The following is a 57,671-nucleotide window of genomic DNA, read 5'->3' as shown; positions in this document are numbered from 1 at the left end:
GCCGGCCTGCGGCCGAAGGTCGCGCTGCTGACCGAACTGGAACTGAGCACGGACGCCCGGGAGACCGCCCTGGCGACCCTGACCGACTTCTGCACCGGCCCGGTGCGCCGACACCTGAACGCCACCGACCAGGCCCTGTACGCCCCAGCGGCAGAATCCCCGGAGACCCGCCTGCTCATCCGGGCCCTGCGAACTGCCGCGACCGCCCTCGAGCAGGACATCGACGCTCTCACCCGCACCGACGACCCGCACCGCGCGAAGGCCACCGCTCAGCGCATCGAGGCGCGCCTGACCACCCACCTCGCGGTGGAGCAGACCGTCCTCCTGCCCGCCCTCGACAGCTTCACCGAGGCCGGCGTCCAACTGGACCACGGGGAACGCAGTACAGCATCCCCAGTGACGTGACCAACCCGCCGGAGTCCTGGTCAGTCCGGCGTGTCGATGCTGCTGGGGCGATCACGACACCACGCGAGCGCCGTTCGCCTCGGCCCAAATTTTTACGAAACCACATGTAATAATTTCGATGCCGGCGCACACGGCCCCATGAGAGGAAAGAGGATCACGCATGTCACCCGCTGCAGAGGTGTTCATCCAGGCAACCGACACCGACCCGGACGTCCGGGCGCGGGCCGTCGTCGAGGAGACCCACCGGCAACTGCTGGAACAGCTGGTCGCGCTGACCGAGCCCCACACGGAACTCACCACCACGTTCACCGATCAGCTGCACCGCGTGCTGACGGCCACCGAGCAGACGCTGTACGCCGCCGCGTCCGGTGCGGCCGAAACCAGGCTGCTGGTCCGCGCCCTACGTGTTACCGCCGAGATCATCGGCCGGCACACGGACTCGCTGACTGCCGTAACGGACAGCACTGAACGCGCGGGAGCGGCACGTACCCTCGCGGGCATGCTCACCGTCCATCTCGGCGTGGAGCGGACTGTGCTGCTGCCCGCCTTGGCGGCGCTGCCGGGAGCCGACGTGTCCGCCCTCGTCGGCGACTTCACCACCGTCCTGGCCGGTGGCCGGCTTGAAGATCCGGAGATCGTCGACGTCCGCGAGATCCCGCACGGCCGGCGTCACCCGCGCATCTTCACCCGCTTCGCCCGCCTCGCGGGCGGGGAGTCCTTCGTCCTGGTCAACAACCACGATCCCAAGCCGCTGCGCCGCGAGTTCGAGGCCACCCACCCCGGCTGCTTCACCTGGGAGTACCTCGAGTCCGGGCCCGAGCAGTGGCAGATCCGTATCACACGGGCGGACGACGATGTCTGAGAGGCGGAGCAGCGGGCAGCCGGAGGAGCCTGCCGTGGCACGCATGCTGTGCGATGTCCAGGCCCTCACCGGCAAATCCCCGGATTCGTCCGCCGTCCTGTGGAAACTGGCCGAGTCCGGCCGCCAGCTCGACGCCAACCTGATCCGGCTGCCCGCCGGGGAACACATCGCCACCCACGCCGAGCCCGACCTGGACGTCCTGGTACTCGTCGTCACCGGCGACGGCGTGATGAACACCCCCGCAGAGCCGCTGCCCCTGACGGCAGGAGTACTCCTGTGGCTGCCGCACGGCTCGACACGCAGCATCACCGCAGGGCCTGGCGGCTTGGCCTACGTGACGGTGCACCGCCGCCGCCCCGGCATGCAGATCCGCCGCCGCTCCGATCCGACCCCGTAACGGCCCCGCAGCCCATGCCACCAGCACGGCGCACGAGAGGGTGAGCGATGCACGTCACCGACCAGGCGATCGACGAACTCCTGGACCGCCGCGGCCAGGAATCCGTGAGCATGGCTTGGCTCGCCGACCGGCTGCGGTACTTCGTCGACCTCAACCCGGAGTTCGAGATCCCCACCGACCGCCTCGCGACCTGGCTGGCCCGACTCGACGACCCCGACGACGAATGACGAATGACGAATGACGAATGACGAAGCCAGCCAGCGGACGCGGGCGTCATTTTTCACTCGTTTCTACGACGCACACTGGGTAAAATTGTGAAATGAGTGAGCAGACGTTGCCTGATCCGGCCGGCCCTCCCACTGCGGGCGAGAGCCGTGCCCATGTACTCGACGTCCTGCGCGCCACGCCCGAAGCCGTGGGTGTACGTGAGATCGCCGAGCAGACGGGCCTGCACTCCAACACGGCCCGCTTCCACCTCGACACGCTGGTCAAGGAGGGGCTCGCCGAACGCAGGACCGAGGGAGGCGGCCGGCCAGGCAGGCCCCGCGCCGTCTACCGCGCCGCCGCTTCCCGGGTACCGGCAGGACGCCGCAGCTACCAGCTGCTCGCCCAGATGCTCACCGGCCTCATCACCGAGGCACTGCCTCAGCCGGCACAGGCCGCGGTCACCGCCGGCGAGGCATGGGGCCGCTACCTTGCCGACACCCCCTCTCCGGCCCAGCGCATCAACCCCGACGAAGCCATCCGGCGACTGACCCAGGTGCTCACGGACGTCGGCTTCGCCCCCGGTTCCGTCCAGGACGGACCGGACACAGTCATCCCGCTGCGCCACTGCCCGTTCAGGGAAGTCGCCGAGGAGCACCGCGACGTGGTGTGCTCCCTGCACTTGGGACTCATGCGAGGCGCCTTGAAGGAAGTACGCGCTCCCCTGAGCGTGGACCGGCTGGAGCCGTTCGTCGGGCCCTCGCTGTGCCTGGCCCATCTCACATCCGCAGAACAGCAGGCAGACCGCACTGCCTGAGCCACCGGCCTCACATCAGACGTGGCTCCCACCGCTCTCGCCCCGTTCCCCGCAGACCTCTCCCAACCGCCCCGGAGCCGGAACGAACGGACGTACCACCTCGCGTGCTACACCCGCATGCCCCGCGACGGGCACTTCGCCGCCTACGAGCAACCCGCCCCGCTCACCGACGACATCACCGCGTTCTTCCGCGAGCTCCGGCCCCGCCACCCGCGGGCCTGAGAGCCGGGAGCGTGAGCCCGGCGTCGGACGGCGTGGTAGCGGTCCAGCCGGCGAAAGAGGGACAGGCGGTCCTCGCGTTCGGAGTCCCGGGAACGGCGGCGCGGGCAGCGCCCCGCCGATCCGGCTGCGGCCGATCCATGACCGCCCGCTGATCTGCGGGGCATTCGTGGCGGCGGGCCACCGCGACTTCACTTACGCGTCCAGCCCAGCCTTACGGATGGTATGGGTTAAATCGGGACATAATGGGGCGAGCCATGCGTCGCGCCGGGGCGCTGGCCAACGACCCCCGTCGGCCGGTGGTGGAGGCCATGTGACCTGGTCAGTGCTCTCCCCGTCCGTACTCTCCCGGTTCATGCCGTTCGGCCGCTCGGTGTTCGGATCGGTCCGCTCCGCCACGCAGTGGCTGGGCGGGGTGCCGACGGCGCTTCCCGTGGTCGGGGGCTTGCTGCGGCCACCCGCGCCCCGGCTCTGGCGGACGCCAGGGGGCGTGCAAGTCGAGGTCCTGCGCCTGGGACGGCCCGGGACGGCCGGCGCGGCCCGCGAGGTGGAGACCACGCTGCGGGCGGTGCCGGGGGTGAACCGTGCCGAGGTGAACGGCACGCTGGGCTGCGTGTATGTCGGTTGCGGGCCCGAGGCCGACCTGGAGCGCGTCGTCGCCCTGGTCGCCGCCGCGGACGCCGCGGCGCCCGAGGCGGGCGCGGGCAATGAGGACGAGCCGGGTACCGGCGCGCGGCGGGTGCGGCGCTCGGTCGGTTTCCCCGGCGCGGCCGGAGAGGAAATCGAGGCGGCTGTTCACCTCGGGGCGGGTCTGGCGGCGGTCGGCCTGGCGTCGGTCGGCAGCGCGCTGCGGCTGCGTGGCCTTCCGCCGGTGGTGATCTCGGCGGTCCAGCTCATCGAGGCCACGCCGCGGCTGCGCGAGGGGTTCGCCGGCCGGCTCGGCGAGAAGGCCGCGGAGCAGGCCTGGAGCGCGACGAACCTGCTGTTGACGACGCTGACGTTCCGGCCGGTCGGCGCCGCGGCGCACGCTGTGCTGACCGGCGCCCGGTACGCGGAGGCACGGGCCCGTCGCAGGGGCTGGGAGGCCTGGTCGCGCAGGCTCGCCGCGCACGAGGGGTCGTACCGTCATGACGCGGTGCCGGCTGCGCGGCGGCCCGCCCCGCTGCCGTCCGGGCCGGGCGAGCGGTACGCCAACGTGGCGGTGCCGGTGTCCCTCGCCGCCTACGCGCTCACCGGGGCCGGCACGCTCAGCCATGACCGGGGGCTGGCACTGCTGACCGCGGGGACACCGAGAAGCCACCGGTTCGGCCGGGAGTCGTTCGCCTGCTCGATGGCGCGGACGGTCTCCGAGCGGGGGGCCCTGGTGCTGCGGCCGGAGGCGCTGCGCCGCCTGGACCGGATCGACACCGTCATTCTTGACGCCCGGGTACTGGCGACCGGCGGGTGGACCGTCGAGAGTCTGGTACGCCTGGCGCCGCCGGGTGGGCGGCCGGGCGAGGGGGAAGCCGAGCCGAACGGCGGACGTCGCCCCCGCGACGCCGGGGACGGCCCGGATGACGACGACATCCACGCCCATGTCCTGGAGCTGATCGAGCCCGGCGGCCCGCCGGGCCGGCGGCCCCGGCACCCTGAAGGTCCTGCGAGGGTGCCGCGTCGGGCCGGCTGGGAGCTGCGGCCGTACACCGGTGCGGACACCGTTCCGGGGGGCGTCGCGGTGTCGGCGGAGACCGCCGCGCAGGCGGCGCGCTGGGCCGAGGAGGGGGCGCAGGTCCTGCTTGTCCTGCGGGACGGCAGGCCGGTCGCCGTGGCCCGTCTGGTTCCACAACTGCGTGCGCTCGCCCACCACTTGGTGCGCGCGGCGCGTGAGTGCGGCCGGGTGCGGCTGGTGGGCGGCCCGCCTGGGCTGCACCGCCAGTTCGACCTTCCGGAGGCGGCGCCCACCGGCCATCGCCGGACGGCCGCGCTGGTCCGCTCCCTCCAGGCGCGGGGCCGCGGAGTGGCCGTGGTCTCGGCACATGCCCGGCTGGCCCTCGTGCGTGCGGATCTGGGGATCGGAGTGCTCACCAGCCCGCGACACGTGCCCTGGGAGGCCGATGTCGCCGCCTCGCCCGATGTCGTTCACCTGCTGCTGACCGCTCCGCCCGAGGCCCGGCGGGTCAGCGTGCTGTGCCTCCGCATGCAGGGCGCCGGCGCGCTCGTGGGTTCGGCCCTCGCCCTCTTCCTTCCCCGCTCGGCGGCCTGGGCGCGGACCCGCCTGCTGGCCGACGCGGTGACCATCGCCGGGCTCACGGCGGGCTTCTGGGCGGGCCGGCGGCTGAGTTGCCGCCCGGCGCCCGCAGCCGTCGAGCGAACGCCGTGGCACGCCATGACGGTGCGTCAGGTCATGGCGCGCCTCGGCACCTCCTCCCGGGGGCTGGACGAGGCCGAGGCCGCCCGGCGCAGGCAGTTCGAGGGCCGGGACCGGCACCGGGGCACCGGCACGCTGATCGGCAGGTTCGCGGAGGAGATGGCCAATCCGCTCACCCCCGTCCTGGCGATCGGCGGCGGCATCTCAGCCGCCCTCGGCTCTGTTCTGGACGCAGTGCTCATCGGCGGGGTCCTGGGGGTGGACGCGCTGGTCGGCGGGGTACAGCGGCAGAAGGCCGACCAGGCCGCCGAGCACCTGGTCGAGGCGACCTCGGTACGGGTCCGGGTGCGCCGCGGGGACCGGGCCGAGGCGGTCGACGCGGCCGCCGAGCTCCTCGTGCCCGGCGATGTGATCGAGCTGCGGGCCGGTGACGTGGTCCCGGCCGACTGCCGGGTCGTGCAGGCACAGGGCGTGGAGACCGACGAGTCCAGCCTCACCGGCGAGTCCCTGCCGGTCGCGAAGAGCGCCGCGCCGTCCGCGGCGCGGGCAGTCGCGGACCGGACCTCCATGCTCTACCAGGGGACGACAGTCGCGGCCGGTCACGCGTCCGCCGTGGTGGTCGCCACCGGGGCCACCACCGAGGCGGGCGGCGCGGCGGAGGCGGCCCCTCTGGAAGAGGCGCCGGAGAGCGGTGTGGAGCGGCGGCTCAAGGCGCTGGGCCGGTGGTTCCTGCCGTTGTCCGTCGGGGCGGGGGCCGCGCTCTTCGCCGTCGACCTGCTGCGCCGGCGGCCGCTGGGCGGCGCCCTGGGGGCCGCGGTCAGCCTCTGCGTCGCCGCCGTCCCCGAGGGGCTGCCCTTCGTCGCCACGGTCGCGGAGCTGGCCGCGGCCCGTCGGCTGTCCACCCGCAACACCCTGGTGCGCAGCGCCCCGACCATCGAGGCACTGGGGCGCACCGATGTGCTGTGCTTCGACAAGACCGGAACGCTGACCGAGGGAAGGATCACCCTCCAGCAGGTGTCCGACGGCCTGGAGCACCACCCGCCCGGCCGGCTCACCCCGGCGCTGCGCCGGGTCCTCGCCACGGCGGCGTTGGCGGGACCACCCGGGCCGGCCGCGACGCTCGCCCACCCCACCGACCGTGCCATCGCGGCCGGGGCCGAGTCGCTCGGCGCCACCCCCGCCCGGGTCGCCGGGCTTCGCACCGACACCTGGGACCGGCTGGCGGAGCTGCCGTTCGAGCCGGGGCGGGGCTACCACGCCGTGCTGGGACGTTCCGACGCCCAGGCACGGATCGTCGTCAAGGGCGCACCCGAGGTCGTCCTGGCCCGCTGCGACCGGATCCGCCGCGGCGACGGCAGCGAGCCCTTCGACGACCGGCGGAGGGAGGAGATCGAGACGGAGGTCGACCGGCTGGCCCGGCAGGGGCTCCGGGTCCTCGCGGTCGCCGAGCGCGTCCTGCCCGCGGGCGCACCGCAGGACGGCACGGCGTTCGCCGATCTCCTGGATGTCAGCGGCGAGGACTTCCACGGACTGTGCCTGCTGGGCCTGCTGGGCCTGGCGGATCCGGTACGGACCACCGCGGCCCAGAGCGTGAACCGGCTCGCCGCGGCCGGGGTGCGGGTGGTCATGGTCACCGGGGACCATCCCAGCACCGCCGCCGCGATCGCCAGGGAACTGCGGCCGGAGGAGGAACCACGGCTGATGACCGGGGCGGAGCTGGACTCCCTCGACGATGCCGCGCTCGTGCGGATCCTCCCGCGGATCACGGTCTTCGCCCGGGTGACGCCGGCGCACAAGGTCCGCATCGTCAGCGCGCTGCGCTCGGTCGGCAGGATCGTCGCCGTCACCGGCGACGGTGCCAACGACGCGCCCGCCATCCGGATCGCCGACGTCGGGATCGCCCTCGGCTCACGGGCGACTCCGGCGGCCCGCTCCGCCGCCGACGTGGTGGTCACCGACGACCGCATCGAAACCATCGTGGACGCCATCGTCGAGGGCCGGGCCATGTGGGCCTCGGTGCGCAAGGCTCTGGGCATCCTGCTCGGCGGAAACCTCGGTGAGATCACCTTCACCCTGGCGACCAGTGTGCTCACCGGTCGCAGTGCCCTGAACGCACGCCAGCTCCTCCTGGTCAACGTGCTCACGGACATGTTGCCCGCCATGGCCATCGCCGCCCGGCCGCCGGTCGACGCCGCGAGAAAACTCCTCGCGGAGGGGCCCGAGGCCTCGCTCGGCGCGGCCCTCACCCGCCACATCCGGCTGCGGGCCGCCGTCACCACGGCGGCGGCCGCCACGGCCTGGCTGGTCGCGCGGGCGACCGGCACCCGTGGGCGCGCCGACACGGTCGCCCTGGTCGCCCTCGTGACCTCCCAGTTGCTCCAGACGTTCCAGGACGCGGGCCGCGACCCGGTGGTGGCAGCGGCCGTGGTGGGGTCCCTGGTGGCGCTGGGCGTGGTGGTGACGGTACCGGGACTCAGCCACTTCTTCGGCAGTCGGCCTTTGAGCCCCGTGGGCTGGACGATCGCGCTGACGTCGGCGGCAGGGTCCGTGGTGCTGCCCGCTGTGGCGACCGGAGTCGCCGCCCGGGCGGGGCGCGCCACTCCGGCAAGGAAGAGTTCACCTGCGCGTCATGCGAATGCTTCCTCCCGGATGTCGTCGGACCGGACAAAGGAGTGGTCCCCAGCACAATCCTCTTGAAAGGCGGCCGTCCATGCCGCACATCCTCACCACGATCCTGACCCAGGCGGCGGTCGCCCTGATCGAGGCCGCGCTGATCCGCCTGTCCATGCAGCTCTGGAAGGCGTTCACCACCGGCGGGCGTCCGGCTGCCGCCCACGCCTGATCCGGCGGCGAGAACCGGCTGCCTTTTTTGTCGCCTTGTCCCGTTTATTGACCTTGGGGGATGGAAGGCGGACCGGGAAACCATGCTTCACACCGTGGAGGACCGGATGACTTCCCCACAGATGCAGCCAGAATCGCCACGGACTCCGGGTGGGACACCCAGCACAGGAGCGGCCGGCATGCCGACGGCACAGACGCCTGTGACGGCGGAACCGGCGCAGTCCCCCGAGATTCCCCCCGAGCGCCGCACGGAGGAGACGCCGGGCCGGGAGGGCCCGATGGGCAAGGTGGTGCACCTGCACACCGCTCACCCTCGGGTCCCGATCCCGTACCTGACCCCGGGCGACATGTTCACGGGCGCCCGGGAGGCCGCCCCGCGACTTCCCTCGATGCGCAAACTGACCTATTACGGGATCCTGGGCGGCATGGCCGTGGCCGGGGTCCTGGAGTGGCCGGTCGCCGTCGCCATCGCCGCCGCCACGGAGGTGATCACCCGCGAGCAGGGTGCACAGAGCCGAGCCGGGCAGGCGGCGGAGTCGCGCCCGCAGCCCGGCGCCGGACCTTCCGTCCGGACGGAAGGCGCCCGACCGCAAGCGGCGACGGGATGAGTGACGCGCACGCGCCCACCGGGGCCACGGCGCGGTCCGGTGTCGTGACCCGTCGGCTTTCCCGCGCATAACGCGACACGACTGCGCCGGGACCGGGCGGACGGCCACGTAAGGGCACAGCAGGCGGACGACGAGGTCGGACCGGCCGCGCCCACTGATCCGCTCCGGGGCCGGGGTTCGGCGAAACCGCGCGGGGCAGGGTCACGTCCTGCCTGCGGTCTGGCCGCGGCGGAGTTCCCGGAGTAACAGGTGACGGCCCAGGCCGTCGCCGGCCAGCGCACAGGCGTCGCTCACGGACCTCACGATCGCCCGGCGGGCCGTTGGACTCCTGGGCAGGCCGTCGAACCGACCGTCTGCCCCGCACGGCCTGCACGAGGCCGGGTCCGAGTCCCGATCGTCCGTGGTCACATCCGGAAACCTGCGGGCCCGCGCACCGCGGCCGCGGCAAGCTCCTCGATCCGGCCGGCGGATACCGGGACGCCCGCGGCCTGCTGCGCCCACGCCACGAATTCCAGGGGGGCGAGGCCTGACGGCGGCTGCCCGACGTACGGCAGGGCGTAAAGCGGCGTGTTGGGTTCGCTGCGCCAGCTCTCGGCCAGCGTGCCGAGGTCCACCGCGTCGAAGCCGAGGAGGTCCAGCAGATCGGTCACCTCCTTCTTGGCGGTCGGATCGTCGCCGGACAGCGGTATCGCGGTGCGGTCGGCGGCTCCGGCGGGACGGAAGAGTTCCAGCAGCTGCTTGGGGCCGATGCTGTGCAATGCCTTCACCACCCGGCTGCCTGCCAGACAGCGCTGCACCAGTTCGCTCGAGGTCAGCTCGTCGGTGTCGAGCTGCGGAATCGAGAAGCCCGGATACAGGGCGTAGTTCATCGGATCGATCACGGTCTTGCCGGCAAGCTCCGCCCGTGGCAGTCGCACGTGGGCTGCCAGCGGCACGGCGGCAAGGATCAGATCACCGGCGCGCGCGGCGTCGGCCGGGGTGGCCGCGCGGACACGGTCGCCGAGTTCCGCGACCAGATCGGCCAGCGTCTCGGGACCGCGGGAGTTGCTCAGGACGACGTGCAGCCCCGCATCGACGGCGCGGCGGGCCACCGCGACGCCGACCATGCCGGTACCGATGATGCCCAGAGTTGTCTGACTCACGTGTGTTCTCCGTTCAGGTCTTTCGCCTCTTGGCGGCGGCCCATGGGCCGCCGAAAGGCCGTCACACCATCACAACGGTGTTGAACAGGGCGAACAAGAACCAGACCCCCACAGCAGCGATCACAGAATGTGATAGATACGAGGAATGGAGCTCAGGGCGCTGCAGTACTTCGTGACCGTCGCCGAGGAACTGCACTTCGGGCGGGCGGCACGACGGCTGAGCATCGTGCAGTCGGCGGTGAGCCAGCAGATCACTCGGCTCGAACGAGAGCTCGGGGTGCGCCTGCTGGAGCGCACCTCACGGCGCGTGCGGCTCACCCCGGCCGGTGAACGGGTGCTCGCCGCCGCCCGTGAGACTCTCGCCGCGGCGGCCAGAGTCCGGGTGGTCGCCGGAGAGCCGGCCGCGGTCCTTCGGATCGGAACGGCTGCTTGTGCCACGTGGAGACTCGACCGTGCCCTGGACCGCCTGCGCGTGAGCGAACGCCCCGCCGAGCCGAGGCTGATCGACCTCCCGGTGACCGCGCGCCTGGCCGCTGTCCACGACGGCGAGCTGGACCTGGCACTGGTACGGGGCGCGGTCGCCTCGTCGGCGATGACGGTGGTACGTGCCTGGTCCGAGCCGCTCCACGCGGTACTGGCACGCGAGCACCCCGCTGCCGGCACCTCAGCGGTCAGCCTGCACCACCTCGACCCCCGTGGCCTGCGGCTTCCTGCCCGTGAGAACGACCCGCCACTGCACGACGCACTCCTCGCGGCCCTGCCCGTGGCTCCGCCGCGTCCGCCCGCCGGGGACCTGTCCCACGTACTGTTCGAGGTCGGCCGGGATCCGCAGGGCTGGACCCTGATGCCGGCCGAGCAGCTCACCGGATCCCGTTCCGAGCGGTTGCTCCACATACCGCTCGACCCGCCGGCGAGCATCGACGGCCACATCGTCACGTCATTGACCACACCGCAACCGTGCGTGGCGTCCTACATGGCCGCATTCGCAGACTGAAAGCCCGCTGGGGTGGGGCAGAGGCGTTCACGTTCGCGTGCGGTGTGGAAGCGCCAGTAGGGATCGAGGTCGCCGTGGGAAACGACGGCGCGCTGTCGCAGAACGGCTCCGGCTCCGGGCAGGCCCCAGTGGGCGCCGGTGATGCCGAGGCGGTCGGCGATCAGGTGGCGGCAGACGCCCTCCACCGCGCCGGGGGGACCGAGCGCGGCGGCACCGGCCCGGGAGACGTCCACCCGGTGGCGACCGGCCCCCGTTGTTGAGCGCCATGTCGTAGTGCCGTTCACGCCGCCGCCGTTCGGCACCTGCCACCGCTTCGGGGCGCTCCGATTCGGACAACATGATCACCGCAGAAGGCCCTGGATGCGCCATGGCAAAAGGGCGGCCAGGCGGCTGCCGCCCCGGTTGGCTTCCCCCGGCCCGGGTTCGCCCCGGCGAACCCCACAGCTTGGTCCGCGCCTCGCCCACGGCTGAGGCCGGGGCCTTTCAGAGGACACCCGTCTGGCCGCTGAGGCCCCACCCGTGACCGTTCCGGCCGGTTCCCTGCGACCGGCAGGTGCATAGGTTCTCTTCGGGCCCTGCGACACGGGCCTCATCGGCCGGAAGGGGTGCGGCTTCGTCTGCCGGTCCGACTGATCGAGTTGAGCTCTTGTGCGGTGGAGCCCCCGGCACGCGCTGCCGGGCGCTGCCTGCCGTCGCGGCGCTGTCACGCCGTACGGCCGAACTCAGCAGGGGCGCTGGACCCATCTTGGAGCGACCATGACCGTTTTGCAGGAAAGTACGCCCACGAGCGGCCCCCGGAGGAACGAAGCCGACGTCGTTGTGATCGGGGCGGGCCTGGCAGGACTCACCGCGGCACGCGAGCTCGTCGCGGCGGGGCTGTCCGTGACGGTCCTGGAAGCGCGGGAGCGGGTCGGCGGTCGGCTCCTCAACCACGATCTGGGCGACGGCCAGGTGACCGAGATCGGCGGACAGTTCGTCGGCCCCACCCAGGACCACGTCCTGGCGCTGGCCGAACAGGTCGGCGTGGCCACCTACCAGGCGACGGTCCCCGGCGAGAGCGTCTACGTGCACGACGGCAGGGCCAGGCGGTTCACCGGGCAGACGCTCCCCGACCCACTGGCGCTGCCGGACATGGGCATCGCCCTGGCACGCATCGGCCAGGCGGTGCGCAAGCTGTCCCCGACGGCTCCATGGCGGGCGCCGAAGGCTCGCGAGCTGGACGGCATGACCTACGAGACCTGGCTGCGCAAGGCGGAGGTCACCGGTGCCGCCGTCGATCTGGTCAACATCTTCCTCAACTCCGCGTACGGCGGTGAGGCGCGTGACGCGTCCGCGCTGTTCAGCCTCTGGTACGTCTCGGCCTTCGGAGACGAGACGCATCCGGGCACGATGGAACGCGGCACGGGCACCGAGGGCGGCGCCCAGGACAGCCGGTTCGTCGGCGGCTCCCAGCTGGTCGCGCAGCGGGTGGCCCTCGAGCTCGACGGACGGGTCCGGCTCGCGGCGCCGGTGCGCCGTATCAGCCAGGACTCCACCGGCGTCACCGTCGTCTCGGACGCCGGGGACTGGCGGGCCGGCCGGGTGATCGTGGCCGTTCCGCCGCTGCTGGCCTCCCGGATCGTCTGGGACCCGCTGCTGCCGCCGCAGCAGGACCAGCTCTACCAGCGGCTCCCCTTCGGCACCCTCATGAAGTGCGTGGCCGTCTACGACAAGCCGTTCTGGCGCGCGGACGGCCTCTCCGGCATGGGCCTGCTGCGCGACGGCTCCCCCATCCGCGAGATGTTCGACAACAGCCCGCCCGACGGCGGGCCGGGCGTCCTCATGGGCTTCCTCGGCGGCAAGGAATGGCGCAAGTGGGCGCACCGTCCGGCCGGCGAGCGGCGCGGCGCCGTGCTGCGCTGTTTCGCCCGGGTCGTCGGGGAGCGGGCGTTCGACACCGTCGACTACGTCGAGCAGGACTGGACCGCCGAGCAGTGGACCCAGGGCGGTCCCACCTCCGTCGCCGCGCCCGGGGTGCTCACCGGCTACGGCCAGTGGATGGGGCGGCGTTTCGGCCGCGTGCACTGGGCGGGCGCCGAGTTCTCCCCGTACTGGCCCGGCTTCATGGACGGCGCCGTCCGCTCCGGCAAGCAGGCCGCCGCCGAACTGCTCGACCACAGCTGAGCACCACAGACGCAAGCAGAGAGAGAACCCTGTCGTGAACAAGTACGTCGTCACCGAGAAGGCCGTCGTCGATGCTCCCGTCGAGCGAGTCTGGGAGGTCGTCTCCCGCACCGACCGGTACGCCGAGTGGGTCGCCGGTGCCATCGAGGTCACCGACCACCACGGAATCGCCACGGTGGGCAGGACGTATGCCGAGCACAACCGTACCCTCGGCCCGCTGCGAACCCACTCGGTGTGGACCGTGCGCGAGATCGAACCCATGCGGCGCCGTGTCGACACCGGCACCGGTTTCGCCCCGCTGAGGGACGTGACCAACGTCTTCGAGTTCCAGTCCGTGAAGGGCCCACGGGGCGAGGACGCCACGGAGATGACCTACCAGGTCGAATACACCATGGGGCTCGGCCCCATCGGGCTCCTCCTGGACAGCATCCAGCAGCCCGCGATGCGGGCCGGTATGCGCACCTCCATGGCCAACCTCAACACACTGCTGCGTTCCGAGAACTCGACGGCGGCACGCTGACATGCCGGAGTCCTCTCAGTTCTTCGCGGAACAGCGGCGTTCCGTGGCGGCTGCCTGCCATCGCCTCGCCGAAGCCGGGCTGCTGATCGGCACGGCGGGCAACGTGAGCGTGCGGGCCGGCGACCGGATCGCGGTCACCGCGACCGGCGTCGTCCTCGGCCAGGTCACCTCCGAACAGGTCACCGTGGTCGGCCCGGACGGCGACGTGGTCGCCGGGCACCTTCGGCCCACGTCCGAAGTGGAGTTGCATCTCGGGATCTACCGGCGGTACGACGCCGGCGCCGTGGTGCACACCCACTCGCCGCAGGCGACCGCGCTGTCCCTGGTGCTCGACGAACTTCCGTGCGTCCACTACCAGCAGCTCGTGCTCGGCGGCACCACACGGGTCGCACCGTTCGCCCCGTTCGGCAGCCCGGAACTCGCCGCACAGGTCCTGTCAGCGCTCGACGGCCGATCGGCGGCGCTGATGGCCAACCACGGCGCGGTCGTGTACGGGCCGACGCTCGAAAATGCCGTCGACAACGCGCTGTTGCTGGAGTGGGCGTGCGGCCTCTACCTGCGCGCCGCGTGCCTGGGCGTACCGCGGGTCCTGGACGAGGACCAGCAGGCCGCCGTCATCCGCGCCGCGATGCGGCGTGGCTACGGCACCCCCCGTCCCATCGATGACACCACCCGCTCCACCGAGGAGAAGAGCCGCTGATGCGACAGACAGTCATAGCTCTCGGGGCCCACGTGTTCGACGTGCAGGTCCGGCCGGTCGAGGCCATTCCGGAGGGGCAGGGCGCGGCTCTGGTGGACCAGATCCGGTTCAGCCCGGCGGGTGCGGCCGCCGGTACCGCGCTCACGCTGGCCAAGCTGGGCGCGGGGGTGCGGACCGCCGGGGCGGTGGGCGCCGACCCGATCGGTGACCTGCTGCTGAGCATGCTGGCCGCGCATGGCGTGGACACCTCGCTCGTGGTGCGCCGTGACGACACCCAGACCTCGGCCTCGGTGCTGCCCATCCGCCCCGACGGCAGCCGTCCCGCCTTCCACGTCCTGGGCGCGAACATCGCCTACGGCCCGGACGACGCCCCGCACACCGAGATCGCCAGGGCCGGCCATCTGCACGTGGGGGCACCGGAGTTGATGGGCGGGGAGGCTGCCGCGAAGATCCTCGCTCCCGCACGGGCCGCGGGTGTGGTCACCTCCGCCGACCTGCTCGCCTCCGGCGACAGCAACCTGTTCGAGTGGATCGCGCCCGCGCTCCCCCACCTGGACCACCTGCTGCCCAACGAGGAACAGGTGCTCGGCCTCACCGGCGCGGCCACGCTGGAGGACGGCGCGCGCAGGTTCCTCGCGGCAGGCGTCGGTTGTGTCGCCGCGACCCGGGGTGCCCGGGGGGCGCTGGTGGTCACCGCGGACGAGGTGATCGAGGTGCCGGCCTTCGCGGTCGACGCGGTGGACACCACCGGCTGCGGCGACGCCTTCTCGGCCGGCTTCCTGCGTGGTCTGGGGCTGGGCCGCACGCTGCGGGAGTGCGCGGTGCTCGGCTGTGCGGCGGCGGCGCTGGTGGCCCAGGGGCTCGGCAGCGACCACGGGGAGTTCGACCTCGCCGCCGCCGACGCCTTCGCCGCCACGGCCCCGGTGCTGGAGCCGCGTTGACGGCTCGGTGGCGGCCGGCCCCCGGGCGGCCTTCGCCGGCCTGATCGGATGCCCTCCTCAGGCCGGCCCGAGGCCGCCGTTTCCCGCCATGGCGCACCGCGGTCGCCCGCCGGGGCTCGTGGGGAAGGCCGGCCCGTCTCGCAGCGCCCGTCGGACCAGAGCGGACAGCCGCTGAACGAAAGGTATGCCCGATGCCCCCTCGCACCGAGATCTCCACGACCGCTGTCGCGGCCACCGTCCACCGCCTGCGTGCCACCTTCACCACCGGACGGACGAAACCCGTGGCCTGGCGCCGCGCCCAGCTACGGGCCCTGCGGAGTCTGCTGACCGATCACGCGGACGAACTCCAGGACGCGCTGCGGGCCGATCTCGGTAAGAGCGCCATGGAGGCGTTCACCACGGAGATCGGTTTCACCGTCCATGAGATCGACCACGCGCTCGCCCACCTGACCTCGTGGCTGCGTCCGCGCCGCACCCGCGTCCCTGTGGCGCTCGCGCCCGCCCGTGCCCGGATCGTCCGGGAACCTCTGGGAACGGTGCTGATCATCAGTCCGTGGAACTATCCGGTGCAGTTGGCCCTGGCACCACTGGTCGGCGCGCTGGCCGCCGGCAACTGCGCCGTCGTCAAACCCAGTGAACTCGCCCCCGCCACCTCCGCCGCCCTCGCCCGGCTGCTGCCGCTCCATCTCGACCGGCAGGCCGTGGCCGTGGTCGAGGGCGGCGTCCCCGAGACGACGGCCCTGCTGGAGCAGCGCTTCGACCACATCTTCTACACCGGCAACGGCTCTGTCGGGCGGATCGTCATGACCGCCGCCGCGCGCCGCCTCACTCCGCTGACCCTGGAACTGGGCGGCAAGAGCCCCGTCGTGGTGGAACCGGGCACCGACCTGGCCGCGGCCGCCCGCCGCATCGCCTGGGGCAAGTTCATGAACGCCGGTCAGACCTGCGTGGCACCGGACTACGTCCTGGCCGTCGGCGAGACCGCGACCGCCCTCGAAACCCACCTCGCCGCGGCCGTCCGCGCCCTGTACGGCGCTGATCCGGCCACCAGTCCCGACTACGGCCGCATCGTCAGCACCCGCCACTTCGACCGGCTCGTCGGCTACCTGAAGGACGGACGCACGGTCGTCGGCGGCGGCCACGATCGCGACAGCCGCTACCTCGCCCCCACCGTCCTCGCCGACGTGGACTGCGGCGCCCCGGTGATGAACGAGGAGATCTTCGGACCCGTCCTGCCCGTCGTCGCCGTCCCCGACCTGGACGCCGCCGTCTCCTTCATCACCGAGCGGGACAAGCCCCTGGCCCTGTACGCCTTCACCGCCTCCGCCTCCAGCAAGCGCCGACTGGTGACCGAGACGTCCTCCGGCGCCCTGTCCTTCGGCGTCCCCAACGCCCATCTGACCGTCCCCGGCCTGCCGTTCGGCGGCGTGGGCGCAAGCGGTTTCGGCCGGTATCACGGCGAGTACTCCATCGACACCTTCAGCCACACCAAGGCGGTCCTGGACAAGCCGCTGTTCCCGGACACCCTCCGGCTCGCCTACCCGCCCCTCACCGCAGTCACGGAGCGGCTGCTGCGGCGGCTGCTGTGAACGCACGGGATCCCGGTCCCATGCGCCCGGCGGAGGGGAACGAGCGCGGAGACTCCGAGTCCGGTGCCCGCGGCCGCCAGGATCTCGTACGGCCAGGCCGGAGCGGCGGTCAGGCCGGCCGGCGCGGCGGCGGTGAGCAGCGTGGCGGCACGGATCACGGATGAAAGGCCCTGGCGGCCAGGCCGGCGACAGGTTCGGCGCTTGTGCCTACAGTGAGGCGAGAAACGCACTGGTGAGAGGGAAGGCGATGTCCGATGCTTCCGCCCCGGCCACGTCTCCGGGAACCAGCCGCAGCACCTCGGCCACCATCGCGCCGAACATCCTGCGTTACCTCGCTCGGGTCGCCCACGGCTACGGCGTCGATCTGCAGCCGCTGCTGGCCAGGGTCGGGCTGGACTCGACTGTCATGACATCCACAGCGCTGCGCGTCTCGTACCGGCAGGGCAGCGACGTCATCCGCCAGGCAGTGGAGCGGACCGGGGACGAACATCTGGGGCTGCGGGTGGGCGCGGCGCAGCACCTGACCGCGTGGGGGCTGCTCGGCTTCGCCATGATGGCCGCCGACACCCAGCAGGAGGCCATCGAGACGGGAGTGCGCTATCAGAACCTGTCCGGGGCGATGACCGTCTGGTCGGCCCGCTGGGAGGAGGCAGGTTACGTGCTGCGCACGGATCTGCCGGACCCCGCGCTGGATCCGACCGTTGCCGTCTTCCTGATCGAGGAGGCGTACTCCAGCGTCGTCACACTCATCCGTCTGAACGTCGGCGCCTCGTTCGCCCCGCAGGCAATGGAGTTCGCTTTCCCCGCGCCGCGCGACAGAAGCCCGTTCGAGGAGCTGTTCCGCTGCCCGGTGCGCTTCGACGCCGCCGGCAACCGCATGGTGATCCCCACCCGGTGGGCCCGGGCCCCCATGCCGGGACGGGACCCCATCACCTACGCCTCGATGCTCGACGTCCTGGACACGGAGATGGCGTCGCGGCGCAGCCAGCAGGACCTCCTGGAAGTGCTGGAGATCTCCATCGCGCAGAGCCTTCCGGCCGTCCCCTCGTTCCTCGAGCAGGCGCGTCGGCACGCGTCCAGCGAACGCACTCTGCGTCGCCGCCTGGCCGCCTGCGGCACCACCTACGAGGCCATCGTCGACGGGGTACGTCGCGAGAGAGCGGAGCAGCTGCTACGCCGACCGGAGCTCACCCTCCGTGACATCGCCCGGCGGGCCGGCTTCGCCGACGTGAGCGCACTCCGGCGAGCGGTGCGCCGGTGGCACGGAGCGACCCCGCTCGAGTTGCGCACCGAGCTACTGGAGCGGGAGGCGCCCTCGGACCGGCAGCGTGTGTGACCCCAGGGCCGGTGCCGAGAGTGCGGGCGGGGCGGTGAGGCGGCGCCCCGCAGGCATCGGATCCGTCGCGGGGCGGAGCGCCGACGCGTACCGTCGGTGACCGGCGGGCACGACGATCTCGCCGGTGTGCCGACCGGGCCTCGCACGGGCGATGGGTGTCCACGACGCTCTCCAGGCCGTGGGACGCCTCCCCCGATCACGGGACGGAGGGCGCCGTCGGTGAGGCCGGCGTCGAGGTAGTCGTTCACCCGGCGGCAGGGTGGGCGGGTACGTGGACAACGGCCCCGTGCCGTGGCGGCCGGGCTCGGCGCAGGCGCGGGGGTCGTCGTCATGCCGGCCTCCGCGATCAGGCATGTACCCGAGGCCCCCGGCGGGCTTCGGCACACTATGCATCGCATGTAAACGTGAGGTGCATAGCTGTTCGGCCGCAGGGTTCTCCAAGAGCACCGGCCCTGAAGTGGCCCACGGCCAGGACCCGTTCGCCCCGCACGGCCCCGTCGGCCACCGGGCCGATCCGGGCCCGGGCACCACCGGGCGGAACATGCGGTCACTGAAGTCTGGACATCTGCCCAGACTGTGCCCTACCGTCTCGGCAACGTCCACGGCAGCGGACAGGAGCGAGACGGCGTCCACGAAGCGTCCTCCGCGAGACCGCTCGCCGAACGGTGGTCCGCGGACCCGGCGAGCCACCCGTGAAAACGCCGAGGTCCTGCGGCGAAAGGGTCCGGAGTCATCGGCGTGCAGGTACTGGGCCCCGGGACACGGACCGGAGCGGGCCGGCCCTCCCGACCGGGCTCCCGCCCACACGCTGGGTGCGCCACCGGCGCACCGACAGGGAAGGAATCACCGTGACAACGACCCCCGTCCCCGTGCTCCCCGACGGAAGCCCCGCAGCGCGACGCGGCCTGTGGAACCGGCAGCTGGCGCACTACCCCGACACCGGATCCCGGTACCTGTACCTGGCGATCACGGTGCTCTCGACCGTGGTCCTGTACTACGAGCTGTACGTCTCGGGCTCGGTGGCGACCCAGATCATCACCGAACTCGGCATGTCGTTCAGTTACTTCGTCTGGATATCGGTCGCCGGCAACGCGGTCGGCGCCTTCGCCTCGCTGTTCGCCTGACTCACCGACCGGTGGGGCCGGGCCAACCTGGTGGTCGGGGGGCTGCTCGCGACCGGGCTGATCATCCTCGTCGGTCTGCCCCACGCACCGGACCGGGTCGCCTATCTGGTCCTGTACGTCCTGCTCAGCTTCGTCGAGGGCGTCGTCCTGGTGGCGACGCCGGCGCTCATCCGCGACTTCTCCCCGCAGGTGGGTCGTGGCGCGGCCATGGGGTTCTGGACGCTCGGTCCCGTCCTCGGCAGCCTCGTGGTCACCACGGTGTCCAGCAACACGCTCGGCCGGCACCCCGACTGGAGGTTCCAGTTCCATGTCTGCGGCATCGCCGGGCTCCTCGTGTTCGTCATCGCCCTTCTCGGGCTGCGCGAGCTGTCCCCGGCGCTGCGTGACCAGCTCATGGTGAGCACGCGCGACCGTGCGCTGGTGGAGGCACGTGCGAAGGACGTCGATCCCGCGCCTCAACCCGGCGGTGTGTGGCGGCAGATGCTGCGCCCCGGCATCGTCGGCCCGGCGGTCGCGATCAGTGTCTTCCTGCTTCTGTACTACGCGCTGGTCGGCTTCGCCGTCGTCTGCTTCGCGACGACGTTCGGATACAGCGACCAGCGCGCCAACGCACTCGCCAACTGGTACTGGGCGTTCAACGCGATCAGTCTGGTGGTGTTCGGCCTGCTGTCGGACAAACTCCGGGTGCGCAAGCCGTTCATGGTGCTCGGCGGCCTCGTCAGCGTCGTGGGAACCGCCCTGTTCGCCGTCGCGGCGACCGAACCGGACACCGGCTCCTACGCCCTCGCGCTCTGCTTCGTCCTCGCCTCCGTGGGCGGCGGCATGGCCTACGTCGCCTGGATGGCCGCGTTCACCGAGACCGTGGAGAAGCGCAACCCGGCGGCTACCGCGGTCGGGCTCGCGGTCTGGGGCTGGACGCTGCGACTGGTGGTCACCCTCTCCCTGGCGGTGCTGACGCTCATCGTCCCGGCGACCTCCACTCTGGTGGAGCCCGCTGGCCCCCCAGGGGACGGCCGCGACGGTCGTTCCGGACCTGCTCGGACTCCAGGTACGGCTGGCCGAGGAGTCCGGGGCGGCGCCCGTGTGGGCCGGGGACTCCGCGGGCGGCGGGCTGGCGCTGGCCACGGCCATGCGGCTGCGGGACGAGGGGCTGCCGCCGCCGCGGCACCTCGTGCTCTTCGCTCCCTGGCTCGACGCCGGGCTCACGAACCCCGGCGTGGCCGACGTCGTCGCCCGGGATCCCATGCTCGACGTCGTCGGACTGCGCTACGCCGGCCGGCTGTGGGCCGGGGCGCTCCCCCTCGACTCGCCCCAGGTCAGCCCCGGCGGCGGTGACCCGCGAGGCCTGCCCCCGACGACGGTGATCGTCGGCACCCGCGACATCTTCCTGGCCGACTGCCGTGACTTCGCCGCCCGGGCCCGGGCGGCCGGTGTCGACGTCACTTTGCTGGAGGGCACCGACGGCTTCCACGTGTACCCGGCGGCGACCTTCCTGCCGGAGTCCGCCGAGGCGCGGCGGCTCGTGACCGCGCGCCTGACCGCCCCGGAGCCGGCTTGAACGCCCCGGACCCGACGGAGTGACGCACGTCCCCTCCGGCCCCCGTACCCGACGGACCCACACCCGGTCACCGCGAGAGGTCCGGCCATCCGCCGATCCCGCGGGCCCGGCGGATGGCCGGACTCGCGGCGCTCGCGGCCGTTCCCGGTGACCGTGACCGGATCGCCGTGGACCACCCCGCCGACGGGCGGCATCGCAGCGGCATTCCCCGCGCCACTCCTGACGGCACCGCCTCCGCCGTGCGGCGGGCCGGAGCGGCGCGAGGCCTCAGGACGGCGCGGACGCCTGGCCGAGGTGAGCCGTGGTCAGCCGGCGCAGGGCGTCCCGCAGCACCGCCCGGTCGTCGGGGCGTGGATGCGCGAGCCGTTGCAGGGCGAACCCGTCGAGCATGGCGACGAGTTCACGGCCGGCGAGACGCGGGTCCGGGGCGCCCAGGAAGGCGAACATGGATTCGGCCGCGTCTTCGAGGGCCTGCACGATGCGCTGCACCGGTTCGACCAGTTCCGGCCGCCGCGAGGTCGCGAGATACGCCTCGAACTGCGCCCTGATCAGGGTTTCCTTGGCCGCGATCACAATGTCGATCAGCCGGTCGACGTACTCCAGGGCGGAGGTGCCGCCGTCGGCCTCGGGCACGTCGGCCACCAGGTCCCGTGTCGCTTCCAGCACGCCGTCGGCGATCCGGGTGACGGCCGCGCCGATCAGCTCGTCCATGGAGGCGAAGAAGTACGAGGTCGTCGAGGCCGGCAGTCCGGCCGCCGCGGCCACCGACCGGTGAGTGACCCCTTCCAGCCCGCGCACGGCGATCACCTCCGCCGTGGCGTCGAGGAGCCGTTCCCGGCGTGCCTGTCCTCGTGCGTAGTGCGACTGCGGCCTGATCCCCATGCCTTGAAGCTACCCGACGGGATTCCGGTCCCCCAACCGCCCGAACATCGGCGGACACCACAGCGAACCCTGGACAAACGTCCAGAGTTGATCCTAGTCTGACGCCATTCCCACCCCCACCCCGAGGAGCGTGACGCGATGACCGACGTACACCCGCTGCCCGAGAGACTGGCGCGCCACGCGGCGCGCGGCCTCGGCCGCCTCCCGACCGCCGTGAAGCGGGCCATCGCCGGCCGGCCCGTCACCGTCGACGGCCAGGTGATGGATCTGGACGCGCAGGTCGGCATGCGGCTTCTCGGCCTGGCGGTCTCGAAGACGTTCGAGTCGCTGCCGCTCGCCGAGGGGCGGGCGCAGATCGTCTCCGAAGCCTGGATCTTCGGCGACGAGCTTCCCGTGGAGGAGATCCGGGACCTCACGATCCCGACACGTGAGGGCGGCATCGCGGCACGCCTGTACCGGCCGGCGGATGTGCGGCGTCCGTCGGCCGCACTCGTCTACTTCCACGGCGGCGGATGGGTGCTCGGAGACCTGAGGACCAGCGATGCCGTGGCCCGGTTCCTGGCCCGTCACGCGTCGCTCACGGTCATCGCGGTCGACTACCGGCTGGCGCCCGAGAACCCGTTCCCGGCGGCGGTGGACGACGCGCTGGCGGCCTTCGCACACGTCGTGGAACACGCCGAGGAGTACGGCGTCGATCCGGCGGCCGTCGGGGTCGGCGGGGAGAGCGCGGGTGGGAACCTCGCGGCCGTGGTGGCCCTGGAGACCGCCCGGCGGGCACGCGAGGCGGTCTCCTCCGCAGCGGCCACGCCCGTACCCGCCATGCAACTCCTCCTGATGCCGGTCACGGACCTCTCGCGCAAGCACCGGTCCTACGAGCTGTTCGGGACGGGACTGTTCCTCACCGAGGCCCAGATGGACTGGTACAAGGCCCACTACCTTCCTGATCCGGAACTGGCCACGGACCCGCGGGTGTCGCCGCTCCTGGCCGAGGATGTCCACGACGTGGCACCGGCCTATGTCGTCGTCGCGGGATTCGACGTCCTGCGGGACGAGGGTGAGGCGTACGCGCACAAGCTGCGTGACGCCGGAGTGCCGGCTGTCCTGCGGCGCCACGGCGGCATCACGCACAGCATGGTCAACGCGACCGGCGTCGGCTCCGCAGCCCGGACAGTGCTGCTCGAAGTCGCGGGCGCCCTCCGCATGGGGCTGACCTCCCGGACCGGCCTGACGACACCGGAGGGGAAAGCCCGCTGACCGTCCGCCGCCTGGACCGACAAGGGGCTTCGCCGCATGACCGCCCCTGGACAGCCCGGTTCATCCGACAACATCCGACAACCAGGATGAACGGGGTTCAGTGGGCGTTCAGGGCCTTGCCCGCGAGGAGATGCCGGCCCGCTCGCCCGTAGTGCACGGCTCCGGTCACCGATGCCCTCAAGGCCGCGGCCTTGAGGGCGGGCGTTCTGCGTGGGCGGCGGGCGGGCTGGGCGGCTACGGCGGCCAGGCGCTCGGAGCGGCGGCCTTTCCGGCACCACTGGTGCCGGGTGCTATCCCAGGTCGAAGGTGTTGGGCAGCCCCAGCCTGTAGCGCACCTCGTCGACCCGTTTCAGGGGCTCCATCTCCGGCGGCCGGAACAACTCCCAGATGTGGCACCGCTCGGCTCCCGAACTGTCCGCGTCCAGGAGTGCGTTGACGGCGCGTCGCGCGGACTCGTTGGCGCCCTCCATGGTCGCCAGGTCCACGTCCGTGCGGACGTAGTCGCCCGCGAGGAAGAAGTTCGGCACCGCTGTTCTCGCCGACGGGCGGTGGTAGAGCGTGCCGGTGGGGTGGATGAGGAGCTGTTCACGGTTGTGCGGGTGGGGGCCGCCGAGGCCCGTCACCGCCGGGTCCATGAACCAGCCGAGCCGGTCCTCGTCCCTGAGCGTCGTCTTCCCGGAGTCGTTCAGTCCGTCCTTCAGCTGGGCCCACAGTTCGGCGACGATCTCGTCCTTGGTGCACTCACGGGCCGTCCTGCCGTACAGGATGCCGGGCTTGTCCCACTCGGAGATGATCGCGGACAGGCACTCGTGGGCCCGGCCGTCTCCGTAGTCGCGTGAGAAGTCCCGCCCGTCCCAGAACTGCGTCTGGCCGATTCCGGTGACCGCCCACGGCGAGTCGAGGCAGTTGATGTGGCCGTGCACGACAGGGGTGGGCGTGCGCAGGTAGAACATCACGCCGGTCATCCAGTCCGTCTTCAGCGCGTCGCACCGCCCGAGTTGCGGGTCGGCGGCGCGCAGGGCCGGGCCCCAGGTCACGCGCGCGTGCTCGACCGGGAGGGCGCAGACGTAGTGGTCGGCGGTGATGGTGCGCTGCCGGCTGCCGTCGCGCGCCGCCACCCGTACGCCGGTCACCCGGCCGGCGCCGTACACCACCTCCCGGACCTCGGTGCCGAGCACGAACTCGACGCCCATGGAACGCAGATGCGCCTCCCACGGGCCGATCCACGCCTCGCTGGTCGGGGCGTTCAGCACCCGGTCGACATCCGCGTCGCCGTCCATGCCGCGGCCGAGCAGGCCCCACAGGATGAGGGCCTCGATGATGACGCGGCCGACGGTGCGGGTGGAGGCGGTCTCGGCACGGGTGGCGACCAGGTTGCGGGTCTGGCCGATGCCGAGCAGCACCTGGTACTCGCGGCTCATCTCGCCGGCCCGGATGAAGTCCCACCACGCGACCTTCTCCCACTGGCCCTCGCGGCGGGCGTCGCAACTGGTGAGATGGACCAGGAGGCGGTCGGCGAAGTAGGCGGCCTCATGGGCGGGCAGGTGAGTGGCGAGGTCCAGCACCGACAGGATCTGGTCGCGGATCCAGGACGGGGTGAGGTCGCCGGGGGCGGGCGGGGTGGTGACCCGGCGGAGCGGGAAGTGCAGGTCCGGGCGGCCCGAGCCGCGCGCGAACAACTCCTCGGTACCGTTGCGGAGGTTGCCGTGGACGCCGTTCGCGTTGCCGGGGAAGGGGATGCGGCGCATGGTGTCCGGCAGATTCCGGTAGAAGCCGGGGAAGAAGCGGAAGCCGTGCTCACCGGGAAGCGGTCTGCGGCCGCCCGTCCCGGTCCCGGGGACGTCCATGGAGCGGGCCTTGCCGCCGACGGTGTCGTAGTACTCGTAGACCGTGACCTCGTAGCCGCGCTCGGCGAGTTCGTGAGCGGCGCTGAGGCCGGAGACCCCGCCGCCGAGGACGGCGACGCGCTTGCCGACGTCGGCTGCGGCCGCGCTGCCGGCAGCCCCCAACGCACCGGCCGCTCCCCCTCCGACAGCCCCGGCGACAGCTCCCCCGGCCGCCGTCAGGAAGCGTCTGCGGCTGTGTCCACTTGGCCCCTGAGACTGCTGCGCGTGTTCTGTTGTCATGAGTAACGGAGGGTAGGAAGGGGCTCCGGAAGCCGGAAGCCTTATTTCCTGTCACCTACAGTATCCTCACAAACACGAAGAGACAGTGAGCTCTTTCCGTGTGGCCACTGACCGGGTGAGCGGATCGGTGCCCACAACGCCCGAGGCGGGTCTGCCGGTTCGGGATTCTCGGCTCATCGGCAGGGGCGCCGCGCACGCGGCCGGACTGACATTTGTGACCTCGTAGCGCCTCTGTGTGTCGAGCGGCCCGAGCGAGGTGGCGGGCCTCCGCAGGCGTCTTGCCTTCCGCGATGTCGCGCTGTCGTCACCGGCACGCCTTCAGCCGACGGAGGTCCGTCCTTCTCCCGGCCACTCCACCGCCGCGTCGACCAACTCCTCGATCCACCGGCACAGGGACGTCGCGGTCCGGGTGAGGGGGTGGTCACGTCCGAGTTCCCGGGCCAGACCCGCCTCGGTGTCCTCCGCGACGGCGAGGGCGACGTCGCGCTGCCCGTCCATCTGGTCCATCAGGGCGGTGGCGTGCGCCAGCCAGAGCTGCGTCATCAGCGCCCGCACCTCGTCGTCCTCGCCGCTGTCTGCCATCAGTTCCTGTGCGGAACAGGCCAGTTCGAACGTCTCGATCCTGCGGTCCATGTCGTCGGCCTCCAGGCGGACACCGCCGGGCGTCACGCCGTGCGGAAGCGTCTGCACGGGCTCCATCCGGGGCGTCGGCAGGGGCGGACCCCCCTCGCCGGCCGGGCCGTCGGCGGCTGCCCCGCCGTGACAGGCGACGAGGCAGTGGCGCAGGGTCGTGACCGTCGCCGGGTGGGACGGCCCCTGGAGGTCGAGCCTGCACCGGTACACCTCGCGGAAGCCCTCCTCCTCGCGGTCCGGGACCGCCGTCCCGTCCCGGTCGGCCGCAGCGGCGACCAGGCGGTTCTCCAGCGCGTCGAGGGTGTCGCCGTGCTGCTCCCCGTGCAGGTCCCGACGCAGCCGGTACGCCCGGTCGAACCAGTCGGCGGCCTCCGCGTGGTGCCCGAGCGCGTACGCGGTGGTGCCCATGCCGTTCAGCGCGTCCGCGTACTGCGGGTGCCGGGTGCCCAGCACCCGGGCCGTGCGGGCGAGCAAGGAGGTGCGCAGCCGCAGGGCCAACGCGTGGCGGCCCTCCAAGGAGGCGGCGACGGCGGCGTTGGCCAGCGCCAGCAGGGTGTCCGGGTGGTGCGCGCTGTTCCTGCGGGACCTCGCCCGGTACACCTGCCCGAACACCCGCCATGCCGTGCGGTACTCGCCGCGGTCGAGCTCGGTCACTCCGATGTTGTTGAGCGCCGTCAGGGTGTCGGGGTGGTGCGGTCCCAGGAGGGCGGCGAGCCCTTCGTACGCCTGGTGCTTGAGGCGCACCGCCGTGTCGTGGTCTCCGCACATCCCGTGGGCGACCGCCAGGCCGGCCAGCACCCGCAGGGTGGTGATGTCGGACGGGCCGAGAGCCGCGACGCACCCGTCGTGGAGCACGCGCAGTAGTCCGAGCCCGGTCCCGGAGTCCCCGCTCTCGGAACGCACCCGGCCCGCCTCGTTCAGGAGATGCTGGTCGTCCCGCTCCGCCAGCGCGACGGCGACCGTCCGCACGTGCGGAAGCGCCTCGAAGGTCCTGAGCCGGGCGGCGGCACCCGCCGCGGGTCCTTCCAGCCTCTCCCCGAGCACCCGGACGGCGGCCCGGCGAGCGCGTTCGCGCGCGGTGTCGTCGTGGTCGGCGAGCCGGACGGTTCGGCTGACGAGGGCGTGCACGCTCCAGTTCCCCGTGCCGTCGGGGCGGGCCAGCGCCAGCCGCTCGGCCTCGGCGAGACCGCGGTGGACCGACTCCCGGAACTCCCGCCGGTCCCGCTCCTCCCGGTCCCGCTCCTCCCGGTCCCGCTCCTCCCGGTCCCGCTCCTCCCGGTCCCGCTCCTCCCGGTCCGGGTCCTCCCGGTCCGCCTCCGCCTCCGACTCCGACTCAGCGAGGATGTCCGTGAGCAGGTCCGGTGAGAACGGCGCCGGCGCCAACAGGGACGCCAGCCGCATGACGGTCAGGCCGTCGGGCGTCAGCCGGTCGATCCCGCGCAGCAGGGTGGCGCAGATGCTGACGCCGTGGGCCGTCGGCAGATGGACGCCGAGCCGCTCCGCGGTCTCCAGGACGTCCGGGCTCGGCTCGGCGAAGGAGGCGAGGAGACCGGCGAAGCCGCCGGTCTCCGGCAGCGCGACGAGTTCCGCCGCGACAGCCATCGCCAGCGGATGGCGCCCCAGCGCTTGCGCCAGCCTCCGACGTGCCTGGCGCTCCACACCGGGGGACGGCGACAGCCTGCTCGACAGCAGCGCAAGGGAGTCCAGCTCGCCCAGTTCCCCGACGTCGATGCGCGCCCCCTGCCCCCCGGGTCCCGGGGCGCGGGACGTCACGAGCGTTCTGCCCAGCGCCGTGGGAGCGACCAGAGTGCGGAAGACGGCCGTGTCCACCCCGGTCGGCAGGTCGTCGAGGATCCACAGGTAAGGCGTGCCGGTGTCTACCAGACGCGTGCTCAGCGCGGCGCGGGCCGCCGCGGCCGGCGCATCGGGTCCGACGAGTTCCAGGCGGTGGGCGATGGCCCTGATCCGGTCGTCCACCAACGCTGCCACCCGCAGCGGGTCCGGGGAGCCGTAGGGATGGGAGCCGAGCCCCCCGAGGACGAACACGCCGCCCGGATGGTCTTCGGCGAACAGCCGCCCGTACTGTTCCGCGAGCATCGTCTTGCCGATGCCGCCGCCCCCGGCCAGGAACACCACGGGCGGGAGGTCGCTGCCCGCCCCGTCGTCGCCGTCGAAGGCGTCCCGGATCTGCCACAGCTCCTGCAGCCGGCCGCGGAAGTACCGGCTGCCGACGGCCGGTTCCGGATACCAGGAGGGCACCGGCGGTTCGGGAGCGTCGCCGAAGGTCCGGTGGTCCATGGCGTCGACCAGCTGTCGCACGGAGTCCGACACGTCGGCCAGCGCGGCCGTGACGGCGGGCAGACGCAGGCACTTCAGCCGGGAGGACAGCACCTGGGAGAACCCCATGCCACGGACGACCGCCATCACCCGGCGGGTCTGCCCGGACAGGTGGTAGGAGCGGGTCAGCGCCGTGTACATCTCCCAGCGGCAGTACTGGCTCTCCGGGAAACTGGGCGTGTAGAGGGCCACCAGGGTCCGTGAGCCGTCGAGGGCGGCGCGGATGACGGTCGGGATGTCGTCGTAGTCCCGCATGCCGGTGACGTCTCTGAAGACCGACAGGCCGCGGGCCTCCAGCAGTTCCTGGAAGCGCACCGCCAGGTCGATGTCCTCCCAGGCGTAACTGAGGAACACGTCGTACCTGTGCCCGGAACGCACCGGACCCTCCGCTCCCGCCGAACCCACGGCCTCCCCCTCACCCGTCCTGCCGGTTCTCCCGGTCGGTCAGCGGCACCGCGCCGGACAACTCCGCCGTTGCCAGGGCGAGATGGTGCAGCGCCCTCGCCTCCTCGTGGCGGCTGCCGCACATGCGGCTGACGGCGACGGCACGCTCCAGCCGCACGGCGCCCTCCCGCGGCCGGCCGCTGCGCAGGTAGGCCTCGCCGAGGCAGTTCAGTGCCATGGCCGTGTCCAGGTGCAGGCCCAGGTCGTCCAGGGTAGCGAGCGCGGTCGTCAAATGCCCGATGGCGGCGTCGAACTGGCGCAGCTCCACCTCGGTCAGGCCGATGCCGCGCAGCGTGATGGCGACATTGCGGCGGGCGCCACTGCGCGTGTAATAGGCCAGTGCTGTGCTGAACTCCTTCAAGGCCTCGGCGTGTTCGCCCCGGTAGAAGTGCACCCAGGCCCGGTTGGCGACGGCGTTGGCCGCGCCGTGCTCGTCGCCGATGCCGCGGAAGATCCGGTGGGCGCGTTCGTAGTGCGCGGCGGCGCCGTCGAGGTCACCGGTCTCGATCAGGGCCAGGCCGAGGTTGTTCGCGGTGACCGCCTCGGCGGCGGGATCGGCGGCTCGGTGCGCGGCGAGCAGGGCCTCACGGTGGCTGGCGACCCAGGCGTCCCATCGCTTGGTGAGGAAGAAGAAGTCCCGCAGGACGTACGCCAGTCGCCAGCACTCGATGTCCATGCCGAGCCGGGCGCTCTCCCGGGCCAGGGCCACGACGGTCTCCTGCTCCGCGGCGAACCACGCCAGCGACTCGTCGTGTCCGGCGACAGGCGGCAGCAGCGCGGCGGTCACGTCCAGGCCGTCGGTGACGGGGAGACGGTAGCGGTGCGGTGCCAGCACGCGCCCCATCGCGTCGGCCGCGGCGACGTAGTACCCGGCCAGCCGTGCGGTCACCGCCGCCCGGGTGCCCTGCGCGAACCTGCGGTCCGCGACCTGCCGGGCGAACACCCTCAGCAGGTCGTGCAGGCGGAAGCGGCCGGGACGGGTCCGCACCAGCAGGTGGGCGTCGGCCAGCCGGTCCAGTGCCCGCTCCGCGGCGGGCAGGTCCCAGTCGGCCATGACGGCGGCCGACACGGCGGTGCAGTCGTCGCCCGGCAACAGACCGAGCAGCGCGAACAGGTGCTGTTCGGAGGGGCCGAGCGCGTCGAAGGAGACGGTGAGCGGCGCAACCACACTGCGCTCCCCGTCGTCCAGTTCGGCCAGTCCCCAGCGCCGATCGGCCAGCCGCAGCGCGAAGTCCGCCACCGTCCGCGGTCCGCCGGGCCGGCACCGGGTGGCCGCGATGCGCAACGCGAGCGGCAGCCGGCCGCACAGTTCGACGACGTCGCGTACCCCCGCCGGGGGCGGGCTCCCGCCGGAAGTGCCCCGGTCGCCCGTGCCGATCCCGGAGATGCTGCTGAACAGTGCCTCCGCGTCGAGTGCCGGCAGCGGACCCAGCGGGACGTGGTGGCCCTCGTCCAGGGAGGGCAGTGCACTCCGGCTGGTCACGAGGACGGGGCAGCCCGGTTCGCGCGGCAGCAGCGGCCTGATCTGGTGGGAGTCGACGGCGTTGTCCAGGACCACCAGGGCCCGTCGGCCGGTCATGGCCCCCCGGTAGACGGCGGCCCGGTCCTCCACGTGGTGGGGAATGGTCTCGGCGGGCATGCCCAACATGCGCAGCAACCGGTCCAGGGCGTCCGCGACCGTGACAGCGGGCAGGTCCTGCGAGTAGCCGTGCAGGTCGAGGTAGAGACAGCCGTCGGCGAAGTGGGCCTCCGTTCGGTGGGCGATCCGCAGCGCCAGCGCCGTCTTGCCCACGCCGGCCATCCCGGTGATCGCGCACAGTACCGTCCCGGCACGCCGGCGAGGGCCGGGCCCCAGGACGAGCGACTCGATCAGCTTCGTCTCGTCCTCTCGGCCGACGAAGTGCCCGCTCGGCTCGGGGAGGGCGTAGCGCTGCCCCGGAATCTGCCGGGCCGCGTCCGCGGGCGCACGCACGGCGGGGGACAGGTCGTCGGGGCCGAGCACGTCGCCGCACAGGCGCGCGAGCTCGGCGCTCGGTAAGGCCAGTCCCCTCTCGACCTTGCTGAGGTAGCCCTTGCTGTAGTGCACGAGGCGGGAGAGGTCGGCCAGGGACAATCCCGCGGCTGCCCGCCGCCTGCGCAGTGACGGACCGAATCCGGCCGCCGCGCCCGCGTCCTGGCCGGTTTCGTCCCTCCCATACGGGTCCTGCCCGGTCATGCCGGACGTGCTCCTGCCCCGATCGTCGGCGTGCCGCCCGCGGCGGATCGCCGCCGCTGTCCCCCACGCGCCCTGCTTCCGGGTGACGGGGGGTTGCACAACTCCCTCGTCCGCTTCCGGTTTTCCGGCCGCTGAGCTGCGGCGATCCGGCCGCCAGTGTTTCCCCGGGTTTCCTGTGGCAGGAAACCCGTCGGCAGTGCGCCGCCGCCGGGCGCATGGTGGGTGCCGTGCGGTCGGCAATGCGCGGGATCGAGCGCCTGAGGGCGAGGAGAAGACATGGACAGCGCCACCAGAGGACTCTTCATCGTGCTGCTCGGGATCGACGGAAGCGGCAAGACCAGTCTCCTCTCTGCTCTGCGCGGCGGCACGTTCGCCACCGTCGGCTGGCGCGACCTGCGCAACCACGAACTACCCGCCGTCATGGCACCGGACGCACCCAGCGCCATCAAGGACCGGCTCTCCGACCTGCCGCGCGCGATGTTCGTCGGAGGTCACATTGTGGCCCAGTACGAGTACTTGGTGCGACCTGAGGTCGTCGAAGGCCGGAACGTCCTGCTGGACTCGTACTGGTACAAGGTGCTGGCGAAGGAGCGTGCCCTCGGCCGCCTGAGCCCGGCGCTCGAGGACTTGCGCCAACTGCTGCCGGTGCCGGACGCGGTGGTGCTGCTCGACGTGGACCCGCGCACGGCCTGGGCGCGCAGGGGCGGGACCTGCGCGCCGTACGAGCGGTTCGACGATCCGGGCGGGCAGGCGGCCGGCTTCGTCCGCTTCCAGGAGTGCCTGCTCGCCCAGTGGGAGGACGACTTGAGGGGTCATCCGGCGGTGTACCGACTCGACGGCGAGCGGCCCTTCGACGAGGTGCTCACGTCGCTGCGGGACACCCTGGAGCTCTGTGCTGTGCCGCGCCTGCCCGAACTGGAGGCACTGTCGTGAGCGGGCGGGTCAGGGGCGGCGACCGGTTCGCGTCGTCGGTGCTCGACACCTGGGCGACGATGTTCGTCGACCCGGAACGGGCGGAGCATGCGGCGGCGGCACTTCACCGGCTGGAGGGCCGGCGCAGGGCGCTCGGCGACATCCTGCGGGTGCACAAGGCCATTCCCCAGTTCCAGTACGGGCTGGACCAGTTGGCGATCTCGGGGCCCCAAGCCCACCGTGCGCGGGCCGCCGCCGCCAAGTCCTGGCACGCCGCCGAGGCCGGGCGCCTCGATGACCATCTGCGGCTGCTGCGCTCGGAGTTGGCCTGGCTCGCCGGACAACCGGAGGTGGCAGGCGCCGGCCTGGCGGTCATCAAGGGCTTCAACAACGCCCGTTTCTACGTGGATCCGTCGCCCCGCTGGAGCCGCGACATCGACGTGTACGTCCCCGACTGGGCGGCCTGCCTCGCCGTGGTCCGGCTGCTGCGCGAACGGGGCTACGTCTTCGACGAGGAGGAATGCCCCTGGTTCAAGGCGGAGTTCGAGCACGGCCGGACCGAGTACGGCCAACTCTTCCTGGTCCGCGTGGACGGCGCCCGGTTCTCCCGGGTGGACATCCACTTCGGCACCTACTCAGTAGGGGCCGGGGACTACCTCGACTTCCCGCTGACCGACTTCTACGAACCCGTCGCACCGGACCTCGGCTACCAGGGCGTCAACCCCACCGGGACCCTGCTGGTGATGTTCGCCCACGCCCTGTCCGACGGGTACGTGTCGGTCAAGGACGCCAACGACACCGTGTCACTGGCCCTGACGCGGGACGACGTGGACTTCGGCCGCCTCGCACGGGAGATCCGGCGGCACTCGCTGGAGCCACAGGCGCTGCTGCTCGCCGACCACCTGACCAGGCTCTACCGCGACCCGCGCGTCGGCGGCTTCGCGCGGTCCCTGCGCCGCGCGGCGGGCGGCGGGCGCACCTCGCCGCTCTGGCGCATGCACGACCGCAACTGGCACCGGCGCGCCGCCGTCAACGCGGTCCACGCGTACCGGTCGGCGCTGCGCCGGCGCCGGGGGCCGCTCGTCGCCGCCCGTCGAGCCGGCCAGTGCGCCGTGTTCTACAACCGGCGGCTGTCCGTCACACTCAGCGACCGCACCCTGCCGCAGCAGCTGCTGGTGCGGCTGATGGCGCGGACCGACCTGACCCGATGGCGGCTGCGGTCGGACGCCTGCCCGACCATGATCCACACAGGTCACCCGGCCCTCACCGGAGTCACGCCGGACACCTCAGCCGCGCCGGACGGCTCTGCCACGGGGCTTCCGCGACTCAGGCCGACACCCGCCACGGGGGTGCGGGTGGGCGGCACATTCCCCGACCGGCAGCTGGTGGCCATCGGTGACGACGTCTTCCTCTGCTCATGGGACCAGGTGGTCAGCAGCCGGGACGCCGCACTGGCGAAGCACCTCGCGTCGTTGCAGGGCGCCACCGCCCCACGGAAGGAGAAGCCGGCGGATGACTGAGCGCGCCGTGCACGACGACGATTTCCGCCCGTCCTCCGACACCGGCCGGTTCTTCGACTGGGCCTCGACCGCCCCGCTCTCCCGCGCCTGCGTCCGGGCGGTGGCGGAGTTCTCCGCGGCGGCGGCCGCCCACCGTTCGCCGCCGGACTTCCAGAGCGAACGGACGGCCGGCCTGGACGCGCTGCGGGCACGCATCAGGACGGTCTTCGGCGCCCGACCGGACGCGGAGGTGGCGCTCGTCCGCAGCGTTTCCGAGGCGTCCTCGGCCCTGGCCGGCGGGCTCACCGTGCCGCCGGGCGGCGAGGTGCTCGTCACCGCGGCGGACCATCCCGCGCACGCCGCGCCGTGGTGCCGGCTGGCGGGACGGCGCGCCGACGTCCGGCTGCGCACCCTGCCGTGCCTGCCCAGCGGACTGGTCGACCTGGAGCGGGCCGCCCTCCTGCTGTCGGAGCGCACGGCGGTGGTGGCCTGCACCCACCTGACACATCTCGACGGCGTACTGCAACCGGTGGCCGAACTCACCGCACTGGCCCGGAAGTTGTCACCCGCCGTGGTGGTCGTGGACGCGGCGCAGTCGGTGGGCCGCGTCCCGGTGGACTTCGACGCCCTCGGGGTGGACGTCCTCCTCGCCTCGGGCCGCAAGGCGCTGCTCGGCCCGATGGGCGCCGGATTCGTCATCGCCGCGCCCGGGGCTCTGGACGGGCTCTCCCCGCTGCTGCTGTCCCCGCGCAACTGCGAGGCACGTACCGCGGCGGACGGCGCGTGGCAGCCGGGGCCCCGCGAGCGCGGAGGAGCGGCTGCCCTGGAGGGAAACCTGCCGGACCTCTCCGCGCTCCACGGCCTGCTGGCGTCCCTGTCCGCCTACCAGCGGGCAGGCCCGCGGCACCTGGCCGCGGTGTGCCGGACGACGGCCGCCGACGTGCCGGTCGCCGCCGCGCACGCGGGTTTCCGCGTGTGCGGCCCGGCATCGGCCCCGGGAGGGTACGGCATCGTCCGGGTCTGCTCGCCCCGCGTCGCGGACCACCGTGCCGTGAAGTCCCGCCTGCGCGCCCGGGGCTGGTCGGTCGCCGCGACCGAGGAATGGCTGCGCGTCAGCGTGCACGCCTGCACCGCACCGGACGACGTCGCCGCGCTGTTCGACGACCTGGCGCCGTTCGGTGCCCCCGGACCGACCGCACGGAGGGTGCCGTGAACCCGCGATGGACCGTGATCCACGGGCGCTTCCAGCCCTTCCACCTCGGACACCTCGAATACCTCGGCATCGCCGCACGCCGCAGCCGGAACGTCGTCGTGGGCATCACCAACCCCGCCCTGGGCCGGCTCGCCGAGGAACGGACCTCGGCCCACCGGCACACCAAGGACGCGAACCCCTACACCTACTTCGAACGGGCGGAGATGGTCACCGCCTCCCTGCCGGAGGCGGTGCCGTCCGACGTGTGCACCGTGCGTGTCGTGCCGTTCGACGTCTCGGACCCCGGCACGTGGGACGACTACCTGCCCCGCCGCTGCCTCCACCTGGTCACCCTCAACGAGCCCTGGGACGAGGAGAAGTACCGGCGCTTCGAGGCCGCCGGGTACGCCGTCTCCGCGGTACCCGGAAATCCGCGCCGGGTGACCGCGACCGAGGTGCGCCGGCGCATGGCCGCCGGGGAGGACTGGCGCGCGCTGGTGCCCCGTGGCACCGCCCGCGTCATCGACGGCCTGACCGCCGCCGTGCCGCCCGAGGGAGCCGCACCGCCGCAGTCGCCGTGAGCAGTACCAGCAAGCCCGCACGCACGCTCCCCCTGGAGATCACCGAACCGATGACTGCCACCTTCTGGAACACCAAACACCGCTCGTATCGGGGCACCGACTGGATCCGTACCCCCACCTACTTCGCACAGGAGGTCGCCGGCCGCTTCCCGAACGGCTCGGCGGTACTGGACGCCGGCTGCGGGCAGGGGCAGGACAGCGCCTACTTCGCCGCGGCCGGACACCGGGTGACGGCGATGGACCACTCGGACTTCGCCCTCGCCCAGATCCCCGAGGAGGCCCTGTCCGGGTCGGTCCGACGCGTCACCGCCTCCCTGGCGGACTTCCCGTACCCCTTCGACGACCGGTCCTTCGACGTCGTCTACGCGCACCTCAGCGTCCACTACTTCGACCTGCCGACGACCCGGAAGATCATGACCGAATTCCAGCGGGTCCTGCGCCCTGGCGGCCTGCTGTGCGTCATGGTCAACTCCGTCGACGACCCCGAGCACGGCGAGGGCAGACAACTCGGCCCTGACTACTACGAGCTGGAACCGGGGGACACCAAGCGGTACTTCAGCCGCCGCACACTCTACGACCTCACCTCGGACCTGTTCGTGCCCTACCTGCTGGAACAGCACGGCCGCACCCGCAAGGACCCCCACCAGGCCTTCGTCCGGCTCGTCGCCGAACGGAACGAGTGAGGAGGAGCCATGACCGACATGCCCGCCCCGACCATCAACACGTCGGACGTGAGGACCACTTCGTTCGGCGACTGGATCTCCGTGGACTCCCGGACCGTTCAGCTGGCCGGACGCCAGAGCATGGAGACCCACGTCGTGCGGTTTCCCGCCATCGCCCTGATCGTCGCGCTGGACGGCGACGATCTCGTACTGATCCGCCAGTTCCGCTTCCCGCCGCAGTCGTGGGTGATCGAGGCCCCCGCCGGCCGGGTGGAGCCACGCGAGGACCCGGCGCGGACAGCCGTCCGGGAACTGCGCGAGGAGACCGGATTCCAGGCCGGTCAGGTCGAGTTGGCCGGCACCCTGCGGATCAGTCCGCACCTGTCCGACGAGACCACCTACGTCTACGCGGCCACCGGTCTGGTGCCGGGGCCGGCGCACCCGGACAAGGGCGAGTTCATCCAGCGCTTCATGGTGCCGCGCGGCGACGTGCGCGCCATGGTGCGCGAAGGCCGGATCGTCGACGCCAAGACCATCGCCGCCCTCGCCGTGTGCGACGTGATCTGAGTCCGGACAACGCCCGGCGAAAAGGAGTTGTGACGCCGATGGGGTTCTTTTCCCGGATCGTGGGGGCAGTCCGCGCACGGCAATACCCCGACGCGTACACCGGGTGCCTGCTCGCCGTCCTGGTCACCGTGCTCGAGATCGTCTCCGGATTCACGCAGAACCGGACGTGGATCGACGTCCTCTTCTCCGCGACCGTCGTCCTGCTGCTCGGCCTGATCGCGCTCGCCACGGCCGACATCCGGATCCGGCAGAACGCCGTGCTGAAAGGTGCCCGCGGCGGGCTGCTCTTCACGGGCCGCTCCCAGCTCCCGGCCCTGGGCGAGCAGCTTGAGGGAGCTCACCGGACCGTCGAGATCTACGGGCTGCAACTGGGCCACGTCGTCCATCACATGCTGCCCACCATCGCCGACCGGGCACTCTCCGACTGCCACTTCAGGCTCGCCCTGCTCAGTCCCGTCGACGCCAACGGCGACAAGGTGCCGTGGATCGGCGACATGGGGGCGGTGCACGGCTTCCCGAACCTGGAAGCCGTGCTGCGCGCGAACCTGGCGCACCTGCGGCACTGGCACGCGGGCCTGACCCCCAGACAGCAGCGCAACATCGAGATACGCGCCTACCCCGTCATCCCGACGGCGTCGGTGATCCTCTTCGACGTCAAGAAACACTCGGGATACGCGCACGTGGAGCCGATACTCCACACCCTCCCGCCGGTGGAACGACCGACCTTCTGGATCTCCGAGAAGGACGACTTCAAGCTGTTCCACCTGCTCGTCGACCACTACCAGGAGCTCTGGCAGCAGGCGATCGCCCTGCCGGACCTCGCCCTCTGATCCTGGCCGGCCCACCCCCGTCTTCCGGGCGACAGACCGGAGCGGAACACGAAAGGTACTTCATGGACATCCCCGCCCTGAGTTCCCTGCGCGCGACCGACAGCGGCCGTGTCGGCGGCAAGGCCGCCGGGCTGGGCGAACTCCTCGCGATCGGCCTGCCCGTCCCGCCGGGATTCGTGCTGCCGGCCGGTGCGCTGTCCTCCCTCCTCTCCGACCGGGACGGACTGGCGCGGCTGCTCGCCTCGCTGGTGGAGGAACACGGCCTGCGCCGGCCGTTCGCCGTCCGCTCGTCGGCGGCCGCGGAGGACGGCCCGCACGCCTCGTACGCGGGGCAGTTCGTGACCGAACTGGGCGTCGGCAGCCAGAATCTGGCGGCGGCCGTGGAGCGCTGCGCGCGCTCCGGCGAATCGGACCGTGCGGCCTACTACACCGGGCGGGTGAAAGCCGACGAGTCCGGCGGCGGGACGGAGACCGCGAGCGGGGACGGCGCGGCTGCCGGCGAGCCCGTTCCCATCTCGGTGATCGTGCAGGAACAGGTGCCGGCCGACCTGTCCGGCGTGCTGTTCACCGCCGACCCTCTGACCGGGGACCGCGAGAGCTATCTGCTGGACGTGGTTCCCGGCGCGGGCAGCGCGCTGGTCGGCGGCGAGACCGAGCCCCTCTCCGTCCGGCTCTCGGGTGACGGCATGCGGACGGTCAACCGGCCCGACTGGTGCGACGCGGCGCTGGAGACCCGCGTGCTGGGGCTGATCGCGGAGATCCGGAGCCTGGGCAAGGCCGTCACCGACCACCGGGCAGCGCCGCAGGACATCGAACTGTGCGTCACCACCGACAACGCGGTGATCCCGGTGCAGGCGCGTCCGATCACCTCGCTGCCCGCACCGGCGCACCGGGACTTCGCCCTCCGCTTCGTCCCGGTGACGTCGGCCGACCGGGCCGAACTGGGCGCCCTGACCGGCTTGGACAAGGTACGGCTGCGGCTGATCGCCGAGGAGAACGACCTGGCGGTGGGGCGGGCGTGGATCGTCCGGGCCCGCCCCACCGCCGGCTCCGCAGGACCGGACGCCTCCACGCTGCCCCCAGCCCTGCGCGACGCCCCTCAGATCAGCTTCGTCCTCCAGGACCCGGCCAGACTGTCCGGCTCGATCGTCCGCCGCTTCAGCGCCGCCGGCACGAGGCGCCAGGACCTTGACGGCATCGTGCAACTGGTGGGCGCCGCCCACGACGAGTTCGCGCTCATCGCCACGGAGGTACGGTCGGCTGTCCAGTCCGGGGTGGCACGCAGGTTCGGCGACCGGGTCCTGGTCGAGATCGGGTTCGGGGCCTTCGTGCCCAAGGGGGTCGTGACGACCTCGCAGTACGTGTGCACCCTCGACGGTAAGGTGGTGCAGCGCGAACTCACCCTTCAGGAAAGGGCGTTCGTCATCGAGGACGGTCAGCCCAGGAGCGTCGTGGCCGGCCGCACGCCGGAGCTGTCCCACCGGCAGATCGAGGAGGTCTGCCGAGCCGTCGCGGTGGCGGGCGCGTACTACCAGCAGCCCTCAGTGGAGTTCGGCATCACCTCGGACGGCTCGTTCTTCCTCATCGACTTCGTCGACGAGGACGCGGAGGGCGCCGCCCCGGAAGCGCTCAACGTGATCGCTCCTGGCCGGGTCAGCGGGCGGGTGATCCGCATCGACGACGATCACGACCTGCTGATGGAGTCCCTCGACTTCCACTTCCACACCGACCGGAGCGACGCGGCAGGCAGCCGGCCGGCGGACGACCCCGTCGTGGTACTGGCCCGGCTGCCGTACCTCTCGCTCGAACGGTTCATCCGGGCCCGCGACCCCAGGTCGGTCGGTTTCGTCTTCCGCAACTGCTCCTACCTCAGCCACCTGTCGATCGTGCTGCGCGAACTCGGCGTTCCCGCGCTCGTGGACGCGGAGGCGTTCGACACGCTCGCCGCGGACTCCGTGGTCCTGCTGGACAGCGCCTCGCAGACGGTGGGGCCCGTTGCCCCGCGGCAGGCCGGGCAGGGACAGACCCCGTGATCCTCTCCGACCAGGACATCCTCGGCGCCGTCCGGTGCGGCGACATCGGCATCACGCCGTTCGACGAACGGCTGGTCAAGCGCAACAGCTACCTGCTGCGGCTGGCGGGGCCGTTCCGCCGCATCGAGGGCGACGAGACCCTCGACACCGCGGACCCCGAGAGCTTCGCCCGGTGCGAGGGCGTCCTCGAAACCGGTGACAGCGTGGTGCTCACGCCGGACGCCCTCGTGCTGGCCGGCACCCGCGAACAGGTCAGCCTCGCGCCTTCCCTGGTCGGCCTGCTGTCCGGCATCTCCAACGTCGCCCGGCTCGGCGTCCAGGTGCACGCCACGTCCCAGCTCGTCAACGCGGGCTTCGCCCACGGCGCTCCCTCGCGCCTCGTCTTCGAACTGTCGACGGTCGGCGGCCGCCGGGTGCGGTTGTACGCCGGCACTCCGGTCTGTCACCTCGTCTTCGCCCGGCTCTCGGCCCCGGCGGCGGCACGGCACCCCAGCGGCAGAACAGGCCAACTCGGCACCGCACCAAGCCGCCTGCTGGACCAGTTCGGCCACTACTACGCGGGGGGCCGGAGCGGTGCCGTGGCCGCTCGCACACCGCTCACCGAACCCTCCTGACACCGGCCGCGCGCTCCAGGCAAGCCGGAACCAGCCGGCCAGGCGCCGTCGGTGCCGACCCGTTGCACCGCAGGAACGACCGGACGGCGAGCCAGGCGGCCCGCTTGTCGCCGTCGACGAGCGCCTGACGGCGCGCTCGCCCGGCGGCCGCCCCGGCGTCCCGGGTGCCCAGTGAAGGGCGACGGAGTGCGGCAAGGCCGCCGCCTTCTCCTGCGTTGTCGGGTAGAGCTCCGTCCCGAACATGTCGGTCCGCGGCCCTACGGGGACAGCGCGGCCTCCAACCCGGCCGGACCTGCCTGCACAGCATGAAAATCACGCACCTGACCAGGGAGAACTCCTCGCCCGCAACAGCAGTCGGCGTCAGGACGACCCGGCCGACTACGCCCGGGCGCCCGGGCGCCCGGGCGCCCGGGGAGAGTTCCGCCGCTGCGGTCTCTTCACCTCACCGAGCGGCGGGCCGTCAGGGGCTGTCGCCGCCCCAGTCCCAGCGGGCCGGATCGCCGGGGCGCGGGTCGTACAGCGCCCGCCCGCCGGGGCCGAACTGCCCGAGCTCGGTGAGGAGGGAGACACCGTCGCCGATCTGCTCCGGCCTCCAGCCGGTGATGTCGAGCAGCAGTCCGTCAAGCGGCCCGCCCACCAGTTCGGCGTAGCTCCGCCCCGGCTTCGGGCCGGGTTGGTCGTGGTCGGCTCCGTAGATCCTGCCGCGCAGCAGCTGCTCATCGTCGCTGTCCATGCTCTCCAGCCTCGCAGCCGCCACTGACAACGAGGGCTTGCGCAGGTCAGCCGCCCCAGCGTCCGAACCAGCCGCCGGTCCTCCAGGCCTGCGCCACCGTCTCCTGACGCTCCGGCCTCTGGCGCTCGCGCTCGTCCTGTTCTGCCTGGCGTTGGGTCTCGATCGCCTTCTCCTTGTACGCGTCGCACAGCTGCGGGTGAGTGTCGCGCGGGGCGCCCCAGTGGTCGGGTTCCGCGGCCTTCCACCGTTCGCCGGTGAACTTCGCTCAGCGGTCGGCGCAGACGGGTCGGTGGACTTCCCGCTTGGCAGCCTCCTGCTCAGCCCGGCGCCGCTGTTCGGCCTTGGCGGCTTCGGTGGCCGCGCCCTTCCTCGGCCTGCCCTGCGCAGACCTGCCCGCCCGCCTCGCCGACGCGGCTCCGACCGGCGACGCGCTGCCCATTGGCCCCCGACGACGTTCCCCTTCTGTGCGCCCCCGAGGCTGCCGCCGTTGCAGCGGCAATCACGGCCTTGCCTGACACTCGGGTGTCGGCCCGCACCCAGCAGGTAGGATCACGTTGCTGCACAAACCTGCTGGGCGAGTTCCCAGCTGAAGCCGTGTCCCTCATTGCGAGGTGGACGGAACCTGCGCCAGGCGGCGGGTGAGGAAGCGTCGTTCCGCGTCCGTGGCGCACAGGGCAAGGGCCTCGCGGTAGCTGACGGCGGCCTCGTCCCACCGGCCGAGGCGGCGCAGCAGGTCGGCTCGGGCGGCGGGCAGCAGGTGGTAGGCGGCGAGCGCGCCGGTGGCGGTCAGAGAGTCGAGGAGGGCCAGGCCCACGTCCGGCCCGTCGGCCATGGACACGGCGACCGCCCTGTTGAGCTCGACGACGGGGCTGGGCACCAGGCGGGCCAACTCGCCATACAAGAGGGCTATCTGTGGCCAGTCGGTCGCTGCCGCCTCGGGAGCCGTGGCGTGGCAGGCAGCGATGGATGCCTGTATCTGGTAGGCGCCGGGCCGGCGGTGGTTCAGAGTGCCCGCTGCGGGCCATCGCGGCGACGGTGGCCGCCATGTTGGCACGCAGCCCCTCCAGACGGCCGGCAAGCGATGTCGGGTCGCGCCGGGCCGCGCTACGGGCGCCACTCTCGCCCGGGCCGTGGACGAAACTGTGCCGCACTACGGTCTGCCCGGGCGTGTTGGCCGGCGTCAGCTCGTACCGCCAAACCGAGGCCGGCCGTGCGGGATCACCACGGTCATCCAGAACGACCCAGGCGAAGGTGGCAGGCCGCATCGCTTCGGTGACCACGCAGACGACCGAGCGGAAGCAGCCGTCCGGGTACCGGTTACGCCCCTCGAACCGTGCCCCCGTGCGCACCAGCGGCACGCCATCCCCCAACCAACCCCCGTACGTGCATTCCGGGCTCCACTCACCGATCCGCGACACATCGGTGACCAAATCCCAGAACCGTTCCGGAGTCATGTCCACGGTCAGCGTCAGGTCCACCCGCGCCCCCGTCACAGCGTCATCCATGCCCTTTTCCCTCCCGTTCTCTCGCCAGTACGACGAACGAGACCGGACGATCCCTACCACGCGGAGAAAGACGACTGAGCACAATGGCAAGCACACGGATACCGAGTCGATCAGCGCCACAGTGTCCTCCGGCCCCTGTCGGCTTCTCCACTCGATCGAGCGATCCTGCGCCCGGCATGCCGCACGTCCCGTACATGCTCGCTATGTTTTCTCCCAGATCACTGGCCCTTGCGCAGCACCGTCGGTCAGAAAACGCCAAGAGGCGACGTACGGCACGTCGCGGATGTACCTCTGCCACTCGGCGCGTGACAGACCGGATCCGACACGTCGGCACACATCGGTGGCCATCCGCGATGCATCGACGCCGTAGGCCAACAGAGGCATGTGCTGCGCGGATCCGTACAGGGTACGGTCGTCCTTGCCGAAGGCCAGCGCCATGACGCCGCCCCCGGGGTCGGAGAAGGCGGATCCGACCGGGCGCCGGGAGGCGACGTCCCACAGCCGGACCGAGCCGTCCGCTGTTCCGACGGCAAGCGTTTCGCCGTCGTGCGAGAAGGCCAGCGCCGACACGCCGATCGACGAGCCGTCGTCGTCGGCTGCGGCATCGGCCGACTCGGGAGGGAACTCGGCCAGCCACTGCCGGGCGTGGCGACCCCAGAGGGTCACCCAGCCCGACTCGTCGCCCCCGGCCAGATAGCCGCCGTCATGGCTGAAGGCCAAGCCGGCGGGGATTCCCTGCATGAGTACACGGTGGGTAACCGCCCGGGAGGCCAGATCGACCAAGTCGCCCTGGGTGGTTGCCAGGAGGCGTCCGTCGTCCGCGACCGTCAGGCTTTCTCCCCAGACGCCGGGCAGCCGGCTGGATCTCGCCCTCCGGCGTACGTCCCACACCTCGGTGCGCTCCTCGGACAGCGACACCAGGAGGCTTCGGCCACCAGGCGCGAGTGCGATCGCGTCGACGGTCTCGACGTCGTCCGCTGTGGGCGGGAACCGCAATGCGGTCGGCCGGTTCGGATGGCGGGGGTCCAGCACCTTGACCCAGGGCGGTTCGGCGGATGCGATGTCCTCACTGGAGTAGGCGAAGGTCCGGCTGTGCCGGGCGAACGCCGTGACGTCGGAGCACTGTGGCTCGCAGGGCGCAGTGGGCAGGCGGTCGGCCAGCACCTTGCCGGTCGGTACGTCCACCAGCCGCAGCCGGCGCCTGCCTCCGGCCTGCCGGGTCTGTGCGAGCAGGCCGCCGTCGGGGCTGGAGCCCGCGCTCACGGTGGTGTCCTGCTGCCAGGCCTGATCAAGGGCGTGTCCAGCGAGACCGTCCAGACAGTTGCGCTCGAACTGCCTGCCACATAGCGGAGCACGCCCGCGTCGAGATCGATCCGAATGGCTCCGAGGTCCTGGCGGTCGGCCCACGGGATCCGGAACACCGGGGTGGCCGGATCGTCCGTCCGCCACACTGGATCTGGTTGTCGTCCGCCGTGGCGACGAACCGCCCTCGGCTCCGTCAGGAGCTGCAGCGCCGCGGCCCCGACTCCGCTTCGGCGACGCCCGCTGGCCGATGCTGCCCGCCGGCTGGCCGCCGAACACGATGACGCGCGGGATGCCTTGCATCACCGGCGACAGAGGATGTGAGGCGTCTGGGGTGTTCAACCGCAGTTGTTGGCACGATGGCCTCATGGAGAAATGCCAGGACAGCGAAACGCCGTCTGCGCGCTGCACCTTGAGGTTGCAGGTATCGGCCGAGCCGGGTGTGGAGACAGAGGCCCATCTGATGTCGCTGCGGGATTGGCTGGCTGCGGAAGAGGCGCTGCGCGGCCGGGTGGAGCTGCTGGCCCGGCCGCCGCAGCCGGGCCAGATGGGGGCCGCGCTCGACGTGCTGGCGGTGGCACTGGGCTCCGGCGGAGCGGGAGCGGTGCTGGCCCGGTCCCTGTCGACCTGGCTGGTGCAACGCCGTGCTGACGTCACCGTGCGCGTGAGCCGCAGCGACGGGCGAGAGGTCACCGTGGAGGTCCGCCGGACCAGTGATCCGCAGGCGGTGCTCGGTGCGGTCGGGCAACTGCTGGGAGGCGGGGAGGAGTGAAACAGAGCGCGCCGCGCTTCCCCGACGCTGCCGCTTCCCGGGCGGTCCTCATCGGGTGCAGCGATTTCGACGACATCGATCTGCCCGCGATTCCCGCCGTGAAGTCCAACCTCGCCGACCTCCGCTCCGCGCTCACGCATGAGACGCACGGCATTCTGCTGCCGGAACACCGCCGACTGCTGGCCGATCCGGGCGATCACCGCAGCGTCGGTATGGCACTTGCCCAAGCGGCGCGCGAGGCCGAGGACCTGCTGCTCGTCTACTACGCCGGACATGGGCTGTTGGACGAGGACGGACTGCTCCACCTCGCGCTGTCCTCCACTGACCCCGCGCACGTCGGATTCACCGGCGTCCCGGCCGACCTCGTCAAGCGCTACCTCGGCCGGGCCCGGGCACGGCTGCGGGTCCTGGTGCTCGACTGCTGCTTCTCCGGCCGAGCGGTGGCCGCCATGACCGAGTCGGGCAGCCTGCTGTCAGCCCAACTCGACGTCCACGGCACCTACACCCTCACCTCCACCACGGCCACCGCACCCTCACACGCACCGCCCGGGCAACGGCACACCGCCTTCACCGCCGCCCTGCTGGACGCCCTCAGCCAGCCAGAACCGCTCACTCTGGACGACATCCACCAACACATCGACACCGTGCTGCAGGGGGCCGGGCTGCCGCGGCCGCAAAAGCGCTCCGTCAACACTGCCGGGGACATCGCCCTCGTCCGTGGCCCCGCCCAGCCGGACGCAGGTCCGCCTCCGACCGGCAGCCAGGCGGAGATCCGTTTCCGTCAGCAGCCGCCCGACCGGCCGGCCAACCGCCGCCGTGACACCGTTCAGGGCGTCCTGATGATTGCTGTCCTCTTTGCGGTGATGGTGGTGTTCGGTGGGTGGCGCGTGACCTTGATCTTCGGCGGCGCTGCGGTCCTCTTCACCGCTCTGATCTGTCTCCTGCTCCTACTTCGAAGAGACGTCCCCTACGACCTTGTCGTCAACGGTGACGGGTTGGGCACCGAGCACGGGACGCACTCGGCTCACGTGCCGTGGAAGGACGTTGAGTGCGTGGGCGTGCTGCGCAGGGCGCCGGGGACGGTACTGGTCCCCAACGTGCTCATCGTGCGGCTGAAGCCCAACGCGCCGCGCCCGCCAGGGTTCCACAAGAGGCTCAACCGACGTCTCCCGGACCCGCGCTACGTCATCGCGGGAATGCTCGGTACCTACGGCGCCGACCCCATGCGTCTGCGCTCGGCGATCGAACACTTCGCCGGCGGCATCTACCGCACCGACCAACAACTACTGGAGATGGACCCCCGGCTGCGCTGAAGGAACCGGGTCGGGAAGCCCGGCTCCCCGCTGACAACGCGATCCAAGAGGGCGTTATGCGAGTTGATGGATGACTTGTCGCCACCTGAACGTGTGGGACTGCGGTAGCCCGGCCGGTATGAGGGCTCGGGCGTGCCGGGCTGAACACCGTGAGCGAGCGCAAGCCCCACAGGACCGACCTGTCCGACGAGCGCTGGGCACCGGTTGAACCGGGGATCGCCGCATGGAAGGACGCACACAGTTGGGTCAGCGGCCGTCAGGGCCGACACGAAATGCGGGAGATCGTCAACGCGCTCCTCTACCAGGACCGCACCGGCTGCCAGTGGGACCTGTTTCCGCACAACCTGCCGTCGCGCGGCGCGCTGCTGCACTACTTCAACGACCTGCCGCGCCGGCAGGTGCGGGAGAGAGCGCGGCGGAAGGAGGACCCGAGCCTGATGGTCCGTCCTCGACACCCAGAACGTGCGCGTGGCGGCCGGGGCGCCCGCACAGCAGACAGGGTGTGATGCGGCAAAAAAGTACCTGGCCGCAAGCGCGGCCTGGCCGCGGACGTGCCGGGTCCGGTGATCGCGGTGGTGGTGATCGCCGCGTCCGTACAGGACAACACCGCCGGTATCGCACTGCTGGACAAGGTCGCCGCCGACACCGGCACCGTTCTCGAGGCCCTGGTCGACCAGGGCCTCGAGAACGGTGCCGTCGCTCACGGCCGGACGGCGGGCATCGAGGTGGAGATCGTCGAGCGCAACCCGGCCCAGACCGGGTTCGCCCCGATCCCCAGACGGTGGATCGTGGAGCGCGCCTACGGGATCTCGATGCGGCACCGCAGGCTGGTGCGCGACTACGAGCACCCGCCGCGCAGTTCGCAGTCACGGGTACGCGGCTGGACGAGCTCGGCCGGGCCGCCGAGAATGTGCGGATCACCCGCAGGAAGCTGCTTGAGCCGCCCGATCGGCAGCCGCCCGCACGGCCGGCCCCGAAGTTTCCGAACCATTCGGCCTACGCGCAGATCATGGCGGTGTTCGCCACGGCCGACGCGCCGCTCCGGGCGCCCGCTGGAGATCGCGCCCAACAGCATCAACAACACCCGCCTGAAGCTCAACAGTTGGCCGAGCACGGAATCCTGGTCACGACCGAGCGGGGCTTGTCCACCCATCCGCGGCCGTAGCCTCCCGGCGCCGCCGCAGCTAGGACGTGTTTCGAAAGTGCTGGTCACAGCCATGCGTAGCGAAAGCACTGGTGCCAGCGCACCGATTTCGACAAGCTGCGACACATGGACTGGACGCCCCTGCTCTCCACACTGACCGGTGCCGTCATCGGCATCGCTGCCACTCTGATCGCCGATCGCAACCGGTGGCGGCGGGAGGAAGCCAGGCACGCTCTGGAAGTACGGCGCGAGGTCTACACGGAGTATGTTTCCGCCCTCAAAGCCGCGGGTGAGGAGATACGGGCCGTCGCCTTGGGCGACCACATGTCCGAGTCGGCACGCGACGCGGCGGTGCGGGAAGCCGTGCGCGGCACCGGCATCTACACGGCGAGCGAACGCCTCTGGCTCGTGGGCCCCCCGCAGGTCGTGGAAGCGGGGAACGAGGCGTTCCACCGCCTGCGCGCGATCCGCGACGCCTATGCCCGTGGAGTGGCTGTCGGCTCCGCGGACGACGCGCCCCTGATAGAGCGGCGGCGCACGGCTATGGCGCAGATGCGTCGCCTCATGCGTGAGGACCTGGGCATCGGCCCCCTCGGAATCGAGTGATGTGTCACCAGCCCTGAGCTCGTCCCAGCCTCGCGAGGTCCCCTCCACCGTGCAGGTCACAGCCATTCATTGATGGCCGCGACCAGCACGGTCGCCTCGTAGCGGACGGCGAGCTTGATGCCCCTGTGGATGTCGACCGATTGAGGACGGGGCGTTACATGCGGATCGTCTCGACCGGGCCGTCGCTGGTCTTGGCAGCGACGGTGACCCGGCCGGTAAGCACCGCCTGTGCGGCAGCCGCCGCGTCGATCGCGTCCGTCTTGCCGCGCCGACGCCGGGTGGCTTTGTCCACCTGGTTGACCTCGGTGACGGTGACGCCTTCGCGGTGCAGGTACCGTGTCAGCGCCGCACCGTAGGAGCCGGTGCACTCGACACCGGCCCGCTGCAGATGGCCGAGGAGCGTGCCCAGGACAGAAGTTGCCGGTAGCCCTCCTGCGTCGTCGGGAAGCTGCGGGTGTCCAGCATGGCTCCGGTGGTCGTGATCAACGCCGCAACGTGGACGTCCTTGTGAGTGTCCCCACCGAGGATGACGGCGGCGGGTGGGCTGGGGCATGCTGGGCACGGTCGCCTGTCTCCTGAGCACATTTGTAGAGGCCGGTCAGTGCACGCGTTCACCGCACTCTGCTGGGAACAGGACGGCGCCGGATGGCAGTTCGGCTGGACGCCGTCCCGTCACCCGCAGGCACGCTTCGAGAGAGCCGTCCATGGGTGGGTATTCGAGGGCAACCTCGTCCAGCACGGCGATCTCACCGCCGACGTGTAGTTCCACCGCGTGCACGCCGCCCGGCAAACAGCCGACCAGAGTCCCGAAGGCTGCCGTGTCATTGCTGTCGGCGACGCACTCTCGAATCTCGAAACGCCAGTGCTCGGCCGCATCGGCAAGCAGTGCCCTGCCCCGCTTGCCCAGTCCGGCGAGGAGAGCCGTGCGAGCTCGCAACTGGTGGGCGATAGCGCAGCAGATCGGGACCGCTGTGCCGTAGGACGTCGTCACCCGCGTGTACTCGCGATGGGGATGGGACGACAGTGCCTCATCGACCAGCCCCAACGCGGCGTCCCGCGCCGCCGGGTGGCCCTGCTCAGCGATGTCCAGGAGCAGAGGGGTCGCGACCGCGGCAGCCGGAAACACCGAGGCACTGTGGCCATGGACGATTCCGCCGCCAGCGAGCAATGAGCTGGCCTCAGCCGCCTCCACCTGGTTCGCCGCATCCGCCAGCGCGCGCAGACCGCGGGCGGCCCGAGCCGGTTCGTACCAGTCGGGATGACCCGGTATGGCACCCCAGTCCACCGCGTCGATCGCATCCACCACGACAGCATCCTCGCACCCGGCTGCTGCCCACTTCCCCTGGGCCCGACGACGCCCCTTGTGAATCATTTCGTCAGGAGTTCTTAGTGTGTACCGGCGGTCGTCCGGACTTCTTCCCGGCCGGGAGCAGGGGCTCCAGCTTCGCCCACTGGGCATTCGTCATTTCGCACCTCCCCGTGAAGTGGATCTTGACACGTCAAGATCCACTTCTGAAAGGCTCCCTAGCGCGCCGACAGTCAACGTGTGCCCGCCGAGGCGGCGGCGTCCGGTGCGGCGAGAGTGCGTGTTGGACGAGTCTCTGCAGGAGTACGAAGGCGGCGGTTGGCGGCACTCGCGATGAGCATGACCTGTGATCTTGCTGCTTCTGCTGCATGTGCGACGACACCGTGTACATGAAGGACCTGGACGTGCCGGCGCCTCAGTAGGCTTGTGCGTCGAACAAAGGAGCATTGCGCATGAGCTTCCGCCTGAAGGCGATCACCCGCGAGGAGCATCTGGCCTTCGTCTCGGCCCAGCCCTCGGTGAGTCACATGCAGGTTCCCGCATGGGGAGATGTGAAGCCGGACTGGCGGGCGGAGAGCCTGGGCTGGTTCGACGAGGACGACCGCCTCGTCGGGGCCGGCCTGGTGCTGCTGCGGCCGTTGCCGAAGCTGAAGCGGTACCTCGCCTACCTTCCGGAGGGCCCCGTCATCGACTGGGCTGCTTCCGACGTGGAGCGGTGGCTTCAGCCGATGCTCGCGTACTTGAAGGAGCAAGGCGCCTTCTCGGTGAAGATGGGTCCGCCCGTGGTCGCCCGTCGCTGGAGCGCCGAGGCGGTCAAGGCCGCCATCGCTGATCCGCAGGCCAGGAAGCTGCGCGATGTAGAGGCCACCGAGCACGAGCCGCGGGCCTTCGACCTCGCCGACCGGCTGCGCCGGATGGGCTGGCAGCAGACCGAGCCCGGCGGTGAGGACGGCTTCGCCGCGGGCCAGCCACGCTACGTGTTCCAGGTGTCCTTCGCCGGGCGGAGCCTCGAGGAGGTCCAGCGGGATCTCAACCAGCAGTGGCGGCGCAACATCAAGAAGGCGGAGAAGGCCGGCGTCAAGGTGGTGCAGGGCGACTACGCCGACCTGCCCGCCTTTCACGAGATCTACGTCGAGACCGCGGAGCGGGACCGGTTCATCCCGCGCCCTCTGGCCTACTTCCAGCGCATGTGGACCACGCTGCGAGCCGAGGGCGACGACCGGATGCGCCTCTACCTCGCCCAGCACGAGGGCGAGGTGCTCGCCGCCGCCACGATGCTGGCCGTCGGCGAGCACGTCTGGTACTCCTACGGCGCCTCGACCAGCCGCAAGCGAGAAGTCCAGCCGAACAACGCCATCCAGTGGCGGATGATGTCCGACGCCCACGAACTCGGGGCGAGCGTCTACGACTTCCGCGGCATCACCGACACTCTGGAGGAGGACAACCACCTGCTGGGACTGCTCCGGTTCAAGGTCGGCACCGGTGGCCAGGCGGTGGAATACCTCGGCGAGTGGGACTACCCGCTCAACAAGGTCCTGCACAAGGCCCTCGACCTCTACATGTCCCGGCGCTGAGATCCTGCGGCGGGACTCGTGCTGATCGTCGGCTCCGATCGGTGCGGGTGCAACGCCGGCTGGGGCACGTGACTTGCCCTGCACGTCATGGGGGGCTCCCCTCACGCCCCTGGAGACACGGCCGGCCGCGGGAAGTACACGGTGATCTCGGGGCCCGGCTATCCGTACGTCCTCGCCGGTCCCGCTGCTCGGACTGCCGGGCCACACACGAGGCGGCGGCGCAAGCGCAGGCTGGAGCTGAGACCGAGTACTGGCACCTGCTGGCGGCAGGGGTGGGCAGCGTCGAGGCCTGCAGGCAGCTCGGGATCGGACGCAGAAAGGGCTACCGGTGGCGAGCAGAGAACGGCGGCCTGAAGCCGGACTGCCTACCGGAGCCTGGCGTCCGCGGCCAGTCCGCGCCCTTGCCCCCCTCGTCCGACCGGCGCACCCGCTGTCTCCTCCTGGTCCCGCTGCCTAACGGACCCTCGGCCGACCACCTGCGAGATGCCTTGATCACCGTCCTCAGTCAACTGCCAGAGCGGCCCGACAGAGCCTCGCCTGAGACCAAGGGTCCGAGATGGGCCGCCGTCATGAACTCGCGCCCTCCTTCGCCGACGGCATGTTCTTTGCCCGCCCAGGCAGCCCCTGGCAGCGGGGCATGAACGAAAACACCAACGGCCTGGTCCGCCAGTACTTGCCCAAGCGCACGAACCTGCTGAGTCGGCAGACCCCTGCCCAGGCATTCGTCGCCGCTCTGACAACCACAAGCCTGCATCGTTGCGACGATCATGCGAATTCACCTTAGAACCCGAGCGTCGGTAGGGGCTCACAATTCAGCCGTCGCCGACACGCGCATCCGCATCCGCATCCGCATCCGCAGCGAGAAGCGCATCCGCCGGGGGGCGTCCGCCGCGGCGCGGCGGACGCCTGATCAACACGGTGCGCGTTCCCGGTCACAGCACTGGCCACGACCCGGAGGGTGGTTGGACGCGGTCCGCCCGACGGGTCCGGCTCCGGGGCCACGGCCTGCGCAGGATTGCAGATGGCGTGGCACAGGGCATCAGAACCGGGTGACGCAGTCTTCCCTGACCCCCGTTCCCGATCCGCCCGCCGAGCCCTCGCCCGTCGTCGTCGACCTCTACCGGATGGTTGGGGAGATGGCCGACCGGGTGTCCGCTCGGCGTGGCACGGCGAACGCCTTCTTCCTTGGGTGCGGCTCTTCCGAAGGGACGAACTGAGCTGGAAGAACGATGATCGGGCGTGGGCAGGGAGGTGTCCATCTACCGTGGCGGTGGAGGAGTCTGCCGGGGGCCGCGGGGCTGGCAGGGGCACCGTTCGCGGGGGAAGAAGCGCGGGTGATCGGCGTGCTGACGGTTGGGAGCGCGAACGCATCTACCCAGCACCCAGCCAGGAGAATTCGGCCGTCTCCTGCGCAGGCGGCGTCAGTGCTGCAGAGCCGGTGAGTGGGCGGGGGCACGTCGTGTGGCGCTGCGATAGGTGGAGATGCCCAGGGCGAGCATCCAGTAGCTGAAAATCGCGCCCATCAGGGCGGTGGTGCCCCAGCCGTTCGCCGCGTAGAAGTGCGCGGGGGTGTTGCCGAAGAACAGCGACGGCACGAAGACCAGGTTGACTCCCGCCAGGACGAAGGCAGAGCGGCCGGTCCAGCGCGGCAGCAGGTTCGTACGGGAGATTCCGTAGCCCACGGTGGTCAGGAACAGCGCGAGCATGAGGCGGCTGATCGACCCGTAGAGGATGTAGGTGCCGCTGACCGTGATGGTCGGGTCGATCGGGTGGTCGGCGGCGATGACCGCGCCGGCTTCCAGCCCGCTGGAAACGAGGATGATCGTCGAGTAGACCAGTCCGGTGGCGAAGGCCACCGTGCCGACCCATTCGTAGGCTGGCTTCACCGCTTTGACCAGTTCACGGAAGGCCGTCACGAAGACGATCTGGAATGCCAGCCCGAGGATTCCGATCAGCAGCCTGGCGAGGACGTTCGAGTCCGGCGGCGGACCGGAGTAGATGAAGTACAGGGGTACTTCAACGATGAAGGCGGCCGCACTGGCGATGCCGGCAAGGCCCGTCAGGCGCCTGGCGACGGTTTCGTTCATGACTGTCCCCCTGGGGTAAGTGCGGTGGGTTCTTCGCTGGTTCGACGACGTGAATTCTTCAGTCCTCGGCGCTTCTCGTCGCTGGGCCTGGACACCGGACGGGGGGTGGCCCTACCCACACCCCGGTGAGGGTTCGTGGTCACCCGAGGGTGTTCCAGAACGCGCAGTGGTGGCGGAGTTGCGCCGTGCGGGTGGGGACGATGTGTTCCGGTGCCAGGGACAGCACCGTCTGCCGGGGCCAGTGCGGCGACGTCGGGCCGTTCGGGTCGGCGGTGCGGGCGAAGCGGGTCCAGTAGTCGATCATGCTGTCGGCCAGCCGGTGCTGTGCCGCGGTCAGGTCGCGGGGGCGGCCGCCCAGGTCGAACAGGTAGGGCAGTTCGCTCGCGTGCGGCGCTCCGAGCGGGAACGGCGGCGTGTCCGAGGTGAGCGGCGGGGCGTGCTCGTCGGCGAACTCGTAGCGCCAGACGGGCACATGGGCGGCGAGCAGGCCGTCGGTGTGCACCGTCGGGCAGTCGAAGTTCGAGTCGCCGATGACCGCGCCGAACACCGGGCCGCCATCGGTGCGGTGCACCGGGTATTCGCGGACGATCGCCTTCGCCTGCCCCGGGGAGGGGAAGAAGGAGGCCACGACGTCGGGCCAGGTGCCTGGAGTGACGGGATGGCCGGCCCGGACGATGCCGGCGGCCCAGCCGTTGCCCTCGTCGTGGTTGTTGCCGATGAGCACGGGGACCCGGCGGAAGCGGCCGGCGGCGATCGCCGCTGCGGGGTCGCCGGGCAGCAACGGGGTGGCGTAGGCGGGCTGTTGATCGGTGCCCTGGGCCGCGAGCAGACGAGGGACGTCCACGCGCCGCAGGCAGGCCATCACGTCGCGGGCGGAGCCGCAGCCGACCTTTGCCGCGAGGTCCGCGCCTGCGGCGCGCGCCCTGGACAGAGGGATGGAGGACGGGGCGAACGGCCGGTCGGGGCGGCCTGTGCACGGACCGCTCTCGATGATCGCCCGGTCGAAGAGCCCCGAGGCGACAGGTGAGGCGAGCTGGGCGCAGACGCTGTATCCGCCTGCTGACTCGCCGGCCAGCGTCACGTTGCGCGGATCGCCGCCGAAGGCGCCGATCTCGGTGCGGACCCAGCGCAGCGCCGCCTGCTGGTCGGCCAGGCCGAAGGTGCCGGAGCCGGGCAGCCCGCTGTGTGCGAGGAAACCGAGGGTTCCGAGGCGGTAGTTGACGGTGACGACCACGACATCGCCGCGGGTGGCCATACGATGGGCGCCGTACGAGCTGCCCGCTCCGCTGGTGTAGCCGCCGCCGTGCAGCCACACGATCACCGGCCGGGGGTGTGCCGGTCCTGCACCGTCGGGCGTCGTGACGTTCAGGTGGAGACAGTCCTCGTCGGTGCTGCCACCGGGCACTTCGCCGGGCGGCTGCGGGCAGGCGCTCGCGGGCCGGGTCGCATCCCGTACCCCGGACCAGGGGGCGGGACGGCGGGGCGGCGCCCAGCGCAGCCTGCCAACCGGGGGCTCCGCGTAGGCGATGCCCTCGAAGGTGCGGTAGCCGCCGTGGGCGGTGCCCCGCACCAGGCCCTCGTGGGTGCGTACCGTCGTGGCAGCGGCGGGCCGGGCGGGCTCCGTCGGTGGCGCTGTGGACCAGGCCGCCGCGAGCGCGACGGTCAGGGCGCAGCCCAGGGTGGTCAAGAGGCGGTGCGTGCTCATCATCTCCCCATCCGGTCAGCTGCCGCCCATGCCGCCCTGCGCGGCGATCATGGTCATCGGCAGAGCGCGTACAGCTTTCTCCAGGCCGGGCGCGAGGGCGGCGAGAGACCGTGTGCAGGCGTCGATACGGTCCCGGAAGGTCTTCTGGTCCTGCACGGAGACGACCGAGCGGACGCCGCCCGCCGCGGCCAGCGCCAGCAGCGCGGCGTCTGCGGGGACCTCCTCCACGGGGCCGTCCCCGTGCAGCGCCCCGGACACGCGGGCGTGGAGTGCGGTGCGCACGGCGGGGTCCGTCACGGTCAGCCGCCGTGCGCCGAAGCGAGTGCGGGGCGCCTTCACGGTGAGAAATCCTGCCGCGGCGAGCCGGTCCTCCACCTCCGTCAGGGTCCGCTTGCGGTGGCGGCGCACGAGGTACTTCCAGCGGTGCCCGGCGGTGGCGTCGCGCAGCACACCGTCCAGGACGGGGTCGCCGGTCGGTTCCGTATCGCACACGGTGACCGTGCCGCTGTCCTCCCTCAGCCGGCCGCGCAACGCGAGGTCGACCAGGGCGGCGGCACGGACCAGCAGCTCCGTCCGGGCACGGTCATAAGGGCCTTGGGCCGCTTCGTCGTGGGCGAGCAGATACATGAGGCAGGGCAGGTCGTCGATCACACCTCGACGCTACGGCCGGGCACTTTGGCCCCGGATCGGCCATGGGAACGGACCGGCACTGGGAACGCAGGAGGATCGCGGCCCGGCCTCCTCCTTGAGGAGGAGGCGTCACCGTCAGGGGTGGCGCGGTCGCACGAGGCCGTGGTCGTAGGCGGCGACGACAGCCTGGACGCGATCGCGCAGGCCCAGTTTGCGCAGCACCGCGGTGACATGGTTCTTGACGGTGGCCTCCGACAGGCGCAGCCGCTCGGCGATCTCCGCGTTCGACAGCGCCTGCCCGATCAGGGTGAGCACCTCCCGCTCGCGGCCGGAGAGGTCCTGCAGGGAGGGTGGCGGCGCCGGGTCGGGCGTGGCGCGCAGGAACCGGTCGAGGACACGGCTCAGCACGGCCGGCGCCAGCAGCGCGTCGCCGCGGGCGGTGAGGCGGATGGCGTCGACGAGTTCACCCGGGCGCATGTCCTTCAGCAGGAAGCCGCTCGCCCCGGCCCGCAGAGCGGCGACCACGTGCGCGTCCACGTCCCAGGTGGTCAGCACGAGCACCCGGGCCCGACTGCCGGACTCAGCGATCTGCCGGGTCGCCTCGATGCCGTCCACGACCGGCATGCGTACGTCCATCAGCACCACGTCGGGCGCCAGTTCCCGCGTCAGCCGCACCGCCTCCCGGCCGTCGGACGCCTCACCGACCACCTCGAGGTCGTCCCGGGCGTCGATGATCATGCGGAATCCGGTACGGACCAGGGCCTGGTCATCGGCCACGACCACGCGCAGCGTCATGACGCACGCTCCACCGGCAACCGCGCCACCACCTCGTACCCGCCTCCGGGCAGCGGACCGGCGCGCAGGCTGCCACCCACGAGCCGTGCGCGCTCCCTCATCCCCACAAGACCGCGTCCCGCTCCCACCACGGCCGAACTGCTATGCGCCGTGAGCCCGTTGTCAGCCACCGTGATTTTCACGCAGCCCCCTTCGGCCGTCACACGCACGCTCACCACGTCGGCGCCGGCCGCGTGGCGCAGCGTGTTGGTGAGGGCCTCCTGGACGATCCGGTACGCCGCCAGGTCCACCGTGGCCGGCAGCCCTTCGATGGCGCCCTCGCGGTGCACGTTCACGGTCATCCCGGTCGCGCGCACGGTGTCGGCCAGCTCGTCCAGGCGCGCGAGCGAGGGCCCCGGCTCCCGCTGCTCTCCGGCCCCGTCATCGTCCACATCCCACCGGAACGCACGCAGCACCATGCGCAGTTCGCCGAGCGCCGAGCGAGCGCCCGTCTCAATGGCCTGCAGCGCCTGACGAGCCTGTTCGGGCCGTTGGGTGAACACGTCATCGGCAGCGCCCGCCTGAATAACCATCACCGACAGCGAGTGCGCCACGACGTCGTGCACCTCGCGCGCGATCCGCGCACGCTCCTCCACCACGGCCCGTCGCAGCTCCGCCCTCGTCCGTGCCTGCTGCGCCCTGCGCCACTGCCCCGCGGTCCACGCCAGGACCACCGCCAGCACATAGACCGTCAGCCCCGAGCCGCCGCCCGCCCCGAACGCCAGCGGCGCCGGCAGGCACATCACCGCGAGCGCCCGCACCGACTCCCGCCGCGGCCTGATGGCCGACACCACGCACAACCCGACCTGCGCCGCGAGCAGCGCCCCGGTCAGGGTCACCGCGGTCAGCAGCGCCCACACCGCGAGCCCCGTCGCTGCGTTCACGGCCAGTACGGTGACCGGAGCGCGGGCCTGCCACCTCAGGGCGCAGGCCTGCGCGAGGACCAGGGCCACGGCCACGGGCAGCCGCCGGCCGTGCTCCGCGCCGGCGACGAGCACCGAGGTGCCGAGGACAGCGAGCACCACACCGGCCGACCCCCACCACAGCGCCCGGGCTGCCCGGGGCGACACCACGTCCCGCCCTTCCCCGCCGAACACGTCGTCCGGTTGCCTACTGCTGCGGTCCACGCGCCGACCCTATCGGCACGGGATGCGGCAGTCGCCGAGCCAGCGCGTTCATGATCTGCCGGAGCGATCCGCGTAGGGTGCGGTTCTAAGACGTCATCTCATTTGGTGAGTCCGCGGTAACAGATGAGGGTGCAGGCGATGCTGTTCAAGGCCAGGAAGTGCTCGGCTTTGCGCTCATAGCGACGATGCAGTCGGCGGCATCCGGCGAGCCAGGACATGGTGCGTTCTGTGGACCGCTGCAGTGCATCGAGTGCCTGCTCGCGGGTCGCGGGACGGCACCGCCCGCGTCTGGCGGCCGCCCAGCAGTCGCCGGTGTGCACGGCGTCGATGTTGCTGCGGTTGAGACCGTGCCGGATCAGCCAGTCCGGCTGCGGCGGCCGCCGTTCCTCTCCCCGCTGTCAGCCATGTGCGGCGAGGTGGTGGCTCGGTTTGTACAAGAGTTGCAAGCGGCCCTTGCAAGTTCCCTTTGCAACTCGTAGCCTTCTGGCGTGGTCGAACAACCGCCTGCCCAAGAGATCGCCGATGTCGAGGCCCTGCGCGCCTTCGCGCACCCGATGCGACAGAAGATCGAGCAATGCCTGCGCCGGGGACCGGCCAACTCCGCAGTGCTTGCACGCGAGTTGGACGAGAGCACGGGGCTGGTCAGCTACCACCTGCGGCAGCTGGCCAAGCACGGCCTCGTCGAGGAGGTCCCCGAGCTGGCGAAGGGGCGGGAGCGGTGGTGGCGGGCAGTGCCGGGGGACCGGCGGTTCCCGCCGTACAGCCGACAGACGCCGGAGATGCGCAAGGCGCTGACCGAAATGCATCGACTCAACCTCGCCGAACTGATCGACTCCGCCCGGCGGTTCGAGGAGGCGCGCGACACGCTGGGGCCCTGGGCCGACGCGGCGCTCTTCTCGCGCGCCACGCTCCGGGTCGACCCCGACCAGCTCCGCGCGTTCTTCGAGGAGTACGTCGCGCTCCTCTACCGTTACTCGGCCCCGGAACGAGGGGATGCGCCCAAGGCGCGGACCGTGCTCGTCCGGCTGCTCGGAATTCCCGAGACCGGCTGACCGCGCGCAACCCAACCGACAGAGAAGGGGGAACGCACGCCGTGCTGCTCTCGGCTACGACCGCATCACCGATACGCGCTTTACTGGCCCTTTTATCCGGAGCATTGGCCGGGGCCCTCCTCCTGCTGGCCGCGCCAAGGGCGTCCGCCGACGGGGACGGGCTGGTCCGCCAAGAGGTCACTTTTCGGGGCGGTGGTGGGCTCGTCCTGCACGGCACCGTCCTCAGCAAGAGCGGAGCACCCGGCCCGGAACCTGGCATCGTCCTCGTCGGCGGCTCGGGCGCAGGTCCCCGGGAGGAATACCGGCAGGAGGCCGAGGCGTTCGCCCGTGCCGGGATCACCACGCTCGTCTACGACAAGCGGACCGTCGGCTACTCCAGGCTCCATGTGGACTTCGGCCTGCTGGCCGGCGACGCGCTCGCCGGAGTGCGGTT

General features: G+C 71.7%; 50 protein-coding genes and 6 pseudogenes (2 of these 56 only partly in view). 37 read left to right on the top strand and 19 right to left on the bottom strand.

Annotated features, from left to right (window positions below; genetic code table 11):
- The 9 genes from LQ326_RS10185 to LQ326_RS10150 form a co-directional block, all read left to right on the top strand.
- A protein-coding gene (locus LQ326_RS10185) for a hypothetical protein (RefSeq protein ID WP_234534834.1) crosses the window boundary here: on the top strand, positions 1–405 show its 3' portion. It extends 96 nt beyond the left edge of the window; the window shows 405 of its 501 coding nt (coding positions 97–501); its start codon lies off the left edge, out of view; it ends in the stop codon at positions 403–405.
- A gap of 160 nt (positions 406–565) precedes the next feature.
- Positions 566–1,267: a DUF2249 domain-containing protein gene (locus LQ326_RS10180; protein ID WP_234534832.1), complete on the top strand. Its 702-nt coding sequence runs from the start codon at positions 566–568 to the stop codon at positions 1,265–1,267.
- Positions 1,268–1,310: 43 nt separating this feature from the next.
- On the top strand, positions 1,311–1,664 hold the full coding sequence (locus LQ326_RS10175) for a hypothetical protein (RefSeq protein WP_308401888.1): 354 nt from the start codon (positions 1,311–1,313) through the stop codon (positions 1,662–1,664).
- Between the two features lie 47 nt (positions 1,665–1,711).
- Positions 1,712–1,891, top strand: coding sequence for a DUF6104 family protein (locus LQ326_RS10170; RefSeq protein ID WP_234534828.1), 180 nt, complete (start codon positions 1,712–1,714; stop codon positions 1,889–1,891).
- A 92-nt stretch (positions 1,892–1,983) separates the two neighbouring features.
- Positions 1,984–2,685 (top strand): helix-turn-helix transcriptional regulator, encoded by a 702-nt coding sequence (locus LQ326_RS10165; RefSeq protein WP_234534826.1) that lies wholly within the window; start codon positions 1,984–1,986, stop codon positions 2,683–2,685.
- A gap of 21 nt (positions 2,686–2,706) precedes the next feature.
- On the top strand, positions 2,707–2,907 hold the full coding sequence (locus LQ326_RS10160; RefSeq protein ID WP_234534824.1) for a hypothetical protein: 201 nt from the start codon (positions 2,707–2,709) through the stop codon (positions 2,905–2,907).
- Positions 2,908–3,217: 310 nt separating this feature from the next.
- Positions 3,218–7,948 carry a cation-translocating P-type ATPase gene (locus tag LQ326_RS10155; protein ID WP_234534822.1) on the top strand — a complete coding sequence of 1,577 codons (4,731 nt, stop codon included), beginning with the start codon at positions 3,218–3,220 and terminating at the stop codon, positions 7,946–7,948.
- Between the two features lie 13 nt (positions 7,949–7,961).
- Complete coding sequence (locus tag LQ326_RS47805) at positions 7,962–8,093, top strand: hypothetical protein (protein WP_268206844.1); 132 nt, start codon at positions 7,962–7,964, stop codon at positions 8,091–8,093.
- A gap of 178 nt (positions 8,094–8,271) precedes the next feature.
- Positions 8,272–8,700: a hypothetical protein gene (locus tag LQ326_RS10150; protein ID WP_234534820.1), complete on the top strand. Its 429-nt coding sequence runs from the start codon at positions 8,272–8,274 to the stop codon at positions 8,698–8,700.
- 404 nt (positions 8,701–9,104) lie between these two features.
- Here LQ326_RS10150 and LQ326_RS10145 read toward each other — a convergent pair whose 3' ends face one another.
- Positions 9,105–9,842, bottom strand: a complete 738-nt coding sequence (locus LQ326_RS10145) for an NADPH-dependent F420 reductase (RefSeq protein ID WP_308401884.1) — start codon at positions 9,840–9,842, stop codon at positions 9,105–9,107.
- A gap of 145 nt (positions 9,843–9,987) precedes the next feature.
- Between LQ326_RS10145 and LQ326_RS10140 the strand changes: the two genes are divergently transcribed.
- Entirely contained in the window at positions 9,988–10,836 is an 849-nt protein-coding gene (locus tag LQ326_RS10140; RefSeq protein ID WP_234534816.1) for a LysR family transcriptional regulator, read from the top strand.
- On the opposite strand, the pseudogene LQ326_RS10135 reads toward LQ326_RS10140, so the two are convergent.
- Positions 10,812–11,027 (bottom strand): annotated as a pseudogene (locus tag LQ326_RS10135) (hypothetical protein); the annotation flags it as partial. The gene LQ326_RS10140 and the pseudogene LQ326_RS10135 overlap by 25 nt on opposite strands.
- 565 nt (positions 11,028–11,592) lie before the next feature.
- Here LQ326_RS10135 and LQ326_RS10130 point away from each other — a divergent pair.
- The 9 genes and pseudogenes from LQ326_RS10130 (at position 11,593) to LQ326_RS10090 (ending at position 20,767) form a co-directional block, all read left to right on the top strand.
- Positions 11,593–12,999 carry a flavin monoamine oxidase family protein gene (locus tag LQ326_RS10130; protein ID WP_234534815.1) on the top strand — a complete coding sequence of 469 codons (1,407 nt, stop codon included), beginning with the start codon at positions 11,593–11,595 and terminating at the stop codon, positions 12,997–12,999.
- Positions 13,000–13,033: 34 nt separating this feature from the next.
- On the top strand, positions 13,034–13,519 hold the full coding sequence (locus tag LQ326_RS10125; RefSeq protein ID WP_234534813.1) for an SRPBCC family protein: 486 nt from the start codon (positions 13,034–13,036) through the stop codon (positions 13,517–13,519).
- 1 nt (position 13,520) lies between these two features.
- The gene (locus LQ326_RS10120) at positions 13,521–14,219 is read left to right on the top strand and encodes a class II aldolase/adducin family protein (RefSeq protein ID WP_234534811.1); all 699 of its coding nucleotides are present in this window, start codon (positions 13,521–13,523) and stop codon (positions 14,217–14,219) included.
- Entirely contained in the window at positions 14,219–15,160 is a 942-nt protein-coding gene (locus LQ326_RS10115) for a carbohydrate kinase family protein (protein WP_234534809.1), read from the top strand. The genes LQ326_RS10120 and LQ326_RS10115 overlap by 1 nt, the downstream gene beginning before the upstream one ends.
- A 191-nt stretch (positions 15,161–15,351) precedes the next feature.
- Positions 15,352–16,749: an aldehyde dehydrogenase family protein gene (locus tag LQ326_RS10110; protein ID WP_234534807.1), complete on the top strand. Its 1,398-nt coding sequence runs from the start codon at positions 15,352–15,354 to the stop codon at positions 16,747–16,749.
- 247 nt (positions 16,750–16,996) lie between these two features.
- Positions 16,997–18,085, top strand: coding sequence for an AraC family transcriptional regulator (locus LQ326_RS10105; protein ID WP_234534805.1), 1,089 nt, complete (start codon positions 16,997–16,999; stop codon positions 18,083–18,085).
- Between the two features lie 848 nt (positions 18,086–18,933).
- Positions 18,934–19,209, top strand: coding sequence for a hypothetical protein (locus LQ326_RS10100; RefSeq protein WP_234534803.1), 276 nt, complete (start codon positions 18,934–18,936; stop codon positions 19,207–19,209).
- Positions 19,210–19,221: 12 nt separating this feature from the next.
- Positions 19,222–20,106 (top strand): annotated as a pseudogene (locus LQ326_RS10095) (MFS transporter); the annotation flags it as partial.
- Between the two features lie 232 nt (positions 20,107–20,338).
- Positions 20,339–20,767: an alpha/beta hydrolase fold domain-containing protein gene (locus LQ326_RS10090; protein WP_234534801.1), complete on the top strand. Its 429-nt coding sequence runs from the start codon at positions 20,339–20,341 to the stop codon at positions 20,765–20,767.
- A gap of 267 nt (positions 20,768–21,034) precedes the next feature.
- On the opposite strand, the gene LQ326_RS10085 is transcribed toward LQ326_RS10090, so the two are convergent.
- Positions 21,035–21,649 (bottom strand): TetR/AcrR family transcriptional regulator, encoded by a 615-nt coding sequence (locus LQ326_RS10085; RefSeq protein ID WP_234534800.1) that lies wholly within the window; start codon positions 21,647–21,649, stop codon positions 21,035–21,037.
- A gap of 138 nt (positions 21,650–21,787) precedes the next feature.
- On the opposite strand from LQ326_RS10085, the gene LQ326_RS10080 reads away from it, so the two are divergent.
- Positions 21,788–22,903: an alpha/beta hydrolase gene (locus tag LQ326_RS10080; protein ID WP_234534798.1), complete on the top strand. Its 1,116-nt coding sequence runs from the start codon at positions 21,788–21,790 to the stop codon at positions 22,901–22,903.
- Positions 22,904–23,193: 290 nt separating this feature from the next.
- On the opposite strand, the gene LQ326_RS10075 is transcribed toward LQ326_RS10080, so the two are convergent.
- The 3 genes from LQ326_RS10075 to LQ326_RS10060 all read right to left on the bottom strand — a co-directional run bounded on the left by LQ326_RS10075 (position 23,194) and on the right by LQ326_RS10060 (position 30,658).
- Positions 23,194–25,029, bottom strand: coding sequence for a hydroxysqualene dehydroxylase (locus LQ326_RS10075; protein ID WP_234534796.1), 1,836 nt, complete (start codon positions 25,027–25,029; stop codon positions 23,194–23,196).
- Positions 25,030–25,347: 318 nt separating this feature from the next.
- Positions 25,348–28,377, bottom strand: coding sequence for a tetratricopeptide repeat protein (locus tag LQ326_RS48265; RefSeq protein WP_308401882.1), 3,030 nt, complete (start codon positions 28,375–28,377; stop codon positions 25,348–25,350).
- Between the two features lie 37 nt (positions 28,378–28,414).
- The gene (locus tag LQ326_RS10060; RefSeq protein WP_234534794.1) at positions 28,415–30,658 is read right to left on the bottom strand and encodes an ATP-binding protein; all 2,244 of its coding nucleotides are present in this window, start codon (positions 30,656–30,658) and stop codon (positions 28,415–28,417) included.
- Between the two features lie 276 nt (positions 30,659–30,934).
- On the opposite strand from LQ326_RS10060, the gene LQ326_RS10055 reads away from it, so the two are divergent.
- From LQ326_RS10055 to dcd, 9 genes are all read left to right on the top strand, one after another.
- Complete coding sequence (locus LQ326_RS10055; RefSeq protein WP_234534792.1) at positions 30,935–31,591, top strand: dTMP kinase; 657 nt, start codon at positions 30,935–30,937, stop codon at positions 31,589–31,591.
- Complete coding sequence (locus tag LQ326_RS10050; protein ID WP_234534790.1) at positions 31,588–33,090, top strand: nucleotidyltransferase family protein; 1,503 nt, start codon at positions 31,588–31,590, stop codon at positions 33,088–33,090. Before LQ326_RS10055 ends, LQ326_RS10050 begins: the two co-directional genes overlap by 4 nt.
- Positions 33,083–34,282 (top strand): aminotransferase class V-fold PLP-dependent enzyme, encoded by a 1,200-nt coding sequence (locus tag LQ326_RS10045; protein WP_234534788.1) that lies wholly within the window; start codon positions 33,083–33,085, stop codon positions 34,280–34,282. Before LQ326_RS10050 ends, LQ326_RS10045 begins: the two co-directional genes overlap by 8 nt.
- Positions 34,279–34,842, top strand: a complete 564-nt coding sequence (locus LQ326_RS10040) for an adenylyltransferase/cytidyltransferase family protein (RefSeq protein WP_234534786.1) — start codon at positions 34,279–34,281, stop codon at positions 34,840–34,842. Before LQ326_RS10045 ends, LQ326_RS10040 begins: the two co-directional genes overlap by 4 nt.
- A complete protein-coding gene (locus tag LQ326_RS10035) occupies positions 34,839–35,525 on the top strand; it encodes a class I SAM-dependent methyltransferase (RefSeq protein WP_234534784.1) in 687 nt (228 codons plus the stop codon). The genes LQ326_RS10040 and LQ326_RS10035 overlap by 4 nt, the downstream gene beginning before the upstream one ends.
- A 9-nt stretch (positions 35,526–35,534) precedes the next feature.
- On the top strand, positions 35,535–36,071 hold the full coding sequence (locus tag LQ326_RS10030) for an NUDIX hydrolase (RefSeq protein ID WP_234534782.1): 537 nt from the start codon (positions 35,535–35,537) through the stop codon (positions 36,069–36,071).
- Between the two features lie 38 nt (positions 36,072–36,109).
- Positions 36,110–36,901 (top strand): hypothetical protein, encoded by a 792-nt coding sequence (locus LQ326_RS10025; protein WP_234534780.1) that lies wholly within the window; start codon positions 36,110–36,112, stop codon positions 36,899–36,901.
- A gap of 62 nt (positions 36,902–36,963) precedes the next feature.
- The gene (locus LQ326_RS10020; protein ID WP_234534778.1) at positions 36,964–38,934 is read left to right on the top strand and encodes a PEP/pyruvate-binding domain-containing protein; all 1,971 of its coding nucleotides are present in this window, start codon (positions 36,964–36,966) and stop codon (positions 38,932–38,934) included.
- Entirely contained in the window at positions 38,931–39,548 is a 618-nt protein-coding gene (dcd, locus tag LQ326_RS10015) for a dCTP deaminase (protein ID WP_234534777.1), read from the top strand. Before LQ326_RS10020 ends, dcd begins: the two co-directional genes overlap by 4 nt.
- Positions 39,549–40,008: 460 nt before the next feature.
- Here dcd and LQ326_RS10010 read toward each other — a convergent pair whose 3' ends face one another.
- From LQ326_RS10010 to LQ326_RS48260, 4 genes and pseudogenes are all read right to left on the bottom strand, one after another.
- A complete protein-coding gene (locus LQ326_RS10010; RefSeq protein ID WP_234534775.1) occupies positions 40,009–40,281 on the bottom strand; it encodes a hypothetical protein in 273 nt (90 codons plus the stop codon).
- 601 nt (positions 40,282–40,882) lie between these two features.
- Complete coding sequence (locus LQ326_RS10005) at positions 40,883–41,182, bottom strand: RNA polymerase sigma factor (protein WP_372496798.1); 300 nt, start codon at positions 41,180–41,182, stop codon at positions 40,883–40,885.
- Positions 41,183–41,339: 157 nt separating this feature from the next.
- Positions 41,340–41,786 (bottom strand): annotated as a pseudogene (locus tag LQ326_RS48645) (SRPBCC family protein); the annotation flags it as partial.
- Positions 41,787–41,987: 201 nt separating this feature from the next.
- Positions 41,988–42,971: a WD40 repeat domain-containing protein gene (locus tag LQ326_RS48260; RefSeq protein ID WP_234534773.1), complete on the bottom strand. Its 984-nt coding sequence runs from the start codon at positions 42,969–42,971 to the stop codon at positions 41,988–41,990.
- A gap of 484 nt (positions 42,972–43,455) precedes the next feature.
- Between LQ326_RS48260 and LQ326_RS09995 the strand changes: the two genes are divergently transcribed.
- The 4 genes from LQ326_RS09995 (at position 43,456) to LQ326_RS09980 (ending at position 46,923) form a co-directional block, all read left to right on the top strand.
- Positions 43,456–43,860, top strand: a complete 405-nt coding sequence (locus LQ326_RS09995) for an effector-associated constant component EACC1 (RefSeq protein WP_234534772.1) — start codon at positions 43,456–43,458, stop codon at positions 43,858–43,860.
- A complete protein-coding gene (locus tag LQ326_RS09990; RefSeq protein ID WP_234534770.1) occupies positions 43,857–45,173 on the top strand; it encodes a caspase family protein in 1,317 nt (438 codons plus the stop codon). Before LQ326_RS09995 ends, LQ326_RS09990 begins: the two co-directional genes overlap by 4 nt.
- A 149-nt stretch (positions 45,174–45,322) precedes the next feature.
- Positions 45,323–45,679, top strand: a complete 357-nt coding sequence (locus LQ326_RS49120; protein WP_234534768.1) for a transposase — start codon at positions 45,323–45,325, stop codon at positions 45,677–45,679.
- Positions 45,680–46,443: 764 nt separating this feature from the next.
- Entirely contained in the window at positions 46,444–46,923 is a 480-nt protein-coding gene (locus LQ326_RS09980) for a hypothetical protein (protein WP_234534766.1), read from the top strand.
- A 154-nt stretch (positions 46,924–47,077) separates the two neighbouring features.
- Here LQ326_RS09980 and LQ326_RS09975 read toward each other — a convergent pair whose 3' ends face one another.
- Together LQ326_RS09975 and LQ326_RS09970 are read right to left on the bottom strand one after the other, a co-directional pair.
- Positions 47,078–47,476, bottom strand: coding sequence for an IS110 family transposase (locus LQ326_RS09975; RefSeq protein WP_234534764.1), 399 nt, complete (start codon positions 47,474–47,476; stop codon positions 47,078–47,080).
- 45 nt (positions 47,477–47,521) lie between these two features.
- Positions 47,522–48,229 (bottom strand): hypothetical protein, encoded by a 708-nt coding sequence (locus LQ326_RS09970; RefSeq protein ID WP_234534762.1) that lies wholly within the window; start codon positions 48,227–48,229, stop codon positions 47,522–47,524.
- Positions 48,230–48,681: 452 nt separating this feature from the next.
- Here LQ326_RS09970 and LQ326_RS09965 point away from each other — a divergent pair, with 452 nt between their 5' ends.
- Entirely contained in the window at positions 48,682–49,803 is a 1,122-nt protein-coding gene (locus LQ326_RS09965; protein ID WP_234534760.1) for a lipid II:glycine glycyltransferase FemX, read from the top strand.
- A 541-nt stretch (positions 49,804–50,344) separates the two neighbouring features.
- A pseudogene (locus LQ326_RS48635) lies at positions 50,345–50,497 on the top strand (IS30 family transposase); the annotation flags it as partial.
- A gap of 727 nt (positions 50,498–51,224) precedes the next feature.
- On the opposite strand, the gene LQ326_RS09960 reads toward LQ326_RS48635, so the two are convergent.
- The 7 genes and pseudogenes from LQ326_RS09960 to LQ326_RS47790 all read right to left on the bottom strand — a co-directional run.
- The gene (locus tag LQ326_RS09960) at positions 51,225–51,890 is read right to left on the bottom strand and encodes a hypothetical protein (protein WP_234534757.1); all 666 of its coding nucleotides are present in this window, start codon (positions 51,888–51,890) and stop codon (positions 51,225–51,227) included.
- Between the two features lie 139 nt (positions 51,891–52,029).
- A complete protein-coding gene (locus LQ326_RS09955; protein WP_234534756.1) occupies positions 52,030–53,577 on the bottom strand; it encodes a carboxylesterase/lipase family protein in 1,548 nt (515 codons plus the stop codon).
- Between the two features lie 33 nt (positions 53,578–53,610).
- Positions 53,611–54,246: a GOLPH3/VPS74 family protein gene (locus LQ326_RS09950; RefSeq protein ID WP_234534753.1), complete on the bottom strand. Its 636-nt coding sequence runs from the start codon at positions 54,244–54,246 to the stop codon at positions 53,611–53,613.
- Positions 54,247–54,360: 114 nt separating this feature from the next.
- A complete protein-coding gene (locus tag LQ326_RS09945) occupies positions 54,361–55,020 on the bottom strand; it encodes a response regulator (protein WP_234534751.1) in 660 nt (219 codons plus the stop codon).
- Complete coding sequence (locus tag LQ326_RS09940) at positions 55,017–56,186, bottom strand: sensor histidine kinase (RefSeq protein WP_234534749.1); 1,170 nt, start codon at positions 56,184–56,186, stop codon at positions 55,017–55,019. The genes LQ326_RS09945 and LQ326_RS09940 overlap by 4 nt, the downstream gene beginning before the upstream one ends.
- Before the next feature lie 98 nt (positions 56,187–56,284).
- Positions 56,285–56,413, bottom strand: a pseudogene (locus LQ326_RS09935) (IS5/IS1182 family transposase); the annotation flags it as partial.
- A gap of 18 nt (positions 56,414–56,431) precedes the next feature.
- Positions 56,432–56,542: pseudogene (locus LQ326_RS47790) on the bottom strand (DUF6233 domain-containing protein); the annotation flags it as partial.
- Positions 56,543–56,674: 132 nt separating this feature from the next.
- Between LQ326_RS47790 and LQ326_RS09925 the strand changes: the two are divergent.
- Together LQ326_RS09925 and LQ326_RS09920 are read left to right on the top strand one after the other, a co-directional pair.
- Positions 56,675–57,238 carry an ArsR/SmtB family transcription factor gene (locus LQ326_RS09925; RefSeq protein WP_234534747.1) on the top strand — a complete coding sequence of 188 codons (564 nt, stop codon included), beginning with the start codon at positions 56,675–56,677 and terminating at the stop codon, positions 57,236–57,238.
- Between the two features lie 104 nt (positions 57,239–57,342).
- Positions 57,343–57,671, top strand: partial view of an alpha/beta hydrolase family protein gene (locus LQ326_RS09920; RefSeq protein ID WP_234534745.1) — the beginning only. 1,033 nt of this gene lie beyond the right edge of the window; 329 of the gene's 1,362 nt are visible here — the first part of the coding sequence; it begins with the start codon at positions 57,343–57,345; its stop codon lies beyond the right edge, outside the window.

This window comes from Streptomyces shenzhenensis (assembly GCF_021462265.1).
Taxonomy (GTDB): Bacteria; Actinomycetota; Actinomycetes; order Streptomycetales; family Streptomycetaceae; genus Streptomyces; species Streptomyces shenzhenensis.
This window is presented reverse-complemented; position numbering and strand designations above follow the sequence as displayed.

Excerpts from the sequence above, each read along its gene's own strand:
- LQ326_RS09960 (WP_234534757.1), bottom strand. The coding sequence starts at position 51,890 with ATGAACGAAACCGTCGCCAGGCGCCTGACGGGCCTTGCCGGCATCGCC.
- LQ326_RS10025 (WP_234534780.1), top strand. The coding sequence starts at position 36,110 with ATGGGGTTCTTTTCCCGGATCGTGGGGGCAGTCCGCGCACGGCAATAC.
- LQ326_RS10115 (WP_234534809.1), top strand. The coding sequence starts at position 14,219 with ATGCGACAGACAGTCATAGCTCTCGGGGCCCACGTGTTCGACGTGCAG.
- LQ326_RS10030 (WP_234534782.1), top strand. The coding sequence starts at position 35,535 with ATGACCGACATGCCCGCCCCGACCATCAACACGTCGGACGTGAGGACC.
- LQ326_RS10010 (WP_234534775.1), bottom strand. The coding sequence starts at position 40,281 with ATGGACAGCGACGATGAGCAGCTGCTGCGCGGCAGGATCTACGGAGCC.
- LQ326_RS10150 (WP_234534820.1), top strand. The coding sequence starts at position 8,272 with ATGCCGACGGCACAGACGCCTGTGACGGCGGAACCGGCGCAGTCCCCC.
- LQ326_RS10140 (WP_234534816.1), top strand. The coding sequence starts at position 9,988 with ATGGAGCTCAGGGCGCTGCAGTACTTCGTGACCGTCGCCGAGGAACTG.
- LQ326_RS10165 (WP_234534826.1), top strand. The coding sequence starts at position 1,984 with ATGAGTGAGCAGACGTTGCCTGATCCGGCCGGCCCTCCCACTGCGGGC.
- LQ326_RS10105 (WP_234534805.1), top strand. The coding sequence starts at position 16,997 with ATGTCCGATGCTTCCGCCCCGGCCACGTCTCCGGGAACCAGCCGCAGC.
- LQ326_RS10080 (WP_234534798.1), top strand. The coding sequence starts at position 21,788 with ATGACCGACGTACACCCGCTGCCCGAGAGACTGGCGCGCCACGCGGCG.
- LQ326_RS10085 (WP_234534800.1), bottom strand. The coding sequence starts at position 21,649 with ATGGGGATCAGGCCGCAGTCGCACTACGCACGAGGACAGGCACGCCGG.
- LQ326_RS09975 (WP_234534764.1), bottom strand. The coding sequence starts at position 47,476 with ATGCCCCAGCCCACCCGCCGCCGTCATCCTCGGTGGGGACACTCACAA.
- LQ326_RS10090 (WP_234534801.1), top strand. The coding sequence starts at position 20,339 with ATGCGGCTGCGGGACGAGGGGCTGCCGCCGCCGCGGCACCTCGTGCTC.
- LQ326_RS09965 (WP_234534760.1), top strand. The coding sequence starts at position 48,682 with ATGAGCTTCCGCCTGAAGGCGATCACCCGCGAGGAGCATCTGGCCTTC.
- LQ326_RS10170 (WP_234534828.1), top strand. The coding sequence starts at position 1,712 with ATGCACGTCACCGACCAGGCGATCGACGAACTCCTGGACCGCCGCGGC.
- LQ326_RS09980 (WP_234534766.1), top strand. The coding sequence starts at position 46,444 with ATGGACTGGACGCCCCTGCTCTCCACACTGACCGGTGCCGTCATCGGC.
- LQ326_RS47805 (WP_268206844.1), top strand. The coding sequence starts at position 7,962 with ATGCCGCACATCCTCACCACGATCCTGACCCAGGCGGCGGTCGCCCTG.
- LQ326_RS09945 (WP_234534751.1), bottom strand. The coding sequence starts at position 55,020 with ATGACGCTGCGCGTGGTCGTGGCCGATGACCAGGCCCTGGTCCGTACC.
- LQ326_RS10120 (WP_234534811.1), top strand. The coding sequence starts at position 13,521 with ATGCCGGAGTCCTCTCAGTTCTTCGCGGAACAGCGGCGTTCCGTGGCG.
- LQ326_RS10055 (WP_234534792.1), top strand. The coding sequence starts at position 30,935 with ATGGACAGCGCCACCAGAGGACTCTTCATCGTGCTGCTCGGGATCGAC.
- LQ326_RS10075 (WP_234534796.1), bottom strand. The coding sequence starts at position 25,029 with ATGACAACAGAACACGCGCAGCAGTCTCAGGGGCCAAGTGGACACAGC.
- LQ326_RS09995 (WP_234534772.1), top strand. The coding sequence starts at position 43,456 with ATGGAGAAATGCCAGGACAGCGAAACGCCGTCTGCGCGCTGCACCTTG.
- LQ326_RS10045 (WP_234534788.1), top strand. The coding sequence starts at position 33,083 with ATGACTGAGCGCGCCGTGCACGACGACGATTTCCGCCCGTCCTCCGAC.
- LQ326_RS10180 (WP_234534832.1), top strand. The coding sequence starts at position 566 with ATGTCACCCGCTGCAGAGGTGTTCATCCAGGCAACCGACACCGACCCG.
- LQ326_RS10060 (WP_234534794.1), bottom strand. The coding sequence starts at position 30,658 with ATGACCGGGCAGGACCCGTATGGGAGGGACGAAACCGGCCAGGACGCG.
- LQ326_RS10110 (WP_234534807.1), top strand. The coding sequence starts at position 15,352 with ATGCCCCCTCGCACCGAGATCTCCACGACCGCTGTCGCGGCCACCGTC.
- LQ326_RS10020 (WP_234534778.1), top strand. The coding sequence starts at position 36,964 with ATGGACATCCCCGCCCTGAGTTCCCTGCGCGCGACCGACAGCGGCCGT.
- LQ326_RS10175 (WP_308401888.1), top strand. The coding sequence starts at position 1,311 with ATGCTGTGCGATGTCCAGGCCCTCACCGGCAAATCCCCGGATTCGTCC.
- LQ326_RS10130 (WP_234534815.1), top strand. The coding sequence starts at position 11,593 with ATGACCGTTTTGCAGGAAAGTACGCCCACGAGCGGCCCCCGGAGGAAC.